Origin of the sequence: Phyllobacterium sp. LjRoot231 (genome assembly GCF_964253365.1) — a bacterium.
Classification (GTDB): Bacteria; Pseudomonadota; Alphaproteobacteria; order Rhizobiales; family Rhizobiaceae; genus Phyllobacterium.
Genome location: NZ_CAXUQT020000001.1, coordinates 4,693,402 through 4,740,166, shown reverse-complemented (window position 1 = coordinate 4,740,166; position 46,765 = coordinate 4,693,402). Strand labels below are relative to the sequence as shown.

47 protein-coding genes and 1 other RNA gene (1 of these 48 cut by a window edge) are annotated in these 46,765 nt (G+C 56.4%); 28 read left to right on the top strand and 20 right to left on the bottom strand.

The window, feature by feature from the left end:
• Nucleotides 1-862 precede the first annotated feature (862 nt).
• From rpsT to ACSQ3H_RS23585, 7 genes are all read right to left on the bottom strand, one after another.
• Nucleotides 863-1,129: a 30S ribosomal protein S20 gene (gene rpsT, locus ACSQ3H_RS23615; protein ID WP_436119291.1), complete on the bottom strand. Its 267-nt coding sequence runs from the start codon at nucleotides 1,127-1,129 to the stop codon at nucleotides 863-865.
• Between the two features lie 146 nt (nucleotides 1,130-1,275).
• Nucleotides 1,276-2,049, bottom strand: coding sequence for an enoyl-CoA hydratase (locus ACSQ3H_RS23610; RefSeq protein ID WP_436119290.1), 774 nt, complete (start codon nucleotides 2,047-2,049; stop codon nucleotides 1,276-1,278).
• 16 nt (nucleotides 2,050-2,065) lie between these two features.
• Nucleotides 2,066-2,956, bottom strand: coding sequence for a bifunctional DNA-formamidopyrimidine glycosylase/DNA-(apurinic or apyrimidinic site) lyase (gene mutM, locus ACSQ3H_RS23605; protein ID WP_436119289.1), 891 nt, complete (start codon nucleotides 2,954-2,956; stop codon nucleotides 2,066-2,068).
• Nucleotides 2,949-4,193: a phosphopentomutase gene (locus ACSQ3H_RS23600; protein ID WP_436119288.1), complete on the bottom strand. Its 1,245-nt coding sequence runs from the start codon at nucleotides 4,191-4,193 to the stop codon at nucleotides 2,949-2,951. Before ACSQ3H_RS23600 ends, mutM begins: the two co-directional genes overlap by 8 nt.
• An 86-nt stretch (nucleotides 4,194-4,279) precedes the next feature.
• Complete coding sequence (locus ACSQ3H_RS23595) at nucleotides 4,280-4,897, bottom strand: TadE/TadG family type IV pilus assembly protein (RefSeq protein WP_436119287.1); 618 nt, start codon at nucleotides 4,895-4,897, stop codon at nucleotides 4,280-4,282.
• A gap of 52 nt (nucleotides 4,898-4,949) precedes the next feature.
• Complete coding sequence (locus ACSQ3H_RS23590) at nucleotides 4,950-5,540, bottom strand: TadE/TadG family type IV pilus assembly protein (RefSeq protein WP_436119286.1); 591 nt, start codon at nucleotides 5,538-5,540, stop codon at nucleotides 4,950-4,952.
• Nucleotides 5,541-5,662: 122 nt separating this feature from the next.
• Nucleotides 5,663-6,100, bottom strand: coding sequence for a pilus assembly protein N-terminal domain-containing protein (locus tag ACSQ3H_RS23585; protein ID WP_436119285.1), 438 nt, complete (start codon nucleotides 6,098-6,100; stop codon nucleotides 5,663-5,665).
• 334 nt (nucleotides 6,101-6,434) lie between these two features.
• Here ACSQ3H_RS23585 and ACSQ3H_RS23580 point away from each other — a divergent pair, with 334 nt between their 5' ends.
• The 9 genes from ACSQ3H_RS23580 to ACSQ3H_RS23540 all read left to right on the top strand — a co-directional run bounded on the left by ACSQ3H_RS23580 (nucleotide 6,435) and on the right by ACSQ3H_RS23540 (nucleotide 15,340).
• Nucleotides 6,435-6,635: a Flp family type IVb pilin gene (locus ACSQ3H_RS23580; protein ID WP_436119284.1), complete on the top strand. Its 201-nt coding sequence runs from the start codon at nucleotides 6,435-6,437 to the stop codon at nucleotides 6,633-6,635.
• Between the two features lie 36 nt (nucleotides 6,636-6,671).
• A complete protein-coding gene (locus ACSQ3H_RS23575) occupies nucleotides 6,672-7,196 on the top strand; it encodes an A24 family peptidase (RefSeq protein ID WP_436119283.1) in 525 nt (174 codons plus the stop codon).
• 180 nt (nucleotides 7,197-7,376) lie between these two features.
• Nucleotides 7,377-8,171: a Flp pilus assembly protein CpaB gene (gene cpaB / locus ACSQ3H_RS23570; protein WP_436119282.1), complete on the top strand. Its 795-nt coding sequence runs from the start codon at nucleotides 7,377-7,379 to the stop codon at nucleotides 8,169-8,171.
• 4 nt (nucleotides 8,172-8,175) lie between these two features.
• Nucleotides 8,176-9,744: a type II and III secretion system protein family protein gene (locus ACSQ3H_RS23565; RefSeq protein ID WP_436119281.1), complete on the top strand. Its 1,569-nt coding sequence runs from the start codon at nucleotides 8,176-8,178 to the stop codon at nucleotides 9,742-9,744.
• A gap of 14 nt (nucleotides 9,745-9,758) precedes the next feature.
• On the top strand, nucleotides 9,759-10,439 hold the full coding sequence (locus tag ACSQ3H_RS23560) for a CpaD family pilus assembly protein (protein WP_436119280.1): 681 nt from the start codon (nucleotides 9,759-9,761) through the stop codon (nucleotides 10,437-10,439).
• A gap of 46 nt (nucleotides 10,440-10,485) precedes the next feature.
• The gene (locus tag ACSQ3H_RS23555) at nucleotides 10,486-11,772 is read left to right on the top strand and encodes an AAA family ATPase (RefSeq protein ID WP_436119279.1); all 1,287 of its coding nucleotides are present in this window, start codon (nucleotides 10,486-10,488) and stop codon (nucleotides 11,770-11,772) included.
• A gap of 9 nt (nucleotides 11,773-11,781) precedes the next feature.
• The gene (locus ACSQ3H_RS23550; RefSeq protein ID WP_436119278.1) at nucleotides 11,782-13,266 is read left to right on the top strand and encodes a CpaF family protein; all 1,485 of its coding nucleotides are present in this window, start codon (nucleotides 11,782-11,784) and stop codon (nucleotides 13,264-13,266) included.
• Between the two features lie 21 nt (nucleotides 13,267-13,287).
• Nucleotides 13,288-14,301, top strand: a complete 1,014-nt coding sequence (locus ACSQ3H_RS23545; RefSeq protein ID WP_436119277.1) for a type II secretion system F family protein — start codon at nucleotides 13,288-13,290, stop codon at nucleotides 14,299-14,301.
• Between the two features lie 10 nt (nucleotides 14,302-14,311).
• Nucleotides 14,312-15,340 (top strand): type II secretion system F family protein, encoded by a 1,029-nt coding sequence (locus ACSQ3H_RS23540; protein ID WP_436119276.1) that lies wholly within the window; start codon nucleotides 14,312-14,314, stop codon nucleotides 15,338-15,340.
• A gap of 68 nt (nucleotides 15,341-15,408) precedes the next feature.
• Here ACSQ3H_RS23540 and ACSQ3H_RS23535 read toward each other — a convergent pair whose 3' ends face one another.
• Entirely contained in the window at nucleotides 15,409-16,242 is an 834-nt protein-coding gene (locus tag ACSQ3H_RS23535; protein ID WP_436119275.1) for a tetratricopeptide repeat protein, read from the bottom strand.
• A 132-nt stretch (nucleotides 16,243-16,374) separates the two neighbouring features.
• On the opposite strand from ACSQ3H_RS23535, the gene ACSQ3H_RS23530 reads away from it, so the two are divergent.
• From ACSQ3H_RS23530 to ACSQ3H_RS23510, 5 genes are all read left to right on the top strand, one after another.
• A complete protein-coding gene (locus ACSQ3H_RS23530) occupies nucleotides 16,375-17,745 on the top strand; it encodes a leucyl aminopeptidase family protein (RefSeq protein ID WP_436119274.1) in 1,371 nt (456 codons plus the stop codon).
• A 69-nt stretch (nucleotides 17,746-17,814) separates the two neighbouring features.
• Nucleotides 17,815-18,165 carry a MarR family transcriptional regulator gene (locus tag ACSQ3H_RS23525; RefSeq protein WP_262294287.1) on the top strand — a complete coding sequence of 117 codons (351 nt, stop codon included), beginning with the start codon at nucleotides 17,815-17,817 and terminating at the stop codon, nucleotides 18,163-18,165.
• Nucleotides 18,162-19,034 (top strand): NlpC/P60 family protein, encoded by an 873-nt coding sequence (locus tag ACSQ3H_RS23520; RefSeq protein WP_436119273.1) that lies wholly within the window; start codon nucleotides 18,162-18,164, stop codon nucleotides 19,032-19,034. Before ACSQ3H_RS23525 ends, ACSQ3H_RS23520 begins: the two co-directional genes overlap by 4 nt.
• A gap of 60 nt (nucleotides 19,035-19,094) precedes the next feature.
• The gene (locus ACSQ3H_RS23515) at nucleotides 19,095-19,397 is read left to right on the top strand and encodes a BrnT family toxin (RefSeq protein ID WP_436119272.1); all 303 of its coding nucleotides are present in this window, start codon (nucleotides 19,095-19,097) and stop codon (nucleotides 19,395-19,397) included.
• Nucleotides 19,381-19,653, top strand: coding sequence for a BrnA antitoxin family protein (locus tag ACSQ3H_RS23510; protein WP_436119271.1), 273 nt, complete (start codon nucleotides 19,381-19,383; stop codon nucleotides 19,651-19,653). The genes ACSQ3H_RS23515 and ACSQ3H_RS23510 overlap by 17 nt, the downstream gene beginning before the upstream one ends.
• 15 nt (nucleotides 19,654-19,668) lie before the next feature.
• On the opposite strand, the gene ACSQ3H_RS23505 is transcribed toward ACSQ3H_RS23510, so the two are convergent.
• From ACSQ3H_RS23505 to ACSQ3H_RS23475, 7 genes are all read right to left on the bottom strand, one after another.
• The gene (locus tag ACSQ3H_RS23505) at nucleotides 19,669-20,628 is read right to left on the bottom strand and encodes a 2-hydroxyacid dehydrogenase (RefSeq protein WP_436119270.1); all 960 of its coding nucleotides are present in this window, start codon (nucleotides 20,626-20,628) and stop codon (nucleotides 19,669-19,671) included.
• Nucleotides 20,625-22,250, bottom strand: coding sequence for an ABC transporter ATP-binding protein (locus tag ACSQ3H_RS23500; protein ID WP_436119269.1), 1,626 nt, complete (start codon nucleotides 22,248-22,250; stop codon nucleotides 20,625-20,627). The genes ACSQ3H_RS23505 and ACSQ3H_RS23500 overlap by 4 nt, the downstream gene beginning before the upstream one ends.
• Nucleotides 22,247-23,383, bottom strand: a complete 1,137-nt coding sequence (locus tag ACSQ3H_RS23495) for an ABC transporter permease (protein WP_436119268.1) — start codon at nucleotides 23,381-23,383, stop codon at nucleotides 22,247-22,249. The genes ACSQ3H_RS23500 and ACSQ3H_RS23495 overlap by 4 nt, the downstream gene beginning before the upstream one ends.
• On the bottom strand, nucleotides 23,383-24,486 hold the full coding sequence (locus tag ACSQ3H_RS23490) for a microcin C ABC transporter permease YejB (RefSeq protein WP_436119267.1): 1,104 nt from the start codon (nucleotides 24,484-24,486) through the stop codon (nucleotides 23,383-23,385). The genes ACSQ3H_RS23495 and ACSQ3H_RS23490 overlap by 1 nt, the downstream gene beginning before the upstream one ends.
• Before the next feature lie 192 nt (nucleotides 24,487-24,678).
• Nucleotides 24,679-26,550, bottom strand: coding sequence for an extracellular solute-binding protein (locus tag ACSQ3H_RS23485; RefSeq protein WP_436119266.1), 1,872 nt, complete (start codon nucleotides 26,548-26,550; stop codon nucleotides 24,679-24,681).
• On the bottom strand, nucleotides 26,547-28,427 hold the full coding sequence (locus ACSQ3H_RS23480; protein WP_436119265.1) for an extracellular solute-binding protein: 1,881 nt from the start codon (nucleotides 28,425-28,427) through the stop codon (nucleotides 26,547-26,549). Before ACSQ3H_RS23480 ends, ACSQ3H_RS23485 begins: the two co-directional genes overlap by 4 nt.
• 137 nt (nucleotides 28,428-28,564) lie before the next feature.
• Nucleotides 28,565-29,251, bottom strand: coding sequence for a c-type cytochrome (locus tag ACSQ3H_RS23475; RefSeq protein WP_436119264.1), 687 nt, complete (start codon nucleotides 29,249-29,251; stop codon nucleotides 28,565-28,567).
• Nucleotides 29,252-29,510: 259 nt separating this feature from the next.
• Here ACSQ3H_RS23475 and ACSQ3H_RS23470 point away from each other — a divergent pair, with 259 nt between their 5' ends.
• Nucleotides 29,511-30,242, top strand: a complete 732-nt coding sequence (locus ACSQ3H_RS23470) for a 3-deoxy-manno-octulosonate cytidylyltransferase (RefSeq protein ID WP_436119263.1) — start codon at nucleotides 29,511-29,513, stop codon at nucleotides 30,240-30,242.
• Nucleotides 30,243-30,253: 11 nt separating this feature from the next.
• The gene (locus ACSQ3H_RS23465; RefSeq protein ID WP_436119262.1) at nucleotides 30,254-31,117 is read left to right on the top strand and encodes a prephenate dehydratase; all 864 of its coding nucleotides are present in this window, start codon (nucleotides 30,254-30,256) and stop codon (nucleotides 31,115-31,117) included.
• Between the two features lie 3 nt (nucleotides 31,118-31,120).
• Here ACSQ3H_RS23465 and nudC read toward each other — a convergent pair whose 3' ends face one another.
• Together nudC and ACSQ3H_RS23455 are read right to left on the bottom strand one after the other, a co-directional pair.
• Nucleotides 31,121-32,062: an NAD(+) diphosphatase gene (nudC, locus tag ACSQ3H_RS23460; protein ID WP_436119261.1), complete on the bottom strand. Its 942-nt coding sequence runs from the start codon at nucleotides 32,060-32,062 to the stop codon at nucleotides 31,121-31,123.
• 52 nt (nucleotides 32,063-32,114) lie between these two features.
• Nucleotides 32,115-32,519, bottom strand: coding sequence for an HIT domain-containing protein (locus tag ACSQ3H_RS23455; protein WP_436119548.1), 405 nt, complete (start codon nucleotides 32,517-32,519; stop codon nucleotides 32,115-32,117).
• 69 nt (nucleotides 32,520-32,588) lie between these two features.
• Between ACSQ3H_RS23455 and ffs the strand changes: the two genes are divergently transcribed.
• From ffs to ACSQ3H_RS23410, 9 genes are all read left to right on the top strand, one after another.
• An RNA gene (gene ffs / locus ACSQ3H_RS23450) (signal recognition particle sRNA small type) lies at nucleotides 32,589-32,685 on the top strand.
• Between the two features lie 75 nt (nucleotides 32,686-32,760).
• On the top strand, nucleotides 32,761-34,617 hold the full coding sequence (locus ACSQ3H_RS23445; protein ID WP_436119547.1) for a DNA polymerase III subunit gamma/tau: 1,857 nt from the start codon (nucleotides 32,761-32,763) through the stop codon (nucleotides 34,615-34,617).
• 16 nt (nucleotides 34,618-34,633) lie between these two features.
• A complete protein-coding gene (locus ACSQ3H_RS23440; protein ID WP_112526406.1) occupies nucleotides 34,634-34,957 on the top strand; it encodes a YbaB/EbfC family nucleoid-associated protein in 324 nt (107 codons plus the stop codon).
• 442 nt (nucleotides 34,958-35,399) lie between these two features.
• Nucleotides 35,400-36,005 (top strand): recombination mediator RecR, encoded by a 606-nt coding sequence (recR, locus tag ACSQ3H_RS23435; protein WP_436119260.1) that lies wholly within the window; start codon nucleotides 35,400-35,402, stop codon nucleotides 36,003-36,005.
• A gap of 25 nt (nucleotides 36,006-36,030) precedes the next feature.
• Complete coding sequence (locus ACSQ3H_RS23430; RefSeq protein ID WP_436119546.1) at nucleotides 36,031-37,272, top strand: lytic murein transglycosylase; 1,242 nt, start codon at nucleotides 36,031-36,033, stop codon at nucleotides 37,270-37,272.
• 106 nt (nucleotides 37,273-37,378) lie between these two features.
• Nucleotides 37,379-38,377: a glutathione S-transferase family protein gene (locus ACSQ3H_RS23425; protein ID WP_436119259.1), complete on the top strand. Its 999-nt coding sequence runs from the start codon at nucleotides 37,379-37,381 to the stop codon at nucleotides 38,375-38,377.
• Between the two features lie 123 nt (nucleotides 38,378-38,500).
• Nucleotides 38,501-39,052 carry a MaoC family dehydratase gene (locus ACSQ3H_RS23420; protein WP_436119258.1) on the top strand — a complete coding sequence of 184 codons (552 nt, stop codon included), beginning with the start codon at nucleotides 38,501-38,503 and terminating at the stop codon, nucleotides 39,050-39,052.
• On the top strand, nucleotides 39,052-40,212 hold the full coding sequence (locus ACSQ3H_RS23415) for a CaiB/BaiF CoA transferase family protein (protein WP_436119257.1): 1,161 nt from the start codon (nucleotides 39,052-39,054) through the stop codon (nucleotides 40,210-40,212). The genes ACSQ3H_RS23420 and ACSQ3H_RS23415 overlap by 1 nt, the downstream gene beginning before the upstream one ends.
• Entirely contained in the window at nucleotides 40,209-41,348 is a 1,140-nt protein-coding gene (locus ACSQ3H_RS23410) for an extracellular solute-binding protein (RefSeq protein ID WP_436119256.1), read from the top strand. Before ACSQ3H_RS23415 ends, ACSQ3H_RS23410 begins: the two co-directional genes overlap by 4 nt.
• A 308-nt stretch (nucleotides 41,349-41,656) precedes the next feature.
• Here ACSQ3H_RS23410 and ACSQ3H_RS23405 read toward each other — a convergent pair whose 3' ends face one another.
• Together ACSQ3H_RS23405 and ACSQ3H_RS23400 are read right to left on the bottom strand one after the other, a co-directional pair.
• Nucleotides 41,657-41,920, bottom strand: coding sequence for a hypothetical protein (locus ACSQ3H_RS23405; protein WP_436119255.1), 264 nt, complete (start codon nucleotides 41,918-41,920; stop codon nucleotides 41,657-41,659).
• A 161-nt stretch (nucleotides 41,921-42,081) separates the two neighbouring features.
• Nucleotides 42,082-43,008 carry a transglutaminase-like domain-containing protein gene (locus tag ACSQ3H_RS23400; protein ID WP_436119254.1) on the bottom strand — a complete coding sequence of 309 codons (927 nt, stop codon included), beginning with the start codon at nucleotides 43,006-43,008 and terminating at the stop codon, nucleotides 42,082-42,084.
• Nucleotides 43,009-43,220: 212 nt separating this feature from the next.
• Between ACSQ3H_RS23400 and ACSQ3H_RS23395 the strand changes: the two genes are divergently transcribed.
• Nucleotides 43,221-43,412 carry a hypothetical protein gene (locus ACSQ3H_RS23395; protein WP_436119253.1) on the top strand — a complete coding sequence of 64 codons (192 nt, stop codon included), beginning with the start codon at nucleotides 43,221-43,223 and terminating at the stop codon, nucleotides 43,410-43,412.
• A gap of 3 nt (nucleotides 43,413-43,415) precedes the next feature.
• Here the strand turns inward: ACSQ3H_RS23395 and ACSQ3H_RS23390 are convergent, their stop codons facing one another.
• Complete coding sequence (locus ACSQ3H_RS23390; RefSeq protein ID WP_436119252.1) at nucleotides 43,416-43,550, bottom strand: hypothetical protein; 135 nt, start codon at nucleotides 43,548-43,550, stop codon at nucleotides 43,416-43,418.
• Between the two features lie 158 nt (nucleotides 43,551-43,708).
• On the opposite strand from ACSQ3H_RS23390, the gene ACSQ3H_RS23385 reads away from it, so the two are divergent.
• Together ACSQ3H_RS23385 and ACSQ3H_RS23380 are read left to right on the top strand one after the other, a co-directional pair.
• Nucleotides 43,709-45,088, top strand: coding sequence for an FAD-containing oxidoreductase (locus tag ACSQ3H_RS23385; RefSeq protein ID WP_436119545.1), 1,380 nt, complete (start codon nucleotides 43,709-43,711; stop codon nucleotides 45,086-45,088).
• Between the two features lie 176 nt (nucleotides 45,089-45,264).
• Nucleotides 45,265-46,765, top strand: the 5' portion of a protein-coding gene (locus ACSQ3H_RS23380) for a hemagglutinin repeat-containing protein (RefSeq protein ID WP_436119251.1). Its footprint extends 650 nt past the window's final position; the window shows 1,501 of its 2,151 coding nt (coding positions 1-1,501); its start codon is at nucleotides 45,265-45,267; its stop codon lies off the right edge, out of view.

Here is a 46,765-nt window from a genome sequence, read left to right as displayed (position 1 = left end):
TGTCATCGCCTCATCCTGATATGTGTCGATCGGGTTTATGCCCGTGTTTTTGGTACTGGCGTTTGTTCGCCATGCAATGGTTTTCCTGGTCGACTACCCCCGATGGTCAACCAGAAACAGACCGAAAGTTAATGAATGGAGGCCGTAGCGATAACGCGGTGTTGGACCGAATAAGTCTTGTCCGAAATACTTATAACTACCACGTTCGCATCCCTCTCAGTTTAGGCGCAGTAAGACTCACGCCCGGCTCCCGCCAGCGTCGTCGACTCGCTCAATTTTTTGAAACAACCCAAGTTATAAAACTTGAGTACTGACAAAATCCACTCGTTACGCAAACGATAAAATCTGCGCCCGAACCTACATTTACTAAGCCTGTTAAATGGGTTTCTGCCCACCCCTTCGATGTCTGGACCTTACAAAAACCTTTGCAGGAAGGGCAAGTGCAGGCCAAGGGTTTTTTGATGAATTAAAGGTTAACGATTCTATGTTTTTTTTAACTGCCTTCGAGCCAAAGAGGAAAAATCGTTCTGATTCAAAGCCTTTTTTGGGCTGTGCATTTTGTTGCAGTGCGGACTCATGCGGGCAAAAAAAAATAATAAATTATCGCTTGACAGAGGCTGGGGCGGGAGATTCTCCCTTCCCGGTTCACGCCATAACCACTACCTTCCATAAGCCATTGAAAACAAAGGCAAATTGATGGTTGACGCTTTTTGTCCTAGCAAGTTTGTGACCGTCATATGTCATGGTTTTGATAACCCACGATCTTTTCCTCGGGAAACGAATTTATTCCCAGAAAAACCCGCAAACAAAAAACCCGGCTAAAGAGAAGCCGGGTTTTCATATATAAAAATGGCACGTTTAATCAGGCCGACATGCTCTTCAGGCGAGCCGACAGACGGGACACTTTGCGCGAAGCGGTATTCTTGTGAAAGACACCCTTCGATGCAGCACGCATCACTTCCGGTTCGACCGCCTTGAAGGCGAGGGAAGCGGCTGCCTGATCACCGCTTGCCACCGCATCCTCGAACTTGCGAAGGAAGGTGCGCACGCGGGAGCGGCGGGACTTGTTGACTTCGGTGCGGGCTTCGATCTTGCGCGCCGCTTTTTTGGCCGAAGGAGTGTTGGCCATGTTGCCTCTCTTTTCTGTCAGCTAATCGGCAGCATGAAAGCGGCCGTCACAAAATAATAGGGCGGCCAAGAGGCCACCGAACGTTGTCGGGCTTATAGATGACGTTTGCTTTTGCGTCAACTTGGAATCTGCGCGATATTTTGCTCTCACCGGTTTTTGAAACTCGGCGTACGCTTTTCCGCAAAGGCGCTCATTCCCTCGCGCTGATCCTCGAGCGCAAACATGGAATGGAACACGCGCCGTTCAAACCTCAGCCCCTCCGCAAGGGTCGTTTCATAGGCCCGGTTGACGGTCTCCTTGGTCATCATGACGACGGGCAGGGAGAAAGACGCGATCTTGCTTGCGGCCTTCATGGCTTCGCCGATCAGTTCATTGGCGGGCACCACACGCGAAACCAACCCACAGCGTTCCGCCTCGGAAGCATCCATCATGCGCCCGGTCAGGCACATGTCCATGGATTTCGACTTGCCGACGAAACGGGTGAGCCGCTGCGACCCGCCCATGCCGGGCATGACGCCGAGCGTGATCTCCGGCTGGCCGAATTTTGCGGTATCGGCGGCAATGATGAAGTCGCACATCATGGCAAGCTCGCAGCCGCCGCCAAGCGCATAGCCTGCCACGGCGGCGATAAGCGGCTTGCGGAGCCGCGTCACCCGTTCCCATTCGCTGAAATAATCACCGAGATAGGCATCGGCGAACTCCAGTGTTTGCATCTCCTTGATGTCCGCACCTGCCGCAAAGGCCTTTTCCGAGCCGGTGAGAACGATTGCTCCGATAGTGTTGTCCTTGTCGAAGGCCTCGAGCGCCGCAGCAAGCTCGGCCAGAAGCGCGGAATTAAGCGCATTGAGCGCCTTCGGGCGATTGAGCTGTATGAAACCGACCTTCTCACGCGTCTCGACGATGATGTTTTCGTAGGCCATCCGAATTTCCTCCAAATCAATGCTGACAGACGGGACAATAAAACGTCGATCGTCCGCTCTGAACCATTCGCGCCACCGTGCCATGGCAACCCTTGCGCGGGCAAGGCTGACCCTCCCGGTCATAGACGGAAAATGAGTGCTGGAAGTAGCCGAGCGCGCCATCGGCTTGCCTATAATCCTTGAGGCTTGATCCGCCAGCCTTGATCGCATCGCCGATAACCGAGCGGATTGAGGTGGCGAGCCGCTCCGACATGTCCGTTGCCGCGCTGTTCTCGCCGGAAATACTCCCAGCCATGCGCGACGGTGACAGTTCAGCCCGCCACAACGCTTCACAGACATAGATATTGCCAAGACCGGCGATCAGCTTCTGATCGAGGAGTGCCGCTTTCAGTGGGGCGGCCTTGTTGGCAAACAACCTCGCCAGCAGGGAGCCGTCCAGACGGTTGCCCGTCGGTTCGGTGCCGAGATTCTTGATCAGCGGATGCACATTGAGCTTGCCAGGTTCCGCAAAAAGCATGAAGCCGAAGCGCCGCGGGTCATTGTAGATAATCCGGCGTTTGCCGTCTCTCGTTTCGAGATGCAGCACGGCATGGTCGTGTACCGCATTTTTCGACCGGTCATGGTGAAAAGCTCCAGGCGTATCGCTGCCATCCTCATGCTCGATGCGGTAGGAGCCGGACATGCCGAGATGGCTGATGAGACTGAGCCCATCATCGAGATGCACGATGAGGTATTTGGCGCGGCGTTCGAGTGCTTCGATATGCCTACCCGTCAGCCGCTTGGCAAAGTGCTCGGGGAAGGGAAAGCGCAGGTCTGGGCGATTCTGGTCGACTGCAACGATTGTCGAACCTTCCATTACCGGCTGCAGGCCACGCTTGACGGTCTCAACCTCTGGTAACTCAGGCATTTGGGGACAGGTCTCCCGTTCCCTTCAGGAAGCTCTTGCCGTGCAGGCCGGGGGCAATGCCGAGATGGGCAGCGACCGTTTCGCCAATATCGGCGAAGGTCGGGCGAATGCCGAATGAGGCGTGGGGAAGGTCCGGACCGGAGCAGAGGACGGGCACGCGCTCACGCGTATGATCCGTTCCCTTATAGGTAGGGTCGCAGCCGTGATCGGCAGTGAGGATCATGAGATCGCCCGGACGCAGTTTGACGAGCGCTTCTGGTAACCGCCGGTCGAAGGCTTCCAGAGCTGCCGCATACCCAGGCACATCACGGCGATGGCCGTAGAGCATGTCGAAATCGACGAAATTGGTGAAGACCAGATCGCCGTCCTGGGCGTCATCCATGGCGACCAGCGTTTCATCGAAGAGCGCCATATTGCCATTGGCCTTGCGCACCTGGCTCACACCCTGATGGGCATAGATATCACCGATCTTGCCAATGGCGATCACCATCCGGCCTGCATCCGTCAGCCGGTCAAGCAATGTCGGTTCCGGCGGCGGCACGGAATAATCGCGGCGATTGCCTGTTCGCGAGAAGGTTTCGCGGGTTTCCCCGGTGAATGGCCTTGCGATCACACGCCCAATATTGAGTGGGTCGACAAGCTCGCGCACGATCGCACAGAGTTCGTAGAGCCGGTCCAAACCGAAATAGACCTCATGCGCGGCAATTTGGATAACAGAATCGGTCGACGTATAGAATATGGGCTTGCCGGTGCGGATATGCTCCTCGCCATATTCATCGATGATATCCGTACCGGACGCATGTTTATTGCCGAGGATGCCGGGGATGCCTGCACGGCTCATGGTACCTGCAACGAGACTGTCGGGAAATGTAGGGATTTCCTGCGGGAAATAGCCCCAGTTGAATGTGACCGGTACGCCGGCAATCTCCCAATGCCCGGACGGCGTATCCTTGCCGTTAGATACTTCTTCCGCTGCACCCCATAGTCCGGACGGAGCGAGCGGCTGCGAGGGGAGCGGAAGGTCCGACGCGAGATTAGCGGCATGAAAGAGACCGAGTGCGCTCATGTTCGGAAGGTTCAGCGGACCGGAGCGCAACCCGGCTCTATCACCGCGCCCGGCTGAGCAGGCTTCGACAATATGACCGAGTGTATTTGAGCCTTCGTCCCCGAACGCCTTTGCATCCGGCGCACCACCGATGCCGAAGGAATCGAGTACAAAAAGGAAAGCGCGAGACATGCCTCACTCCGATGGGTTTATTCCCCACAGATAGGTGAAACTTTGCGCAATGACAAATGCAGACGGGTGCGAGCGGGAGAATTGCTTTAACAGTCGGAACAAGCGACGGATGTACCCTGCCGGACGCGGCCGAATATGGTCTTCGGCATGGTTATTCCGATCGCCGAGGTGCCCTTTGCAGTCGTGACCGTATCCTTCATGATGAAAGCCATCAACGGTACATAGGCAATCTTCATCTCGACACGGATCACGGATGTACTCGGGACCAGCAGATTGGCATTGAGCGCCACAGCACTCCCAGCCGAGTACGGCGTCGTATAGGCAAGATCGACCTTGCGCCTTGACCACGCAACTGTCGCAACCTTGGCTGCAGAGATGTTGATGGCAGTGACCGTGATCTGCGGAGTGTCCCGCATGTAGGGAAGCAGGGTAGCCGTTCCAATATCCATAATGTCCTGGATCTGGGCCTTGGTAATCGTCTGCTGTTGGTTGATCAGATCTGCGACCATGTTGGTAGCACGACCGAGATTCTTGTTAAGATCAAGTCCTGCCGTGACCTCTACACTGCCCATATAGAGTGCGATCATAAGAGGCGCGATCAGCGCGAATTCCAGCGCCGCGACACCGCGCTGATCGCGGAAAAAGCTTTGCACACGCTTCACGAATTCGACCGTGGCAGTTTTTTGTTTTTTATAGGCTTTCATGCGTCACACTTTCGGAAGAATGCAAAGGGATGCTTGCTTGGCTGTCTCGGCGTCAGAGATAGGGCTCATTTTTCCAGGTTGCGGTGGAGAAAAGCAGGGTTTTCCCAGCGCCATCGATGCTCTCGATGCGAGGTTTCATGAGATTGGTAAAAATCGGCCACCGATAAAAAACGCGCAGCTGGTTGATGGTACCGGCTCCGCCCGGTGCGCTCTTGAATCCGGTCGAATCGACGTCGCCATCACTCTTGAGCGATATTGTCTTTGGAACGGCAGCGAAGGTGGCATAGGTGCGCAAATCCACAAACAGATCGGGGCAGTTCGTCGTCGGCATCAACAGCCTCTTGCAAACCTTATCCTTCAGTTCAGCTAAAGTGAGTGTCTTGATTTCGCCTGTGCGTAACTGGCGCGCAATATCGTCCGTTGTATTCGCCATGACCTGCTGGGCGGTAAAGCTGAGGCTCACCTCGATGATCGCGAAGATCAGCAGAAAGAAGGGCAGGGCGATCAACGCGAATTCGATTGCGACGGTGCCGCGCTTGTTAGCACAGAACCGTGCCGCAGTGGACCGGCGCGCGCTCGCCGGTCCATCGACCGCTTCGGCAGTGTATCGAGTGTCAAAGAGTTTATGAGTTTTCCCGAACATAGTTTCCCCGCGCAATTAGCCCGAAGGAACTCTTACATGTCAGATATTAGAATCTGGTTTGGAGACAACAGCAAATTGCAGCCAATGGATTTACTGTTTCTCAACCGTGATCGGTGGTTGGCTCAGTTACCGCCGATCTGGGAGTCGGATGCCTTCTCGGCCTCGGTTTTCTGAGCGGTTTCGCAATAGGGTGTGCACGAAAGCGTCTGGACATAGGCCCGGCGATAGACGCGGGTCGTATTGGCGACACTGCGGCTGACCATGACTTGGTCATCGACAATAGCAGCGCCGTCCGCATCGATGATGACGATATTGGTGATGCCAAAACCCTTGCCGGTCAGAACGACGGTCCGCGCATCCTTGACCACCGCATCGGCGATTTGAGGATCTCCGACAACCACGGTATCGGCAGGACGGGCGAGTTTCAGGATTCTTGCCTGGTTCATCACGATGTGGATGCCGGTATCGGCCTGCGTTGCCGGGGCAAACAAGACACCAGCCAGGGCCAATGCGGCTGCGAGGCCATAGGAACGTATGCTGTGGCTTCTGATGTGAACCATGGGATAGCCCTTCGAAAAATTGTCAAGTCAACCATGGCCGGGATTGGTGAAGGAAAGCTTAAATCTGCGAACACGTTGTTAAGTATAATGTGAAACGGGTCGCTACGTCTCCTCTTCGTCGGACAGGCGCGAGGCAAATGGTCAAATTGGCAGTGATAGGAATAGTTAGAATTTATAATAAATCAGGTCGGTACTTTTTACCCTTTGGAAACATGACTTACAGTTTCATGGAGGTTTACTTTTTCGTAACGGTATTTCTTAAGCCGAATGCAATGAGCAGTATCTAGTTTCCGCGAGTATACACCGACGCCAGAGGCATGAACGAGAGTTCGACATGAGACGACCCGTAAAGATCATCCTCGACGTTTTCGCTGATTTCCTGCGCGATAGCTCGGGCACGACGGCCATCGAATACACGCTGATCGCGTCGATCATCAGTATAGGGATTATGATCGGCGCAGGTATGCTCGGTACGTCGGTGGGGGAATTGTACACGGGTCTCGCTCAAGATTTAGCGGAAGCCTCCAACAAATGACCAGACGGGATTCGACAACTTTTTTGGAACGCAGCTATGATTGAAGCAGCCATTTTGGTCATCTTCCCGTTTGCCATGGTATTCGCAGCTACTTCGGATTTGTTGTCTATGACCATCCAGAACAGAGTTCCACTCATTCTGCTTATATCCTTTACACTCCTTGCGCCTTTGACCGGTATGCCGTGGGAGATCTACGGCATGCACTTTCTTGCTGCCGCGGCGGTGCTCGCCGCCACCTTTGCCTTGTTTGCCGCGGGCACAATGGGCGGCGGGGATGCGAAGCTCATGGCCGCCACAGCGCTTTGGCTGGGCTGGAATTTGGAACTGGTGCAGTATTTGCTGGCGCTGTCGTTGTTCGGCGGAATGCTGACACTGGTAATCTTGCGTTACCGCAGCTCAATGCTCGCTCGGGTCTATACGGAGCGGTTCGATTTCATGCGCCGCCTCGCAAAAAAAGGTGAGGGAGTACCGTACGGAATAGCGCTCGGATTGGCTGGACTACTGACTTTCCCATCGTCACCCCTTGGCTTGTGGGTAATCGATCGTCTCGCTCATAGTTGAACAGCGTTTCGACTTGAGCCAACGCTGTTTTCAAAACGGCCGACGTCAAAGTCCTGCCCAAATAGTAAACGTTAAGCGCCGTTAATCATACTTTTAAGCAATGCGTTAACCTTAATTACACGATTAACAAGGCAATGTGCGACCTTAGTATCTAAGACGTAAGTCTAGTGGGGCACATCAATGCAAAAAGCGCGTCTTGTCATATTGGTCGTAGCGGTCGCTGCTGCAGGCGCGGCTGGCTATATCGCCACACATATGAAGCCCAACGTCACGGTTGTCACAGAAGCCGGTCCGCAGATCAAGTTGCAGGACGTTCTGGTCGCGACTGAAAATCTCGGCGTTGGAGCCGAAGTGCATGGGCAGATGCGTTGGCAGCAATGGCCAGAGGACGCCGTCGCTGACGGATACATCAAGCGTTCCGAACGACCCAACGCAGAAGAAGAACTGAAGGGTTCAACGGTCCGCCTGCAGATATTTCCCGGTGAGCCAATCCGCGAAGCCAAGTTGATCGGCAAGGGTCAGAGCTTCATGTCGGCACAGCTTCCAGCCGGGATGCGCGCTGTTGCGACGCAGATTGCAGCTGAAACGAGCGCCGGTGGGTTCATCCTCCCCGATGATTACGTCGACGTGATCATGATCCGGCAGATGGAGGGGGAGCAAAAGCAATACGCGACCGAGACCATCCTGAGCAACATCCGCGTCCTGGCAATCGACCAGACAATTCAGGAGGACGAGAAGGGCGAAAAGACCAAGGTTGGTTCCACCGCCACGCTCGAACTCACACCGGAGCAAGCCGAAATTCTAACAGTCGCTCAGCAGATGGCTGCTCGCTTGTCGCTGGTTCTGCGCTCCGTTCAGGACGCGCAGGAACCGACCGGACCCGGCGCCGAGTATCTCGTCAACTCACCCGGGCGGGCAGGCAATGTGAAGTTGATCAAGTCCGGCACGGTGACAGAAATCCTGGGGCGGAAATAAAAAAATGGGAAGCGAGACAAAGATCATGTTCAAATTCGGTTTCCGTCCATGCACAGCGATGGCGGCTATCGCCCTTGGGTGCGCTCTCTCTGTTCCTGCAATACAAGGCACGGCGATTGCCGAGACCAATGTCGTAAGGCTCAACCAAGGCCATGGCATGAACAAGCGCATCAATCTCGGCCTGAACAAGTCGCTGGTTGTTGATCTCCCAACCGATGCCTATGACATTCTCGTAGCCAACCCGACCGTCGCCGACGCCGTAACCCGCACGGCACGCCGTATTTATCTCTTCGGCAAGCAAGTCGGACAGACCAATATTTTCGTTTTCGGACCGAATGGCGAGCAGCTGGCCAGCTTCGATCTTGTAATCGAACGTGACGTCGCCGGGCTTGAAGACGCCTTGAAGAAATATATTCCAGATTCGAACATCAAAGTCGAACTGATGAACGATAACGTCATTCTCACGGGTTCGGTCCAGACGCCGCTTGATGCCAAGAGGGCAAGTGATCTTGCCAACCTGCTCGTTTCGGGCGGTGAAGCAACCACAGGCCAATATGCGCTCACGGCATCGGGCCAAGGCGGCAGCAATGGCGGCGGCGGTTCGGATGTAGCGATCAGCAACCCGGACGAGGCGCGACAGACAAGCAAGATCGTTAACCTGATTCAGATCGCCGGTGAAGATCAGGTCACGCTCAAGGTGACCGTCGCCGAAGTCAGCCGGACTGTGATGAAGCAGTTAGGTGTCAATCTGATCGCTTCCAGCGCCGGCAACGGAATAAGCTTTTCCAGCGAAAATCTCACTGGCCTCGGTACACCTATCTCCGGTTCGAGCTTGGGTGCGGTCGGCTCGATCGGAAACACTACCATCGCCGCATATCTGAATGCGATGGAACTGGCTGGTGTCATGAAGACATTGGCCGAGCCCTCTCTGACAGCGATATCAGGCGAGAAGGCTACCTTTCGTGTCGGCGGTGAGTACAATATTTTCACCGGCCAGGAAGTCACACAAGACCAGAACGGCAACACGATCACCACTGACCATAGAACGGTAGAGTACGGCATTGGTCTGGAGTTTGTTCCGGTCGTTCTCTCTCCGGGCCGGATCAGCCTCAAAGTTCGCACATCCGTTTCCGAGCCTACTTTGGAAGGCTCGATCAAAGCTCCGGGCGTCCGAGGCCAGGGAGCTCCAAACATTCTGTCCATACGCAAGCGTCTTGCAGATACCACCGTTGAATTGCCGTCGGGTGGATCGATGATGATCGCCGGCCTGATGCGTGATGATGTGCGCCAGGCGATTTCCGGCTTCCCGGGCCTCTCAAAAATTCCGATCCTAGGCACATTGTTCCGTAGTCGCGACTTCGTCCGGAACGAAAGTGAGCTCGTGGTCATCATCACACCTTACCTCGTCCGTCCGGTCGCACGTACGGCGCTCGCCCGGCCTGACGACAATCTTAATCCTGCCAGTGATGCTGCCGGTATTTTCCTCGGCAAGGTCAACCGTGTCTACGGCACGAAGGAGGCGAGTCTGCCAGCAGGCCGCTATGAAGGCACCGTCGGGTACATCTACAAATGAACGAGGAACGGATCATGTCGAACGCGAACAGAAAACTCCGCATGAAGCCGGTCCTGGCATTGCTGGCAGTAGCCCTGCTTGCAGGCTGCGCCCAGCAACGTGATGTGACGGGGGGCATTCCGGATGATTACCGGACCAATCATCCGATCGTCATTTCCGAAAAAGAGCAGGTGGCCGATATTCCGGTTGGCCACGCCGATACGAAGCTGTCGATCACCCAGCGCAGCATCGTCGAGCACGCTGCGGCCAACTACCGGTCAAACGGATCCGGTGTCATCCACATTCTCATTCCTGCAGGTTCGCCCAATGAACGTGCCGCAGCAAAGTTGCGCGGCGATATTGCCGCAACCCTGCGCAGAAATGGGGTGAAGCCATTCAATATATCCAGCGAACGCTACCAGGCTGGTCCGGAAGAATCCGCCCCCATACGCCTGTCCTATTCGGCGATGACAGCCTCGACCAATACGTGTGGCCAATGGCCCAGGGATTTGCTCGAAACCGCTGAAAACAGGCACTACGCCAATTTTGGCTGCGCCAGTCAGAACAATTTCGCGGCACAGCTCGCCAACCCGGCAGACTTGCTCGGACCACGCGCAACATCTCCGATCGATGCTGAACGGCGAATTGTCGTGATCGAGGACTACAGGAATGCCCCTACGCCCGTGGCACCCACGGCGCAGGAAGTACAGTACTAGGCTTGGTCTTAAGCAACCAACTCTCTTCGAAAAGCGGAATGCTAAAATGAGTCAAGTGGCCTTCGAAACAGAAAACCAGCCTGGAGATGGCGGCGAGCGATCACCGGGTCTGAGCCTGCACGCGCACCGGCCGATACCCCGCATATCGATCCAGGCGTTTTGTGAAAGCGATGGTATTGCAAGGCAGATATCCCGTGCGAGCGAAGACCGGCGCATGGCAAAGACTCATGTGCAGGTGCACATGGGCGGCGTGGATACCGCTGTTGAACTGTTCCAGACAGTGCCGACGCCCAATCTAATTTTGCTTGAGACATCGGCGGCCCCGCGCGACATGCTGCAGAGCTTGGCGGCTTTATCCGAGGTGTGCGACCCTTCAACCAAGGTCGTGATCATCGGACAAGTCAATGATGTCTGGCTCTACCGCGAACTGATCCGCAACGGCATATCCGAATACATGGTTGCCCCGATCGATCTGTCTGAGATTGTCGGAGTCATCGGCGGGCTGTTCGTCGATCCAGAAGCAAAGCCGCTCGGGCATTCGATTGCCTTCATCGGCGCAAAGGGTGGTGTCGGTGCCTCCACCATGGCTCACAATATTGCCTGGGCCATCTCGTCGCTCTTCAAGAATGAAGTTGTTATTGCCGATATGGACTTGCCTTATGGCACGGCGAATATCAACTTCGACCAGGACCCCGCCCAGGGGATTGCCGAAGCTGTCTTTTCGCCAGAACGCATTGATGACGTCTATCTCGACCGTCTACTGGCGCAATGCGCCGAGCATCTTTCGCTGCTTGCTGCACCATCGACGCTTGATCGCGTTTTCGATTTCCGTGACGATTCCTTTGCCCACCTCATTGACGTGGCGCAAAGATCCGTTCCCCACGTCGTTCTGGATGTGCCGCACACATGGAACGGCTGGACACGTACGACGCTCGCCCGAGCCGATGAAGTCGTTATCATTGCGTCGCCGGAACTGGCAAATTTACGCAATACAAAAAACCTGATCGATACGCTGAAGCAGCTTCGCCCCAATGACGCGCCGCCAAGACTGATCCTCAATCAGGTCGGCGTGCCCAAGCGTCCTGAAATAGCACCACTCGATTTCTGCAGCCCACTGGGAATTCTTCCGCTGGCCACGATCCCCTTTGATCCCGCGCTGTTCGGCAGCGCGGCGAACAATGGCCGGATGCTGGCGGAAACGGATGGTGCCAATCCAATCGTTCAGAGCATCAACGAGATCGCCCATATCCTGACAGGCCGCATGACACTGAAGCCCAAGAAGAAGCCCGGATTGTCTTCGGTCCTATCCCGGTTGAAGCGCAAGAAACAGTAAAGAGAAATCATGTTTGGTAAACGCGGCAATGCTCAGTCAAGCGGGGCTGGTGGAAACCAGGCTCAGGAATTTCGGGCGCCAGCTCTGGAAATGGCGCTGCCTCCTCTGGCAGGTGGAGTGATCGCGCCGGCCGGACTGCCGCGGGATATATTGGAGCCCAAGCGTTCACCCATTGAAACGCCAAAACCTGTCGTGCCGCTCCGCGAAAAGAATGAAGCGTACTATGATACGAAGTCGCAGGTTTTTGCCGCGCTGATCGACACCATCGATCTTGCGCAATTGTCGAAACTCGACCCGGAAGTGGCACGCGAAGAAATCCGCGATATCGTCAACGACATCATCGCAATCAAGAATTTCGCCATGTCGATCTCGGAGCAGGAAGAACTGCTCGATGATATCTGTAATGACGTTCTCGGCTATGGCCCGCTGGAGCCGCTGCTGGCGCGCGATGATATCGCCGACATCATGGTCAATGGCGCGCGCAAGACCTACATTGAAGTGCTCGGCAAGGTACAGGAATCCGGCGTTCGCTTCCGCGATAACCAGCAGCTTCTCAACATCTGTCAGCGTATCGTCAGCCAGGTCGGCAGGCGCGTCGATGAGTCCAGTCCCATCTGCGACGCACGTCTGCCCGATGGCTCACGTGTCAACGTTATCGCGCCGCCGCTTGCGATCGACGGACCGGTCCTGACCATTCGTAAATTCAAGAAGGACAAGCTGACACTCGATCAGCTCGTCCGTTTCGGCGCTATTTCTCCTGCCGGTGCCGAACTGCTGCAGATCATCGGCCGCGTCCGTTGCAATATCGTCATCTCCGGCGGTACCGGTTCCGGCAAGACAACGCTTCTGAACTGCCTGACCAATTATATCGACAAGGACGAACGCATCATTACTTGCGAGGACTCGGCGGAATTGCAGCTTCAGCAGCCGCATGTGGTGCGCCTTGAAACAAGGCCGGCGAACCTCGAAGGCGAGGGGGAGATCACCATGCGCGATCTCGTCAAGAACTGCCTGCGTATGCGCCCCGAACGGATCATCGTCGGCGAAGTGCGCGGACCTGAAGTCTTCGATCTGCTTTCTGCGATGAACACCGGTCACGATGGTTCCATGGGTACGATCCACTCGAACAGCCCGAGAGAATGTCTCAGCCGTATGGAATCCATGATCGCCATGGGCGGCTTCGCTCTTCCGCAGAAAACCGTACGTGAAATCATCGTCGGTTCGGTGGATATCATCATCCAGGCAGCGCGCCTTCGCGACGGTTCACGGCGCATCACCCATGTCACCGAGGTGATCGGCATGGAAGGCGAAGTCGTTATCACGCAGGACCTCGTCGTCTATGAAATCACCGGCGAGGACGCTAATGGCCGTCTCATCGGAAAGCACGTCTCCACCGGTATCGCCCGCCCGCACATGTGGGAGCGGGCACGGTACTACAATGAAGACCGGCGGCTCGCCAACGCGCTCGATTCAATGGAAACGGCAAAGCTATGATGGTGGGATCGGAGCACAAGAATGTTCGGGCTTGATATCGCGCAGCTTGGTTTCATCGCCCTGGTTGTTCTCGCAGTCGCCGCCTTAGCCTACGTCTTCTTTTTCGATTCGATTGCATGGCAGAAGAAGGCCGACGAACGCTTGAAGGAGGTCAAGCTCGCCGCAACCGACAGTCTTGGCAAATTCACTGTTCGCGACAAGCAGGCCGAGGCGGTCAAACGCCGTAAGTCCGTTCAGGATACGTTGAAAGACCTTGAGCAGCGCCAGAAGCTGCGTGACAAGAATATCAAGTCGCCGCCGCTGAAAATGCTCATCCAGCAAGCAGGCATGAAAGTGACGATGCCGCGATTCTATCTCTATTCGTTTATAACAGGCGTCTTGGTTACCGTATTGGGCGTGATGTTCGGATCGCCGTTCTATCTCGCGCCGGGTTTGTTTCTTGCGGGGGCTCTGGGTTTGCCGCGCTGGTTCGTCTATTTCCGCCGCAGCCGTCGCATCAAGGCATTCCTCAACGAGTTTCCGAACGCGATTGACGTGATCGTACGCGCGATCCGGTCTGGTCTGCCACTGAACGACGGAATCCGTCTCATCGCGCAGGAGGCTCAAGAGCCAGTACGAGGGGAATTTCGCCGTATCGTCGATACGCAACAAGTCGGGGTAAGCATTCCCGAGGCCGCCATGCGCATGTCCGAGTATATGCCTTGCGCTGAAGCCAGTTTTTTCGGCATCGTCATCCAGATTCAGTCCCAGGCCGGCGGAAATCTTTCCGAAGCTTTGGGTAATCTTTCCCGCGTCTTGCGTGACCGGAAAAAGATGGCGGCCAAAGTTCAGGCGCTCTCGATGGAAGCGAAGGCTTCGGCGTACATCATCGGCGCGCTGCCTTTTATCGTTGCTTTTCTGGTGTACCTGACAAGCCCGAAATACATCATGATTCTTTTCAACACCAGTTCCGGCAATTTCGTACTTGCTTGCGCCGGCATTTGGATGTCGATCGGCATCATGGTGATGAAAAAGATGATTAATTTCAAATTCTAGCGAGAGATGCATGGTAAACGCCTTTGCTAAAGCCATCCACGACCCCGCGTTTCTCTTCGCTATCCTGGTCGGGATATCGATCTTCGCGACGCTTGTCACATTCCTCATGCCAATGTTGTCGGGGGCCGAGCTGAAATCGCGCATGAAATCGGTTGCCCTTGAACGGGATCAGATCCGGTCGCGCGAAAGAGCCCGGCTCGCTTCCGAAAGCGATGGCAAGCGCAAAAACGCCGGCAATTCCTTGCGTAAAACCGAGCGGCAGGGAGTACGGCAATTCGTCGAAAGACTGGATCTGCAACGGGCATTGGCTGACGAAAAGACGCTCGCCGCTTTGCGCATGGCCGGCTTTCGCGGACAGAACGCGCTGAACATATTTCTGGCTGCGCGTTTCGGCCTGCCATTCGTCACGCTCGGCCTGGCTGTCTTCTATATTTTTGTTCTGGGTGGCCTTGCGGATAAATCGACACTTATTCGCTTGGTTGCGTGCTTTGCCGGTGCTTATGTCGGCTTCTACCTGCCAAACCTCTATGTGAGAAATGTCGCCAGCAAGCGCAAACAATCCATCCAGATGGCGTGGCCCGATGCGTTGGATCTGATGCTGATCTGCGTGGAATCGGGTATGTCGATCGAAGCAGCATTCAAAAAGGTGTCAGAAGAGATCGGCGTTCAATCGGGTGATCTGGCAGAAGAACTGGTCCTGACCAACGCCGAACTGTCTTTTTTGCCGGAGAGACGTCAGGCCTACGATAATCTTGCGATCCGGACTGGGCTTGAAACCGTCAAGTCCGTGGTGCAGGCGCTGGTCCAATCTGAGCGCTATGGAACGTCGATCGGCAGCGCCTTGCGCGTTCTGTCCGATGAAAGCCGTGAAATGCGCCTGATGGCGGCCGAGAAGAAGGCCGCGGCACTGCCGCCAAAGCTGACCGTGCCGATGATCCTCTTTCTGCTTCCCGTGTTGTTCTGCGTCATTCTCGGACCTGCTGTCATCCAGATACAGGCGCAGGGCGGAATATTCGGACCTGCAACTCCAAAAAAATGACAACGTTATTCGCTCATGAAAAAGCCGCCTGGAATGGGCGGCTTTTTTTGCTACTTCGGAAGGGGAAATCAGCTCTTCGGCTGCTTCTTGTCTTTCAGCATGTTCCATGAATTCTGCTGCGACAGCATCGACCGCAGATATCGCACATTCGCTTGCGCCTGTTGCGGCGAGAGTTCCTGTTTGGCGATGTTCTCGGCCTCGTCGAAACGGCCCTGCAGCCCAACGACGAGCGCAAGGTTTTGCCGCACGCGGCTGTCCGAACCCTTTCCGCTGACTGCTTGACGCATATACTGTTCGGCAGTGGCCAATTCACCGGAGAGCACGTAGGACATACCCATGTTGGACAGGATCGAGGCTTCGTTGGGATTAATGATCAGCGCCTGCTTGTAGAGATCGCGAGCCTCGCCTGTCTTACCCATTTGATCGAGAATGGCGCCTTCCGCCGAGAGTAGTTTCCAGTCCGGATACTCCGGAGTCTGGGCGCGGCGCAGTGCGTCGAGCGCCGCATCGAATTCGCCGGTGCTGGCAAGTGCTTTGCCATAGGCAGCCAGGACCTGACGATCCTTCGGATAGGCGATCGCAAGACTGCGCATCACGGCAAGCGCTTGATCGCTGCGGCCGGTCATGCGCAATACGGTGGCAAAATTCAATGCCGCAGCCCTGTCTTTGGGGTTGGCTTCGTAGCGTTTGCCGAGGCTGGCTGATGCCTGCATCAGCTGCTCTTGGTTCATCTGATCGAAATTGCCAGCGGGAAGAGTGTCCGTCGTGCCGGTGGCTGGGGCGATCGATCCCGTCGTCGTTTTGTCCGTGGTTGTACAGCCGGACATGCTGGCTGCCAAAGCGACAATTGCGACGGAAAAAATGAAGCGGCGATTACGTTGAATAATGCCTGCGCTTGTCATAGTTTGCCCCATCCGCAGCACAAATCATCTGTGCGTTAACCATTCCCACGGATTAGAAATATTCTGTTAACCCTAACGGACCGTTAATGGCGCAACCGCGGGATGCAGAAGATTGAACGAGAAGAGAGCGTCATGGCAAGCGAAATCAAAGGCAAGAAACCCGCAGACAGCAGGCCGGTCTGGTTCGTGAAAATCGGTGAACTGGAAAGTGCTGGCCTCGACGGTGCCGCGTTTGCCTGGGCGAAGGCCAATGGTTTCGACGGGCAATCAAATCGCGTCCTCGTTATCCCGGGCGGCAATGGCGAAATTTCGGGGGCTCTGTTCGGTATCGGCAAGGACGACATGCGTCTTGCAGCCGGAAAACTCGCGAGCGCACTGCCGAAGGGAGCCTGGCATTTGGCGAGCCCGGTCAGAGAGCCTGATCTCACAGCTTTGGCGTTTCTCCTCGGCGGTTACAAATTCACCCGCTATACGACGAAGGACAACGTTGACGTTACGCTGACGCTACCGGACGGTGCGGACAAGGTTGATGTAAAACGCCTTGCCAAGGCCGTCACCCTTGCACGCGATCTCATCAACACGCCGACCAACGATATGGGTCCTGACGCACTGGAGATAGCCGTGCGCAAGGTCGCCGACGAGCACAAGGCATCTTTGAGCGTGGTCAAGGGCGATGCCCTGTTGAAGAAGAATTTCCCGATGATCCATGCGGTCGGCCGGGCCGGGAGTGAGGAACCGCGGCTGATCGACCTTGAATGGGGCAAGAAGGATGCACCGAAAGTGACGCTGGTTGGCAAGGGTGTCTGCTTCGACACCGGCGGTCTCGACATCAAGCCTTCGAGTAGCATGCTTTTAATGAAGAAGGATATGGGCGGCGCAGCGAACGTGCTGGCACTGGCTGGGCTTATCATGGATGCCAAGCTGCCGGTTCGGTTACGCCTGCTGATCCCGGCGGTCGAGAATTCGATTTCCGCCAATGCATTCCGCCCCGGCGATGTGCTAACCAGTCGCAAAGGGCTGACGGTCGAGATCGGCAATACCGATGCGGAAGGGCGTCTTGTCCTTGCCGATGCACTGGCTTTGGCGGATGACGAGGAGCCGGAAATCCTGATCGACATGGCCACCCTGACCGGCGCTGCACGCGTCGCGCTGGGTCCTGATCTGCCACCGTTCTATTCCAATGACGATGCTTTCGCGTCAGAAGTTGCGGACGCTGCAGAGGCCGTTGCCGATCCGGTCTGGCGCATGCCGCTTTGGCAGCCCTACGATGCCAAACTTTCTTCGCGTGTCGCTGACATGAACAATGTGACGGCCGACGGCTTTGCCGGTTCGATCACGGCGGCGCTGTTCCTGCAACGCTTTGTCAGCAAGGCGAAGGTCTGGGCGCATTTCGATATCTTTGGCTGGAATCCCGTTGAGAAACCGCATGCACCGATTGGAGGCGAGGCGCAGGCGATCCGCGCGCTTTACCATCTTTTGAAGCACCGCTTCCCGAACGAATAAGTGCCTTGTGCGGTTTGAGGCAAGGTCTAGAATGGAACGGAGCCGAAATGATCTCGGATACCGCCGTTCATGAACATAGAGCTAAGGCCGCTGCAGGCGCTGACATTGTGGAAGGAAATCGCGCTGTCGGAAGTGCGCGATGACGCCCATGATCTCACCATGCGCCAGCTGGCTGTACTCCTGACGGTCTATCTGGAGCCGCCGCCCCATACGATACGCGGCATGGCGGCGAAGCTCGGTGTAACAAAACCTGTCATCACCCGCGCTCTCGACACAATGGGTTCCTATGGTCTGGTCGATCGCCACCGCGATGAAAAGGACAAGCGCAACGTTCTCGTCAAGAGAACGGTAAAAGGTGCGCTCTATGTTGAAAGGCTCGGCGATCTGGTCATCGCCAAAGCAAGAGGATTACCGCTTTGAAAGCTGAAACTGTAAATCTGGACAAGCGGCTCAATGCTTTCCGGCCGGACCTTGCGGATGAAAGCTTGCGCGGCTTGGTCGAAGCGGATCGCTTCGTCCCCGGCCAGCCGATGCGCATCGCCGATCCGGTGGTCGATGTGCGCTCTGAACCTCGTGGTGATGCAGGCATCACCACACAGTTCCTTTACGGCGACGATGTTCTCGTCTTTGAAGATGCCAATGGCTGGTACTGGGTCCAGAACGAACGCGACGGTTATGTCGGCTATGTGGTGGATACGACGCTTGACCGCCGCGTGGACGACCCGACACATATCGTTATCGCGCCGAGAACCTTTGTTTACCCGGGCTCCGATCTTAGGTTCCCACGGACCAAGGCCCTGTCGATGGGTTCGCTTGTCAGCGTTACGGGTGGCCAGGAACGGCGCGGTACGCTCTATGCCATGCTACCAAGCGGCGAGGCGATCATCGCCAAGCATCTAGTGCCGATTGACGAGGTGACGGAAGACCACGTTGCCGTTGCGGAAACGCTTATGCATACGCCCTATCTGTGGGGCGGCGTTTCAGGATTTGGCGTTGATTGTTCAGGACTGATCCAGCTTTCACTGCTGATGACCGGCCAGGGTGTCTTACGCGATTCCGATATGCAGGCCGCTTCGATCGGCGAACTGATCGAACCGGACAAGGACTATCACAATCTACAACGCGGCGATTTCCTGTTCTGGACAGGCCACGCGGCGATGATGGCTAGCCATTCCATGCTGCTGCATGCCAGCGGCCATACAATGAGTGTCACCCTCGAACCGCTGCGCGACGCCATCGAACGCATTGCGTATCTTTACGGCAAGCCGACAGCGGTGCGGCGGTTGTAGATATTGCGTTCATTTCTATTCACAATTTTTGAATGTTGTATATTATGGTAATATACCTATATGATAGACTTTGACCGGATAACAGGCTTCAATTGGGACGCGGGCAACAGCCGGAAAAACATCGAAAAGCACGATGTCGGCCAATCTGAATCCGAGCAAATATTTTTTAATGAGCCATTGTTGATGGTTGCAGACCCAAAACACAGTTTATCAGAGCAGAGGTTTCACGGCTTGGGACACACAGATGATATGCGGTTGCTTCATGTAACTTTCACGCTTCGGCAGAATGAAACGCTGATCCGCGTGATTTCAGCCCGGGACATGAACCGCAAGGAACGGACCTATTATGAGCAAAACTCTTAAGTCAGTACCAATCTTTCACACAGAGGCAGAAGAACGTGCCTTTTGGGAGACGCATGATTCGACGGGGTATCTCGACTGGAGCAAGGCGGAAACTGTCAGGCTGCCCAATCTCAAGCCGTCCTCAACCTCCATATCTCTCAGGCTTCCGACCTCGATGCTCGAGCGCATCAAAATTGCGGCCAACAAGCGCGATGTGCCTTACCAATCACTGATCAAGGCATGGCTTTCCGAGAAAATAGATACGCCGCACAAATAGGCAGTTTGGTGTAACCTAATACTGCGCGGCTCGATCCACGATGTTCTTCAACGTCTCGCCGCGCTCATAAGATTCAATCTGCGCGACGATTTCGGGAACCAGGGCCTGGGGGCTGGAGCTTGCCGCTGCATGGGGCGTCACCACAACTTGCGGATGTGTCCACAGGGGACTGCTTTTCGGTAGTGGTTCCGTGTTGAACACGTCGAGTGTTACCGCCGAAAGCATACCGCGATCGAGCGCTGCCAGGATGTCGGGCTCGTTCTGCAAGCCACCACGACCGGCATTGATCAATGTAGGGGCGCCCAATGGGCTGTGCTGCTTCATCTGCGCGAACATGCTCATCGACAGAATGCCTTTGGTCTCCGGCGTCAGCGGCAGCAGGCAGACCACGATATCCACATCCTTGAGGAAATCCTTGAGGCCGTCCTTGCCGTAATGGGTGGTGACGCCTTCGATGGTCTGCAGTCGGCGGCTCCAGCCGCTGACCCGAAAACCGAGGTTCCGCAGTTTCTGCGCGGCATCACGTCCAAGCACGCCAAGGCCAAGAATGCCGACCGTCACCTCATGCGCGGCCGGCTGACGGCGGTCTTCATGCCAGACACGGCTGGCTTGCTGCTGGCGGTAGCGCAGGCCAAGCCTATGATGGTCGAGCACCTGCCACACCACATATTCGCTCATGCGCATCGTAAGATCCGGCGAAACGATGCGCACAATGGGAACATCCGGAACCTGCTGGTCATGGAAAATATGGTCGACGCCGGCGCCGAGCGAGAAGATGACCTCAAGATTAGGCAGCCCCGCAAGCGATCCTGGCCGCTGCTTCCACACGAGAGCATAGCGAATCTTGTCCTTGTCGGTATCGGCATTGAGCACAAGCTTGCGGCCTGGCGCGGCTTTGGCAAATTCGGTTTGCCAGACCTCCGGGTCCCACCCCGTCACCGCCAACAAGATCGTGTCACTAGCATTCCCAGTCATTCGCTAACCGCTCCCTGTTCGGCCGTTTCTATCCTGAAGGCTGCCGCCATCAGGGCTTTTGTATAGTCGCTCTTGGGTCGCGCGAAGATTTCCTCCGAGGGACCATATTCCACTGCTTGGCCATTGCGCATCACCAGCACGTCATTGGCAAGCGCCTTGACCACTTTCAGGTCGTGACTAATGAAAAGATACGCCAGGTTGTGCCTCTGCTGCAACGCGCGCAAGAGGTCGACGACCTGCGCCTGTACACTCATGTCGAGCGCCGATGTCGGTTCGTCCAGCATGACGAAACGCGGATTGAGGACCATGGCGCGGGCAATGGCAATGCGCTGGCGCTGGCCGCCGGAGAACTCATGTGGATAGCGGAAACGGTTTTCCGGATCGAGATTGACCTCTTTCAACGCCGCGACGACACGCGCATCGCGCTCATCCGCCGACAGTTTCGGCTCGTGCACCTGCAGCCCTTCGGCGATGATGTCGGTGATCGACATGCGCGGCGAGAGCGAGCCGTAAGGATCCTGAAACACGATCTGCAACTCGCGGCGAAGCGGGCGCATCTGCTTGAAAGAATATTGGTTGATATCCGTCTTGCCAAAGCGGATCACACCCTCCGACGAAATCATGCGCGACAGCGCGAGGCCGAGCGTCGTCTTGCCCGAACCGGATTCGCCGACGACCCCGAGCGTCTGTCCGGCGCGAATCGTCACGTCGATGCCGTCAACCGCCTTCACATAATCAACGGTTTTGCGCAGAAAACCCTGCTTGATCGGGAACCAGACCTTGACGTTTTCGCCGCGCATCACCGGTTCTGCCGATAGGTCGGCAGACGGCGGATTGCCCTTCGGTTCCGCCGCGAGCAGGTGTTTCGTATATTCGTGCTTGGGATTGTCGAATATCTGCTTCGTTGGACCGGTTTCGACGATCTTGCCGCCGGTCATCACGCAGACCCGATCGGCGATCTTGCGCACGATGCCGAGATCATGGGTGATGAACAGCATCGACATGCCCTGCGCTGCTTTTAATTCCGCAAGCAGTTTGAGGATCTGCGCCTGCACCGTCACGTCGAGTGCGGTGGTCGGCTCATCGGCAATCAGCAGCTTTGGCTTATTGGCGAGCGCCATGGCGATCATTACGCGCTGACGCTGGCCGCCGGAAAGCTGGTGCGGATAAGCGTTCATACGTTTTTCCGGCTCGCGAATGCCAACTTCCTCAAGCAGAGCCAGCGTTCGCTGCCGGGCAGCTTTATCGCCCATTCCCTGATGCAGTTTCAGCACTTCGCTGATCTGCTTTTCAATCGGATGAAGCGGATTGAGCGAGGTCATCGGCTCCTGGAAGATCATGGTGATGTCGTTGCCGCGGACGCGGCGCAGATCGGTCTCGTCCTTGTCCAGCAAGTCCTCGCCATTGAACAGGATTTTGCCCGACGGGTGCGAGGCGGGTGGATAGGGCAGCAGCTTCAGGATCGACAGGGCCGTTACAGATTTGCCGGAACCGGATTCGCCCACAAGTGCGACTGTCTCGCCCTGAGCGATATCGAAAGAGATCCGATCGACCGCGATCGACTCTCGGCCGTTCTGGGTGAAGGCGACTGACAGGTCGCGTACTGAAAGTAGAGCACTCATTTGAAAGCCTTGCGCGGATCGAACGCGTCACGCGTCGCTTCACCGACGAAAATCAGCAGCGACAGCATCAGCGAGATGACGATGAAACCGGTGAGGCCAAGCCACGGCGCTTGAAGGTTGTTCTTGCCTTGCGCCAGCAACTCGCCAAGCGATGGCGATCCGGGCGGCAAGCCAAAGCCGAGAAAATCAAGCGAGGTCAGCGTCGTGATCGATCCATTGAGAATGAAGGGAAGGAAGGTCAGCGTTGTCACCATGGCATTGGGCAGAAGATGCCGGAACATGATCGTGCGGTCACGCACGCCTAGCGCGCGGGCGGCATTCACATATTCGAAATTGCGGGCGCGCAGGAATTCGGCGCGGACGATGCCAACGAAGCTGACCCACGAGAACAAAAGCATGATGGATAACAAGATCCAGAAGCCCGGCGGCAGGATCGAAGCCATGATCAGCAGCAGATAGAGGGTCGGAACGGAAGACCATATCTCGATGAAACGCTGCGCGATGAGATCGAGCCAGCCGCCGAAATAGCCCTGCAAGGCGCCAGCGGTGACGCCAATCACGGCGGAGGCGGCAGTCAGGATAAGGCCGAACAGCACCGAGATGCGAAAGCCATAAAGAGCGCGGGCAAGGACATCGCGCGCCTGATCGTCTGTGCCAAGAATGTTCATGTTGCCGAAGGTGCAATTCGGATCGTTGACGCCTTGCGGATAGCGGGCGCAGCGCTCTTCCGGCGTATAGAGCCAATAGGGTTTTGAGGGCGCCGTATCGGGCAACTCATTATTGACTGTGCGGTAGGAATAACGGACCGGCGGCCAGATCGCCCAGCCATTCGCGTTTATCTCATCCTGAATCACCGGGTCGCGATAGTCGGTCACCGCATAGAAGCCGCCGAACTTCTCCTCCGGATAATCGACCAGAACGGGAAAGAGAATCTCGCTTTTGTAGGAAACGAGAATTGGCCTGTCGTTGGCGATGAATTCGGCGAACAACGAGGCAACGAACAGGAAAAGAAACAGCCACAGCGCCCACCAGCCGCGGCGGTTCGCCTTGAAGTTCTGCCAGCGCCGCGCGTTGAGCGGCGACAGCCGCGGGCGGCGAACGGGAAGAGCGGATGTGCGCACAACATCGCTCATCAGACGTCCCTCCGCTCGAAATCGATACGCGGATCGATCCACGTATAGAGAAGATCGGAGAGCAGACTGACGACGACGCCGACCAGCGCAAAGATATAGACCGTGGCGATAACCACCGGATAATCGCGGTTGATGATCGATTCATAGCCGAGCAGCCCTAGCCCATCGAGCGAGAAGATCGCCTCGATCAAGAGCTGGCCGGTAAAGAAGATCGAAATGAAGGCGCTTGGAAAGCCAGAAATGACGATGAGCATCGCGTTGCGGAAGACGTGGCCGTAGAGAATCTTTCGCTCGTTGAGGCCCTTGGCACGCGCCGTCGTCACATATTGCTTGCGGATTTCATCCAGGAACGAATTCTTGGTGAGCAGTGTCGTCGTGGCGAAAGCGGAGAGGAGCATGGCGGTCAGCGGCAAAGCGAGATGCCAGGCGTAATCGATGATCTTGCCAAAGATTGAGAGTTGCAAAAAATTGTTCGAGGTCAGACCGCGCAACGGGAACCAGTCGAAGAACGAGCCGCCGGCGAAAAAGACAATCAGCATGATACCGAACAGAAAGCCCGGGATCGCATAGCCGACGATGATGACACCGCTAGTCCAGATGTCGAAGGTTGATCCGTCTTTAATTGCTTTGCGTATGCCAAGCGGTATCGAGATCATGTACGAAAGCAGCGTCATCCACAGGCCGAGCGATATGGAGACCGGGAGCTTTTCCTTGATCAGGTCGATCACGCTGATATCGCGGAAATAGCTCTTGCCAAAATCGAAGCGCAGATAGTTCCAGACCAGCAGACCGAAGCGCTGCAGCGGCGGCTTGTCGAGGCCGAACTGCTTTTCAAGGCTGGCGATAAACGCTGGATCGAGCCCCTGTGCGCCGCGATATTTGGAGTTGCCCTCACCAAGGCCAAGCTGGTCCTGGCTCTGACCGAAATCCGCACCGCCCCCGCCAATGCGATCCATGGCATTGCCGCCTTGGCCGGTGAGTTGGCCGATAATGCGTTGCACCGGACCGCCGGGAACGAATTGCACGATGACGAAGCAGACAAGCAAAACCCCGAAAAGGGTCGGGACCATCAACGCGAGGCGGCGGAGAATATAGGCTCCCATTAGAAAGAAACCCCTCCCTGCTGCTGCGCAGCCTCCCTCCCCACAAGGGGGAGGGTAAAGAAGGAGCGTTTCATCGAGGTTGTCGGCAACTGGAATGGCGCCGACGTTGCCGCCCTTGCCCTCCCCCTTGTGGGGAGGGACGGCGCGAAGCGACGGGGAGGGGTCTTTTTGATCATATCGCCCCTTACATTCCTAAACCTTGCCAATTGCCTTTGCCTTTGCTTCATCGAACCACCACAACGTCTCAACTGGAAAACCATAATCGGGCTTGGGCTCCTTGAAGCCGAACATATCCCAATAGGCGACCAGATGATTCGCTGAGTACCAATTTGGAATCCAGTCGCGTCTTATACGCAAGAGTCGATCAAGAACACGCAAGATCGAAACCAATTCGGTGCGAGAATGCGCCTCGCTGACTTTCGCGATGAGAGCATCGACGACCGGATCGGATATGCCAGGAAAATTTGTTGAGCCGGGTACTGTCGCGGCTCTGGAGCCAAACATCGTTTCCAGCGATTCCCTCGTTGGCGTAGGGATGAGAGAATACGCAACGCCGATGATGTCGAAATCGAAATCCTGCAATCGGACCTGGTATTGTGCCGGATCAACGAGGCGCAGCGAGGCATTGATGCCGATCGCCTGGAGATTGTTGATGAAGGGCGAATAGACCCGGCTGAAAACTTCCGCCTGGGTCAGCATTTCGAGGTCGAGTGGCTTGCCGGCGCTATCCACGAAGCGGTTGCCGTCGCGTTTGAAGCCCGCCTCGATCACGAGTTCGACAGCGCGTCGCAGATTCTTGCGATCCCGACCAGATCCATCGGAGGGCGTCTGGATCACCGCTTCTCCGAAAATGCCCTCAGGTAGCCGGTCGCGAAACGGCTCCATAAGCGCCAGTTCTTCCGGCGGCGGTTTGCCGTTGGCGCGGAAATCCGACTGTTCGAATAGCGATTGCGACCGCTCATACATGCCGTAGAACAGGTTCTTCTGCGTCCATTCGAAATCGAAGCAAAGTGCGATGGCTTCGCGGATACGTGGATCGCGAAAATGCTCGCGGCGCTGATTTACCGCCCATGCCTGCATTTGCGGGCGCTTTTCGCCGGAAAATTCACGCTTCACGACACGTTTCTGCTGGATTGCCGGAAAATTATATTCGGTGACCCAGGTCTTCGCCGTGGCCTCCTTGCGCCAGAAAATATCGCCCTTTTTAAATGCCTCGAACTCCGGCTGCCGATCGCGGTAGAAATCAATGTTAATCTTGTCGAAATGGTTGAAGCCGCGCTGCACCGGCAAGTCCTTGGCCCAGTAGTCATCAACCCGCTCATATTCGATATTTTGGCCGACTGCGACGCTACCGACACGGTAAGCGCCCGACCCAAGCGGCGCCTCCAGCGTGGACGCCTCGAAATCGCGTGTCGCATACCAGGCCTTCGACAGGATGGGCATGGTGCCGGCGATATCGAGGATTGCCCGATCGGAATGCTTGCCGGTGAAGGCGAGGCGGACAATATGATCATCCTCGGCGACAATCTCCTTCATTTCCGTCAGGAGTAGCAAAAGCTCGGGATGACCCTGCTTTTGCATCGTCTGGTAGCTGAAGACGATATCCTGGGCGGTTAGGGGCGACCCATCGTGGAAACGTGCTTCTGGTCGCAGTTTGAACGTGAAAGTATTTCGGTCGGTGGACACTGTCACAGTCTCTGCCACTAACCCGTAGATGGAATCGGGCTCATCAAGTGCCGATGCCATGAGCGAATCAAAGCACAGTTCCATGCGTGGCGGTGCGTCGCCCTTGGGCGAGAAGGTGTTGAGCGTGTTGAAGGTCTGCGGCGACTGGTTGAACAGCCATGTCGGCGGCGAAAAGGCGAAAGTGCCGCCCTTTGGTGCATCGGGGCTGGCATAGTCGAAATTCGTGAAATCCTTGGGATATTTCAATTCGCCGAATGCCGAAAGCCCATGCAATGGCACGCCTGTCATTACCTCCGCCAGTGCGAGGCGCGGCGCCATTGTCGTCAGGATCGTCGCGCTTGAAATTTTGAGAAGATCGCGGCGGGTAAGACGCGTCATTCGGCACGCGCCTTCAGGGCCTGTTCCTTGGCGGTATCGATCCACCACGAGAATGGGTCGATACCGGTATATTCGGGTTGCTTCTCTGGCATGCCGAATTTGTTCCAGTAGGCGATTTTTATCCGGTCGTCATACCACTGCGGAACCACGTAATAATTCCACAACAGCACCCGGTCGAGGGCGTGTGTCGCAGCCACAAGCTCATCACGATCCTTGGCAAAGATGACCCGGTCGACCAGCTTGTCGACAGCTGGGTTCTTGATGCCCATGTAGTTACGGCTTCCCGGAGTCTCCGCCGCGGCGGAACTCCAGAAGTCGCGCTGCTCGTTGCCGGGCGAGAGACTTTGGGACATGACGACGTTTGGTGTTGTGATATCAAAATCGAAATCGCTGAGCCGGGACGTGTATTGTGCGCTATCCACGACGCGAATTTGCGCGTCGATACCAAGCTTGCGCAAATTGGCCATGAACGGCCCGATAAAGCGTTCGGCCGAGGGATCATCCGCCAGAAACTCGATCGTCAGCGGCTGTCCGGTCTGCGTGTTGACGAGCTTGCCATTCTTCTGGTCGTAACCGGCGGCACGGAGCAGTTGGACGGCATGACGTAGATTATCCCGCTGCGATTGTGGGGTGTCGTAGACCGGGAGATTGAATTCCTTGGTAAAGACTTCTTCAGGCACTTCGCCTTTTACAGTCTCCAGGATTTCCAGCTCTTTTCCACCCGGTAGGCCGCTTGAAGCCAGTTCCGAACCGGCGAAATAGCTGTTTATGCGTTTGTATTGACCGAAGAACAAGTTCTTGCTCATGCTTTCAAAATCATAGGCCCAGTTTAAAGCCTCGCGTACTTTTGGATCCTTGAACTTGTCGCGTCGTGTGTTGATAAGAAAGCCCTGCATGCGTCCCGATGAGCGGAGCGGAAACATCGCCTTGATAACATCACCACGCCCGACAGCGGGAAAGTCATAGCCGCGCATCCAGCGGCCAATGCTCGCTTCGCCACGATAGTCTTCGAAGCCGCCTTTCTTGAATGCCTCCCAGGAGGCATTCTGGTCGCGAAAATACTCATAGCGGATATGGTCGAAATTATTGCGGCCGATGTTGACCGGAAGGTCCTTGCCCCAATAGTTTTCGACACGGCCCCAGACAATCGTTTTACCCGGAGCGACGCTCTCGATCTTGTAGGCCGACGATCCAAGCGGGATTTCCATTGTCGGCTTGGTGATATCGCGCTTCTTGCCGGAGGCGTCTGTCCCTTCCCACCAATGTTTGGGGAGGACGACAAGATCGCCCATGATATTCGGCAACTCTCTATTGCCGCCGCTGGTAAAAGTGAAGGTTACCTCGCCGTCGCCGGTTTTTTCAGCCTTTTCAACGTCATGATAATATTTGTTGTAAAGCGGGCTTTGCGCCTTCAAGATATTGAAGGACCAGATCACGTCATCGACCGTGATAGGCTGGCCGTCATGCCATTTCGCGGCAGGATTAAGCTTGAACTTGACCCAGGAAAAGTCGTCGGGATAGGCGAGGGATTGAGCAATCAGTGGATAGTTTGTTCCAGCCTGATCGAGAGCCTGGCTCATCAATGTATCGTAGAGCAGGCCACCTCCCAACACACCCAATCCCGAAGCGGGAGTGCCCTGTACGACGTAGGGATTGAGGCTATCGAAACTTCCCTCGCTGGTCTGGTTTAGCGTTCCGCCTTTGGGTGCATCCGGATTGACATAATCATAGTGCTTGAAGTCGTCACCGTATTTTGGTTCGCCGAGGAGGCTTGTCCCTGCCCGCCATTCCGGTTCTGCCGCCTGAGCGATCTGGAAGGTGCCAACGCCGACGACGGCAAGGAAGGCGAGGCTGGCAACAAAGGGGCGAAATCGCAAATCAAGTCTCCACAGGTTCTCTTTGATGGCAGTCTAAGAGAAAATGCGGCAGAGAACAGGCCTTCACCAAAAAAACGCACGTTCTAGATGCAAAAAAGCCGGGCGCTGGGCCCGGCTTTTTGAAATAGTTATTAAACTCAGTTGGCGGGAGCTGGCTGAGCCGGAGCCGCTGGCGCTGCGCCTGCGGCTGGCTTTTCGCCGGCAGGTGCAGCAGGAGCCGCGCCCTCGGCAGGCTTGGCTGCATCGCCTGCTGGCGCAGCAGCTGCATCGGCAGCGGGCAGTGGCTTGGGGCTGTCGGACAGCGTGCGCAGATAAGCGATCAGATCGGCGCGCTCATTGTCCTTCTTGTCGCCGGCAAAGCCCATGGCCGTGCCCTTGATGTAGCCCTTCGGCGAAGTCAGGAAGTGGTTGAGGTGATCATACGTCCACTTTTCCTGGCCACCCTTGGAGAAATCCTTGATGGCACCGGAATAGCTGAAGCCCGGATGGGTAGCGATAGGGCGCTCAACGATATCCCAGAGATTGGGGCCGACCTTGTTCGGTCCGTCCTTTTCACCGGTGTGGCAGGCCTGGCAGCGCTTGAACACTGCCTCGCCGCGTGTTGCGTCAGCAGAAGCCAGAAGCGTTGCAATCGGTACAGCCGCTGCCGGGGCAGCTTCGCCGCCTGCGCCACCCGCTTCAGGCTCTGCGGCTTGAATGATGTAACCGGGTTTTTCAGGAGCATGCGAATCGAAAAGGGCATCGGACAGGATGCCTGCCGACATGACAACGAAAACGGTTGCCAGAAACGCCATGGCATATTTGTTGAATGCGGTCGATTCCATCGTCGATCATTGCTCCATTGTGTCCTGTCCAAGTACACTGGATACAAAGTTCATGACGGCATTTGCCTGCGCAATACCGGAGCTTTGTGTTCAGCACACTTGCTTAGGTTCTCAATATCTGGTCAATGCAGATCACTGCATTTTTCGACAAGAGTCCCCTCGTGATCGCGCGGAAACTAGGTCTTTTGCTCAAGACTTGCAACACATATAAGGGCGGTTCTGCCTGAGACTTTTTGACACCGTAGGCGCTTGTACAACGATGAAAATATTGACCCTGATACCGGCCAGAATGGCTTCGACGCGGCTTCCGGACAAGCCATTGGCCGATATCGCCGGCAAGCCGATGATCGTTCATGTGGCGGAACGGGCGAGGGCTGCGGGACTTGGCCGCACCGTGGTCGCGACGGATAGTCTCGACGTCAAGGCTGCCGTGGAGGCGCACGGCCTTGAAGCGGTCATGACGCGCAATGATCACGAATCCGGTTCCGACCGCATTTATGAAGCATTGCTGGCGCTTGATCCCGATGGGAACGTCGATGCTGTGGTCAATGTTCAGGGTGACCTGCCGACAATCGAGGCGGATATTATAAAGCGTGCGCTGCTTCCTCTACAGAACGGTCCAGCCGATATTGGCACGCTTGGCGTCGAAATCCGGCACGAGGACGAGAAGACCAATCCGAACGTTGTAAAGATCATCGGTTCGCCTACAGGCAAGGACCAGATGCGCGCGCTGTATTTTACTCGTGCAACCGCGCCCTGGGGCGAGGGACCGCTCTACCATCACATCGGGCTTTATGCTTATCGCCGTGCCGCCCTGGAGCGCTTCGTCTGGCTCGGTCCATCGCCGCTGGAGCGGCGTGAACGCCTCGAACAGCTGCGGGCGCTGGAAGCAGGTATGCGGATCGATGTGGAAATCGTCGATTCGGTGCCGCTTGGTGTCGATACGCCCGAAGACCTCGAACGGGCGCGAGACATTCTGACCTCTCAATAAGGCAATTCATCATGGCAAAGACCAACCGCATCTCCTTCCAGGGCGAACCCGGCGCGAACTCCGATACGGCGTGCCGGGATATGTTCCCGGATATGGAACCAATGCCGTGCCCGACCTTCGAGGATGCGTTCAACGCGGTGGAGAGCGGTGCAGCGGATCTCGCCATGATCCCGATCGAGAACACGATCGCCGGGCGTGTCGCCGACATCCACCATCTCCTGCCGGAATCACGCCTGCACATCGTCGGCGAATACTTCCTGCCGATTCATTTCCAACTGATGGTGCTGCCGGGCACCAAGCGCAGCGAGATCACCTCGGTCCACAGCCATATCCATGCGCTCGGGCAATGCCGCAAATACATCCGCAAGAATGGCTGGAAGCCGGTGATTGCCGGTGACACGGCGGGTGCCGCACGCCTCGTTGCGGAGGTCAAGGACAAATCCATGGCGGCACTGGCGCCTCGCCTGGCCTCCAGCCTCTATGGCCTCGATATTCTGGAGGAGGATGTCGAGGATATGGAAAACAATGTCACGCGCTTCGTTGTCCTCAACAAGACCAAGAAATGGGCGCCGCGCACGTCGGATGAACTGATGATGACGACCTTCGTCTTCCGTGTCCGCAACGTTCCGGCTGCGCTTTACAAGGCGATGGGCGGTTTCGCTACCAATATGGTCAACATGACGAAGCTCGAGAGTTACCAGATCGACGGCAAGTTCACCGCCACGCAGTTCTATGCCGACATCGAGGGTCATCCAGATGACAAGAACGTCGCCCACGCGCTGGACGAGCTGGAGTTCTTCTCCAAGGAAGTACGAATCCTCGGCGTTTATCCCGCCGACACGACATTCCGCAGTACACAGGGCGAGGACGAATAAAACCTAAACCCCGCTCTCGACCCAGCTGCGGATGAGGTGCGCGGCGATGGCGCCGGGCGGCGGTGTCATGAGCCCGTCCGAATGGGTGCGGTCGAGCATCGCGACAACTTCCTCACGGGAGAACCAGCGGCCATCCTCGAGCTCGGCCTTGTCCAGCGTGAACTCGTCGGACAGGGCCTCGGCATGGCAGCCGATCATCAGCGAATAGGGGAAGGGCCATGGCTGGCTGGCATGATAGAGCACGCGGCCGACCCGCAGGTTCGTTTCCTCGAACGTCTCGCGACGCACGGCGTTTTCTATTGTCTCGCCTGGCTCGATGAATCCGGCGAGGCAGGAATACATGCCAGGGCCGAAGTGCGCGCCGCGAGCGAGAAGACATTTGTCGCCGCGCACCACCATCATGATCGCCACCGGATCCGTGCGGGGGAAATGCTGCGCCTCGCAATTGGGGCAGGTACGCCGGTAGCCGCCATCACGCATCACGGTTTCGGTGCCGCAGCGGCCGCAATATTTGTGATTCTCGTGCCATGTCAGCAACGAAACGGCCTGCGCCATCGCGCCGAGCTGATCGGGCGGAATGAGGCCTTGCGTATAGACGGAACGGTAGTCGAAAGCCTTGATAGAATCCGGCAAGGTTGCAAAGTCGAAACCGCTGGGGGAGGCAAGGATCGGCGTGTCGTCCTGCATGCCGAGATAAATGGTCTTGTTCGGCACCGGCAGCAGCGCCGTTGCGTCCTCTAGACTAAAGAGCGCACTGCCCGTGTCGCCCCCCATGACCAGTACCTGGCCCTGGCTGGTTAGCAGAATGCGTGCGTTGGCGTTGGCGAGTGCAGTGGCCACCACATCGTCGCTGCGCTTTTCCGAATGGCGGTTGATCCTGTTTCCCGCAAAGCCGACGAAATGGCTTGCTTCCGTTTCCGGAACATCGAAAAGGCGAAACGGCATGGATAAGACTCCAGAAAACGGTCCGGAAGGGGACTTCGTGTACTTATAATGACTAGATAGCCTTCAGTATGGCGTTCGCAAAGGCCTTCGCGTCTTTTTCCTCGTAAGGTTCGCGTGTGCCATAGCCCCAGACGGGGCCGGGCCAAGCCGGGTCGCCGCTGTTGCGGGCTATGACGTGCAGATGCAGCTGGCGGACGATATTGCCAATGGCGGCTGTGTTGATCTTCTCGCAGTTGACGACAGCTTTTAGAGCTTGCGCGGCGATTCCCGCCTCGAACGTGAGCATGGTTTGGTCGAGCGGGGACATTTCGTGAATCTCGCAGATATTTGGGCGCTGCGGCACCAGGATAAGCCACGGCCAGCGGCGGTCATTCATCAGGCGCAGATCACAGAGACCCAGCCTTGCAATGGAAAATGTGTCTGCTGCAAGTTTAGCATCGAGTTCGAACATCATGATTTGCGATAAATAGCAGTTTTTTCGGCTGTACGCTTGCTTTTTGCGCGTGAATTGCCGATATGAGCCTTGGGAGGTTGGTGGTGGACGAGCCACTCGCCAACCGGGTCAGGTCCGGAAGGAAGCAGCCCCAACGAGCCAGGCACGGGTCGCCGTGCCAGCCTCCCACCCTTTCTTCTTTGTCACCTTGCCTGTGTCAAAGCCGTTATGCGGCATTGACGCTGTGGTGCATGGCGGTCCAAACTTGCGCCGGACGCGAGAAGACCAATTCAGGAGCGGAATGATCACCATGACGGCAGACAGCGCCTATCGCGTGCTCGCCCGCAAATATCGCCCGCAGAACTTTGACGATCTGATCGGCCAGGAGCCGATGGTCCGTACGCTGACCAATGCGTTCGAAACCGGACGCATTGCCCAGGCCTGGATGTTGACGGGCGTACGCGGCGTCGGGAAAACCACGACTGCGCGCATTCTTGCGCGAGCGCTCAACTACAATACAACTGACGTCGACAAGCCAACTATCGACCTTACCGTGCTGGGCGACCATTGCCAGGCGATCATGGAAGGCCGTCATGTCGACGTAATCGAGATGGACGCTGCCTCGCATACGGGTATCGACGACATCCGCGAGATCATCGAGCAGGTGCGCTATCGCCCGGTTTCGGCACGCTACAAGGTTTACATCATCGACGAAGTGCACATGCTCTCCAACCAGGCCTTCAACGGTCTGTTGAAGACACTGGAAGAGCCGCCACCGCATGTGAAATTCATTTTCGCGACCACCGAAATCCGCAAGGTTCCGATTACGGTCCTGTCGCGCTGCCAGCGCTTCGATCTGCGCCGCATCGACACCGGCGTTCTGATCCGGCATCTGAAGAAGATTGCCGATCTGGAAACGATCACGGTCGATGACACGTCGCTGAGCATGATCGCGCGGGCAGGCGAGGGTTCGGTGCGCGATTCCCTGTCGATCTTTGATCAGGCAATAGCCCATGGCGCAGGCCATGTGGACGCAGAGGCTGTGCGCTCCATGCTCGGGCTCGCTGATCGCGCCCGTATCATTGATCTGTTTGAGATGTTGATGCGCGGCGATGTGGCGTCTGCGCTTCGCGAATTCCGTGCGCAATATGATGTCGGTGCAGACCCAAGCGTTGTGCTGACCGATCTTGCCGATTTCAATCATCTGGTGACGCGCATCCGCTTCACGCCCGACGTGGCCGATGACATTTCGCTATCGGAAGACGAACGGCTACGCGGCAGGGACTTTGCAGAAAAGCTGTCCATCCGTGTCCTGTCGCGGACATGGCAGATGTTGCTGAAAGGCATCACCGAAGTGGACAATTCCAGCCGGCCGGTGCAGGCGGCGGAAATGCTGCTCATCCGGCTTGCCCATGCTGCAGACCTGCCGACGCTTGATGAGGCGCTGAAATCCCTGGGGAGCGGCGAAACTCTTTCCGGTCAGGCACCGCGTAGCGATGGCACCCGTCCCAATTCGGGAAATGGCGGTGCACCCATGGCGCGTTCTACCGATGCGGTCGCATCGTCACGTGGCTCGGTAAGCTCCAACGGCGGTGCGACCATGCGTCTGGTCGAGCAAGAACCAAGGCAAGAGCCAATCGTCCTGCCACAACCGGCGGTCGAAGAAGCGACGCTCGCTGTGCCGCTGAGTAGCATTGAGGACATTATTGCGCTTGCCGACAAGCAGCGTGACATGCAGTTCAAGATCATGGTCAAGAATTGTGTGCGGCTTGTCAGCATCAGACCCGGACGGCTTGAAATCAACCTGACGGAAAACGCGCCGAAGACGCTTTTGACCGACCTGTCGCAGAAGTTGAGCGACTGGACTGGCATTCGCTGGATGGTATCGCTATCGCGCGAACAGGGCAGTGCGACAATCAACGAGACCGAAACGGCGAAACGCGATTCGCTCCTGAGCGATGCAAAGTCCGATCCCGACGTTGCGGCGATTCTCGCAAGATTTCCAGGCGCAAAGATCATCAATGTGCGCATTGCCACGCCAGCCGGATTGGCGAATGGAGAAATGACCGAGGGTGCGGCTACCAGTGATGATACACTGGCACCCATCGAAGAAGATGATTGAAGGACAGGAGTTTTCCATGCGTGACATAATGGGCATGATGAAACAGGCCAAAGAAATGCAGGCCAAGATGGCGGCCATGCAGGAAGAAATTTCTGCGCTTGAAGCCGAAGGCCAGGCGGGCGGTGGCCTCGTCACGGTAAAGCTTTCGGGCAAGGGCGCGCTGACTGCGCTGACCATCGATCCGTCGCTGTTCAAGGAAGACGATATCGAGGTCATCGAAGACCTGATCATCGCCGCGCACAACGAAGCCAAGACGAAGGTCGAAGCGATCATGGCGGAGAAAACGCAGGCGCTGACGGCCGGTCTGCCGATACCGCCAGGATTCAAGCTGCCGTTCTAAGGTTTGGACGGCAACCACAAGTTTATTGGAAAGAACGCCTGTATCGGCTATATTGCCCTTGGAGTGGGGAACGAGCTTTCGCCCGCCCCCCTTTCCTCGTTATATGAAATGGACCCGGAACGTCAGTGACCAGCTGGTCCGGGTCCTTTTCATAATGAGGGCAACGCTAAACGGAAATCTCCGCATAGTTTACCTCCAAGTTCGATGGCAAGGCCTGTTGCCGCAGTCGGGTGGCCTATTCTCCCGATGCACCGGTTGGCACGATGCTGCTGCTTCACCTTCGAACCCTTGGCGCACTCGACGCTTGTCCCGATCATGGAGATATTGAAGGTTGGCAGCAACGCATGCAGGGTTGTGCTTTCCAGCAGCCTGTTCGTTACAGTTGTTACGCGTCACGCGGTCTCTGATTCCCTAAAACCGTAATTTGTTCTAAACCCACGATATGTCGAAACGAATCGCCGGTCCTGAAATTGAACGCCTGATCCAGCTTCTGGCCAAAGTGCCGGGCCTCGGGCCGCGTTCAGCACGCCGGGCTGCGCTGCATCTCATCAAGAAAAAAGAAGCGTTGCTGATCCCGCTTGGGTCAGCCATGCAGGACGCTGCCGACAAGGTGCGCATCTGCTCGACCTGCGGCAATGTCGACACGTCCGACCCCTGCATGATCTGTACCGACCCGCGCCGTGAACGTGCGACGCTGATCGTGGTCGAGGACGTTTCCGATCTCTGGGCGCTTGAGCGCGCCGGGTCTATGAATGTGCGCTACCACGTGCTTGGCGGGCGTCTGTCGCCGCTCGACGGTATCGGCCCTGATGATCTCAATATAGCGACGCTCGCCGGCCGGGTGGCAGAAGGCGAGATCAAGGAGGTGATCCTCGCGGTCAATGCGACGGTCGAGGGCCAGACAACGGCTCACTATATTACTGACCAGCTTTCAGGTTTCGACGTTCGCATCACGCGGCTTGCGCACGGCGTGCCTGTGGGCGGCGAACTCGACTATCTCGACGAAGGAACACTGACGGCCGCATTGCGAGCCCGAACATCGCTGTAGGGAGAACGCCTTGATCATACGCCCAATGAGTTTTGCCGTTGCGGCGGTGATCGGAGCGTTACTCTTATTCACTGCAAATACGGGATGGGCCGCGTCGAAGCCCGAGATCGAAGCACAGTTTCAAACATGGCTCGCCAATGATCTCTGGCCGGAGGCTAAGGCCAAGGGAATTTCCAAGGCAGTTTTCGATCCGGCGTTTCAGGGCGTGTCGCTGAATTTCGATCTGCCCGATCTCGTCATGCCCGGCGAAAAGCCACAGACGCCGCAAAAACAGATCCAATCCGAATTTGGCTCGCCCGGGAAGTATTTCAATGACAAGACGATCAATGCCGTCACCTCCGGCGGGACCGCGCGCGCCGGGCAATATGCGCGCATCTTGAAGGCTGTCGAGAGCAAATATGGCGTGCCGGGTGAGATCGTCCTGGCGATCTGGGGCCGCGAGAGCGGCTATGGTAGCGTAAGAATTCCCTACGATGCCTTCACGGTGCTCGGCACGAAAGCCTTTATGGCGACGCGCAAGGACATGTTCCGTGAGGAGCTTCTGGCGGCGCTGGAGATTGTCCAAAAGGGCTATATCGGCGCCGGCAGCATGAAAAGTTCCTGGGCCGGGGCCTTGGGCCAGCCACAGTTCATGCCAAGCTCCTATCTGGAACACGCGGTGGATTTTGATGGCGATGGCAAACGCGACATCTGGAATTCAGTGCCGGATACGCTGGGGTCAATCGCGCATTACCTTGCGCAATATGGATGGCAGCGCGGCCGCGATTGGGGCTACGAGGTGAATGTACCGCAAAATGTCAGCTGTGCGCTGGAAGGTCCGGACCAGGGCAAGCCTTTTGCAGCATGGGAAAAGCTCGGCATTGCCCGCGTCAACGGCAAGCCGTTTCCATCCAGTGAGACCAAACGTGAGGGCTTTCTGCTGATGCCCGCCGGGCGGCATGGCCCGGCCTTCATCGTCACCAAGAATTTCTATGTGATCAAGGAATACAATATGAGTGATCTCTATGCGCTGTTTATCAGCCATGTCGGAGATCGTATCGCACACGGAGCGAAAGGCTTTTCCGCAAGCTGGGGCGATGTCGGTGGGCTTTATCGTTCGGATATCGCGGGACTTCAGCGGGCTCTGGAAAAGAAGGGCTATGATGCGGGTGGCGCCGATGGTTTTCCCGGCTTCAAGACGCGCCGCTCTATCGGAGACTGGCAGGCAAAACAGGGCATGGTGCCGACCTGCTTTCCTGACAAGGACCTGATCACGGCGATCAGGTAGCTCATTGTCTTGGGCGCAAATACAGTCTGTCAAAACCTTCTCCGGTATGAAAGCGCGCGGTGAAGTGCGATCCTGACCAACAATTCGAACGTCAGGAAGAAATCACATGCCAGCTTTGGTCAACGGACAATGGGTCAAGGGCGACGTCGCCGCCAGTGAGATGAAGGGCGGTGCATTTCACCGTGAGGCGACATATTTCCACAACTGGATTACACCCGATGGTAGCCCCGACGCTCAAGGCAAGCCGACATTTCCGGCGGAACCGGACCGCTATCAACTCTTCGTCTCCTATCTTTGCCCCTGGGCCTCGCGCACCCTGATCTTTCGCAACCTCAAGGGGCTGCGCGATATCATCCGCATTTCCGTTGCGGAACCTGCCATCGGCGAGAATGGCTGGACATTTGCCAATGAACAGGATGCCGGGCCAAAGGCGCCGCCGATCCGCTATCTGCATCAGCTCTATACGGCGAGCGAGCCCAACTATACCGGCAAGGTTTCCGTACCGGTGCTTTGGGACCGAAAGGAGGGCCGTATCGTCAACAACGAGTCGGCCGATATCATTCGCATCCTCAACACGGCCTTTAACGGTATCACCGGTGATGATCAGGATTTCTATCCGGAGAAATTGCGCTCTGAAATCGATAGATGGAACGAGCTGATCTACGAGAATATCAACAATGGCGTCTACCGCGCCGGTTTCGCCAAGACTCAAACCTCATACGAAGAGGCGGCGACGGACGTGTTCGAGGCACTCGACAAGGTGGAAGCGCATCTTGCCGAGCATCGATATATCGCCGGCCACTATCTGACCGAAGCGGATTGGCGCCTGTTCGTGACGCTGGTGCGGTTCGACGCCGCCTATCATGGTGCGTTCAAATGCAATCTCCGCCGTTTGAGCGATTATCACAATCTTTCCAACTATTTGCGCGAGCTCTATCAGTGGCAGGATGTGCGCAATACGGTAAAGATCGACCATATCAAGGCCGGTTATTACTCCATCGCGCACGTTAATCCGACCGGTATCGTACCCATCGGGCCGCAGTTGAACTTCGATGCGCCGCACGATCGCGAGCGGCTGTTGGGCGAAGGCATCATCCGCAAATAGGATTTTGCGGTCAAGCAGACTTGTTATTCATACCCATATGTGAAAATAATATTCACAAGAGAAGACATGGGAGGATAGCATGGGAACCCGCGACGACCACCCGGTTGACGAAAGTGCGCGCCGATGACGACGTTCGCGCCAACTGTCGGCGTTTCCTCCACCCATCCCAAGAACATGCCTGACGACCATGCGGCATTACCCGTATGGAATGCAGAGAACTGGTTTTATGAAGATTGGCCGATCGGACAGAAAATCCGCTCGTTGCGCCGCACGATAGCCGAGAGCGACAGCCATCTGTTCAACATGCTCGTCACCGACATCCACCCTTACGTGCAGGATCAGATGTTTGCCGAAAGCGAGGGCATATTCGGCAAGCGGCTCGTTGCTGGCGCTTTCGTGTTTTCCGCGGGGCTTGGCCTTGTCGCCACCAATTGCGTCAACGCCTTTTCCTACGGCTATGACAAATTGCGTTTTATCAAGCCGGTCTTCCTCAATGACACGATCTACACGATCCGCACCAATCTCGACAAGCGGCCGCGCTATAAGGAGTTGGGCCTGATCCGTGCCAGCTACGAAGTGTTCAAAAATGAGGGCGAACTCGTCCTCTACTGCGAGCATCTGCAGACCGTGAAATATAAAAATCCCGCTGATTTCGTTGGAAAGACCGAAAAATAATGACTGCCGAGAATGAATTACCGCTGGCGGGCCTGCTTGTCGTCGATATGAGCCAGTTCCTGTCTGGTCCCTACGCTTCCCTGCGGCTGATGGATCTTGGCGCGCGTGTCATCAAGATCGAACGTCCCGACGGCGGCGATCTTTCGCGCCGGCTCTACCTGAGCGACACGGAAATCGGCGGCGACTCCACGATTTTCCATGCGATCAACCGTGCCAAGGAAAGCCTTGCCATCGATCTCAAGAACGAGGCCGATCTTGCGGCGCTCAAAACACTGTTGGCAAAAGCGGACGTGCTGATCCAGAACTTTCGCCCCGGTGTGATCCAGCGCCTTGGCCTCGATTACGAGGCGGTGAAGGCGATCAATCATCGCCTCGTCTATGCCAGCATCAGCGGCTATGGCGATGAAGGTCCGTGGGTTTCGCGCCCGGGTCAGGATCTTCTGGCGCAATCGCGCTCCGGCCTGATGTGGCTGAACGGCGATGAGAGCCAGGGCCCGGTGCCGTTTGGACTGGCCGTCGGCGACATGCTGGCCGGCGCGGCAATCGTGCAGGGCATACTTGCGTGTCTGGTGCGGCGCGGCGTCAGCGGCAAGGGCAGCCACATTGAAACGAGCCTGATGGAATCCCTCATAGATTTTCAGTTCGAGGTGCTGACCACGTATTTGAACGATGGCCGCCGTCTGCCGAAGCGTTCGGATTTCCGCAGCGCCCATGCCTATCTCTCTGCTCCCTATGGCGTCTACCACACCAAGGACAGCTATCTGGCACTGGCCATGACACCGTTGCCGAAACTGGCGGATCTTCTCTCGCTCGATGATCTCGCTCCCTATCGCGACAACCCGGCTACGTGGTTTACGTCACGCGACGAGATCAAGCGCATCATCGCCGCCCGGCTCGAAACCGAGATCACTGACCATTGGCTCGCCATTCTCGAACCGGCGGACATCTGGTGTGCAAAGGTGCTGAATTGGGAAGAACTTTTGCAAAGCGAAGGCTTCAAGGTTCTCGACATGCTGCAGACCGTGAATCGCAAAGACAATGTCTCGATCCTCACCACGCGCTCGCCTATCCGCGTCAACGGCCAGCGGGCAAAGTTTGATCGCGCCGCGCCGCGCATCGGCGAACACAGCGAGGCCATCCGCAAGGAGTTCGGTCTGTGAGTGCAATCAAGCTGAAAGGCATGACCTGGAGCCATCCGCGCGGCTATGACCCGATGGTTGCCTGTTCGAAACTCTGGAAAGAGCAGACTGGCGTTAGCATAGAGTGGGAAAAACGATCGCTGCAGGATTTCGAGTCATTCCCCGTCGAGGAACTCGCACGGGAATATGACCTGATCGTCATCGATCATCCGCATGTCGGCCAGATCACTGCCGAAAATTGTCTTGCACCACTCGACATCACCGGACGTCAGGCCGAACGCGATGCGCTCATGCAGGGCAGTGTTGGCCAATCCTATCCGAGCTATCGCTGGCAGGGTCGGCAATGGGCCTTTCCGATCGACACCGCGGCACAGGTTGCCGCTTGGCGACCTGATCTGCTCGCCCAACCGCCCGCTGCCTGGGACGACGTATTGACCCTCGCGCGGGAAGGCAGGGTTCTTCTACCGCTCCGCCCGCCGCATACGCTGATGATGTTTTATACGCTTAGCGCTAATACGGGATCGCCTTGCGGGGCAGCGAAACTCGGTGATTTGATCTGTCCCGAAAACGGCGCCAGAACATTTGAGATGATGCGCGAGATCGCGTCACTGATCGATCCGGCCTGTTTTGAGCTGGATCCGATTAAGGTATTGGAAAAGATGGCGGAAGTGGGTTCGATCATCGCTTATTCGCCCTTGATCTATGGTTACGTCAACTACGCGATTCATGGCTTCAGGCCAAACCTTGTGGCCTTTGCCAATATCCCGGATGCAGGCGGGAACGGGCCGGTTGGTTCAGCACTCGGAGGCACCGGCATTGCCGTTTCCGCGTTCTCGCCAAATCGCGGCGCGGCAATCGATTTCGCGTACTGGATTGCCGGTGGCGAGGTGCAGCGGGGGCCTTATGCGTCAGCGGGTGGTCAACCGGCTCATGCCGACGCTTGGGAAGACGAAACTGTCAATGAGGCGACGACAAGCTTCTACGCAGCAACGCGCAAGACGCTTGAAGCTGCCTGGGTGCGCCCGCGCCACAACGGCTATATGGCTTTTCAGCAGGCAGCGTCCGAGCGCATCAATGAAGGCCTTCAGCAACGGCACGAAACGGCAATGGTTGTCGATGATCTGAACAGGCTGTTCCGGCTGAGTTTCACTCCGTAGACGTCGCGTGCGTCGATCAGGAGCCCCGACGCATTTGACCTGCGCGTCCGTATCGCCCTGGACAGATGCCGATGCCTTGCTGGCACTCGGGTGGATTGATCTGGGTTGGTTCGGGCTTGCGTGGGGTCCAGGTTGCGTAGGAACCGCACCCAGCCAAAAAAAAGCTGTTGAACAATAACATGGCAGCCATTACGAATTTCATTTTCCGACCCCCGTCTGCAAACTCCAATGCAAACCGGTGTGCCGGAATCACGAATGAAAGTCAAAGTTGTAGTAGGTGGTAGCAATGGGTTGTGGAGCGACCTGTCCTACGCATAGCGTTTCTTGTGATCCTCGCCGCCACTAACGCTCGGATGCGAGTTGATCGCGGTGATTACCGCAAGCACCGCCAGCGAATTGACATCCCGGTTGCCGCGATTGAAGGCGGTCATCACAGTTTCCGCGATGACTTTCGCTTCTTCCTCCGAGCTTGATTTCACCACAAGCGTCGCTGCTGCCTTGTTGTAGGCGGCTTGCATAACATTCCAGTCATCTTGGGAGTACATCGGCTTTGAAGGATTATCGAAAGGCATGGAACTATTCCTTTCCCCTTGGACGAAACGAAACCCCGGCGACGGGGAGGAAAGTATCTTCGCAATTGTGGCATGGCAAATCGAAAAGAATTTACCGGCAGTTGAAAGGGCTTACCGCGACGCAACAGGCTTACGCCCGCCCTCAAATGTGGCAATTTGCTCTAGAAAGTTGGCTCCGCTTCCGATCTTTCCCTGATATGGCGCGACAGGCGGGACCAGCGCTGACTGAACCAGGGGGTCACCAGCGATATTTTCTCGAAGCGTTGGCTGGCAAAGGATGGATCATGCTCCTCGAAGGTCCAAACCTTGAAATTTGTCAATTCATGCGGTCCGAATGTGTGGATCAACGGAATATCGGCAGCATCCCGGCCACGTGCCACGACAATCCGCCCGATACGACGCTGATTGTGACGGGCGTCGAACGTGTGCCATTTTCCATTGAGATAGACTTCGAACCAGGCATTGAAATCCATCGGGGCCGGATCAGCCGGAACGCCGATATCGCCCAGATAGCCGTTCACATAGCGTGCCGGAATATTCATGCAGCGGCAGAACGCAACGGCCAGATGCGCAAAATCCCGGCAAACGCCAACGCGCTCCTCGTGTGCTTGCGCCGCAGTACGTGTCGACCGGGCAAAGCCATAACTAAAGGTCAGGCGCTGGTTGACATAGTCTGTGATCGCCTGAACCCGGTTCCAGCCGGGTTTGATATCACCGAACAGGCTCCACGCCAGATTGCTCAATTCGTCGGTCTCGCAGTAACGGCTGGCCGACAGATACGCCAGACACTCGGTTGGCAACTGGTCGACGCTCACCTCGATTGCGTCCTCGTCGATCGGGTCGGGCAGCCCGTTATCCTTGACGACGGCATCGTATTTCAACGAGAGGTTGCCGGCAGGCGCCAGCAGACGGATGCAGCTGTTTCCGAAAAGATCGCGGAAGACTTCGAGTTTTACGTCGGGCGTCGCGGTTGGACCGCGCTCACATTGCACGTCAGGCACGCGTGCCGGTTCAAGGTTGAGATAGGTCGTCATTGGCGTTGGTTTGTTACAACGGATTGCTATCTCGTAGCCGATACGAATCAACATGAGCATTTCCTCTGGGGCTTTTGAGGGGAAACGCAGTGATCCGGTGCAAGTTCCGCAGCTGAAAATTTTAATGAAGATCACACCGAATCTGAGATTCAGCATTTGTTGACCATAGGGACATAGAATTTGAAACAAATGCGCCGGATTCCAGTTAAGTCCGGAAGAGGTGCCGGTCACGGTTCGAGCGGTACACGGGAATGATTGGAATGATCATGGCTGCAAAATATCCGGTTTCCCAACCTCGTACCGCGAATGTCGTCCGCGAACAGGTCGTGCATCCGGAATTTCGCCGCGTGGCAGGAGCCACCCGCCCGTCAGAGGCGGACAAGAACATTCCGAAATTGCTTCAGGATCTGCTGGACAAGCTCGATGAGGCGGAAAGGAACAAGAAGAAAGCCCGCTAAGCTCTAGTTTTGTACGTGCATCAGATTGCCGTGATAGTGCCCCTGCCGGCCAGATTTTGCATAGTGGACGAAACTGCCGAAGAATAGAGCGAAGGCGAGAAAAATAACGAAGACGATGCCAAGACGCTGAACAAGCATGACAAATACCCCATTGGATTTTCCGAAGGGTATCTGCGGTGAACTGAACGGCGACTGAACCCGGCGTTCACCCGGCATTTCAAATGATGACCCAATCTTTACTTTGGAACGTTGGCGCACAGGGTGACGCGGCGTCGTCGCTGATCTATGCTGCAGGTATGACCAAAGCTTTCGACGCGATCATCATCGGCGCAGGGCAGGCCGGACCATCTCTGGCGGGTCGTCTTACGAATGCTGGCATGAAAGTGCTTATGGTCGAGCGCAAGCTGTTTGGCGGCACCTGCGTCAATACAGGCTGCATGCCAACCAAGACGCTTGTTGCCAGCGCCTATGCTGCACATCTTGCCCGGCGTGGCGCCGACTATGGTGTTACCATCGACGCGCCAATCCGCATCGACATGAAGCGGGTCAAGCAACGAGCCGATACTGTGTCCTTCAACGCCCGCAATGGGGTCGAGAAATTCTTGCGCGGTATGAAGGGCTGCACCGTTATCCAGGGTCATGCACGCTTTACGGGGGCGCACGAGATCGAAATCGATGGCGAAGCATTTACCGCCCCGCGCATCTTTATCAATGCTGGTGGCCGGGCCAATGTGCCGGCCATGCCCGGCGTCGAAGAAGTAGACTATCTGACCAACACATCCATCCTCGCGCTCGACACTGTACCGAAGCATCTGGTCGTTATCGGCGGAAGCTATATCGGGCTCGAATTCGCGCAGATGTACCGTCGATTTGGCGCAGAAGTTACGATCGTTGAAAAGAGTCCGCGACTGATTTCACGCGAGGACGACGATATTTCCGAAGCGATCAAGGACATTCTTGAGGGCGAGGGAATTACAGTCCGCACTGACGCGGAATGCATATCATTCAAGCGGCACGCTGATGGAGCGGAAGTCGGTGTCGATTGCAGGGCCGGCTCGCCGAGCGTCGTCGGTTCCCATGTCCTGCTGGCGATCGGCCGGCGGCCCAACACCGACGATCTTGGACTCGACAAGGCCGGTATCCAAACGGATGAGCGCGGCTATATCAAAGTCGATGACCAGCTCGCGACGAATGTGGAAGGTGTGTGGGCGCTCGGTGATTGCAACGGGCGCGGTGCGTTCACCCACACTGCCTATAATGATTTCGAGATTATCGCGGCAAACCTCCTCGACGGCGAGAACCGCAACGTCAGCGATCGCATCCTTGGCTATGCGCTCTATATTGATCCGCCGCTCGGACGCGTAGGCCTGAGCGAGGCGCAGGCGCGCCAGTCCGGCCGGCCATTGCTGATTTCTAAAAGGCCGATGACCCGCGTCGGCCGCGCGGTGGAAAAGGACGAAACGCAGGGCTTTATGAAAGTCGTGGTGGATGCGCAGACGCAGAAGATACTCGGTGCCGCCATACTCGGGACCGGCGGCGACGAAGCGATCCACGGCATCATCGACATCATGAATGTGGATGCCAGCTACCCTCAATTGAAATGGACAGTACCAATACATCCCACGGTATCGGAATTGATCCCTACGCTGCTGGGAGACCTCAAAGAGGCAAAGTGAGGTGTAGGCGGTTGATTGACGTTAAGGTCAAATTAACTATAAAGCGCCCATATATTATCGAACGGGAATTGCCCCGCTCTTTTTGAATAATTGCTTTTTGCCTGTTGCTTGCGGGTTTTTCTGCCGCACGAATACGAACCAATTTTATCGAATTCATTTTTGAATGTGAGATTTAAATGTTTAGAGATTTTAGCCTCGCCATAGGCACCTTTGCCGTCGTTGCCACCACCGGAATAGCCTGCGCCCAGGACACACCTGCTGCTCCCGCCCAGCCGCAGCAGGCGAGCGAGCCGCAGGTTCGTTCAATCCAGTATCAGGACTGGTTCTATCGCTGTGTGGACGTCAAGACGGCGGATGGCAAGACTGTTCCGAACTGTGAAGTGGCGCAGATTGCGCAGGTCAAACAAGGCGACAAGGACGTCAATGTGCTGACATTGGCCATTGCCCAAACATCGCCGGACTCCGCAAAAAAGGACAAGAAACAGGCGCCCGATCTTCTTTTGACAGCGCTGGTCCCGCTCAACGTTTTCCTGCCATCCGGTTTCATGATCGACGCCGACGGCACCCTTGCCGCCAGCAATAATCTGACGTTGCAAGGTGCCTCGGTCGATGTCGCTGGCAATGCGGCTCTCGGCGGAAAGAATATCACGCTTGATATCGTCAAGGTCGACAATGCTGGCTCACAGAATGCAACGGGAGCCAAGGTCACAACTGGAGGTAGTCTATCGATCGCTGCCAATGACAACGTCAATATCATCGGCAGTGCGGCGAAGGCTGGAGCGTCGCTGGATGTCACGGCCGAAAACGGTTCGGTAAATGTTGTCACGACGGATATCACGCGCAAAACCGATGATGGCTACTCCAAGACGGTCGCAATAACCCAGCAGCAATCGCAGCTCTCGTCGGGCACCGGCACGACGATCACGGCGGGTGACGATGTCCTTCTGTCTGGTTCGTCTGTTGACGCAGGCGGAAATGTCAAACTGAGCGCGGGTGATGATATCAATATCGCCGCAGCACAGGAGCAGGCAGACACCAGGTTTGGAAAAAACTCATCATCCGCGACAACCCATATAGGATCCGAAATCAAAGCTGGTGGATCGATTTCAGTCGATGCAGGCAATGGCGCGATTGACGGCGATCACGACCTCAACATCATCGGTAGCAAGCTCGACGCCGGTGAAAAAGTCCAGCTCAAGGCATCCGACGATATAACCATCGTCGAAGCACTGGACACGAAGACACTCGACCTCCAACAGAAAAAGAAAAGCGGTGGCCTCTTCGGCGGAAGCCGAAAATGGACTACGCATGTCGAGACCGAAACCGCCATTGGCTCATCCATTATCCGCCGCGATACGCTCGACACAAACACCTCGCTGCCGGGAATACCGGACCTGCAGAACGTCCTGGCAGAGCAGTACCAGACGCAAGCCGACTATCAGGCAGCCGCCGCAACGCTCGCCAATGTTATTGGCAACATCGCGAACAAGCTCGCCGAGGACGCCCTTAAGCGCGGCGACACGCAGGCAGCGGAATTCTGGGGAGCGGACGGCGTTGGCCGTGCTGCCATGCATGCCTTGGGCGGCGCTTTGCTCGGCGGCGTCAATGATGTGGCGGGCGTGATCAAGGGCGCGATCGGCGGCGCCATCTCGACGCTGGCCGCGCCGGAAATCCGAA

Coding starts and splice junctions, on each gene's coding strand:
- ACSQ3H_RS23580 (WP_436119284.1), top strand. CDS start 6,435: ATGAGACGACCCGTAAAGATCATCCTCGACGTTTTCGCTGATTTCCTG.
- ACSQ3H_RS23490 (WP_436119267.1), bottom strand. CDS start 24,486: ATGGGAGCCTATATTCTCCGCCGCCTCGCGTTGATGGTCCCGACCCTT.
- ACSQ3H_RS23475 (WP_436119264.1), bottom strand. CDS start 29,251: ATGGAATCGACCGCATTCAACAAATATGCCATGGCGTTTCTGGCAACC.
- ACSQ3H_RS23590 (WP_436119286.1), bottom strand. CDS start 5,540: ATGTTCGGGAAAACTCATAAACTCTTTGACACTCGATACACTGCCGAA.
- recR (WP_436119260.1), top strand. CDS start 35,400: ATGTCGAAACGAATCGCCGGTCCTGAAATTGAACGCCTGATCCAGCTT.
- ACSQ3H_RS23600 (WP_436119288.1), bottom strand. CDS start 4,193: ATGTCTCGCGCTTTCCTTTTTGTACTCGATTCCTTCGGCATCGGTGGT.
- nudC (WP_436119261.1), bottom strand. CDS start 32,062: ATGCCGTTTCGCCTTTTCGATGTTCCGGAAACGGAAGCAAGCCATTTC.
- ACSQ3H_RS23425 (WP_436119259.1), top strand. CDS start 37,379: ATGCCAGCTTTGGTCAACGGACAATGGGTCAAGGGCGACGTCGCCGCC.
- ACSQ3H_RS23560 (WP_436119280.1), top strand. CDS start 9,759: ATGTCGAACGCGAACAGAAAACTCCGCATGAAGCCGGTCCTGGCATTG.
- ACSQ3H_RS23530 (WP_436119274.1), top strand. CDS start 16,375: ATGGCAAGCGAAATCAAAGGCAAGAAACCCGCAGACAGCAGGCCGGTC.
- ACSQ3H_RS23515 (WP_436119272.1), top strand. CDS start 19,095: ATGATAGACTTTGACCGGATAACAGGCTTCAATTGGGACGCGGGCAAC.
- ACSQ3H_RS23575 (WP_436119283.1), top strand. CDS start 6,672: ATGATTGAAGCAGCCATTTTGGTCATCTTCCCGTTTGCCATGGTATTC.
- ACSQ3H_RS23430 (WP_436119546.1), top strand. CDS start 36,031: ATGAGTTTTGCCGTTGCGGCGGTGATCGGAGCGTTACTCTTATTCACT.
- ACSQ3H_RS23555 (WP_436119279.1), top strand. CDS start 10,486: ATGAGTCAAGTGGCCTTCGAAACAGAAAACCAGCCTGGAGATGGCGGC.
- ACSQ3H_RS23420 (WP_436119258.1), top strand. CDS start 38,501: ATGACGACGTTCGCGCCAACTGTCGGCGTTTCCTCCACCCATCCCAAG.
- ACSQ3H_RS23540 (WP_436119276.1), top strand. CDS start 14,312: ATGGTAAACGCCTTTGCTAAAGCCATCCACGACCCCGCGTTTCTCTTC.
- ACSQ3H_RS23545 (WP_436119277.1), top strand. CDS start 13,288: ATGTTCGGGCTTGATATCGCGCAGCTTGGTTTCATCGCCCTGGTTGTT.
- ACSQ3H_RS23510 (WP_436119271.1), top strand. CDS start 19,381: ATGAGCAAAACTCTTAAGTCAGTACCAATCTTTCACACAGAGGCAGAA.
- ACSQ3H_RS23400 (WP_436119254.1), bottom strand. CDS start 43,008: ATGTTGATTCGTATCGGCTACGAGATAGCAATCCGTTGTAACAAACCA.
- ACSQ3H_RS23525 (WP_262294287.1), top strand. CDS start 17,815: ATGAACATAGAGCTAAGGCCGCTGCAGGCGCTGACATTGTGGAAGGAA.
- mutM (WP_436119289.1), bottom strand. CDS start 2,956: ATGCCTGAGTTACCAGAGGTTGAGACCGTCAAGCGTGGCCTGCAGCCG.
- ACSQ3H_RS23415 (WP_436119257.1), top strand. CDS start 39,052: ATGACTGCCGAGAATGAATTACCGCTGGCGGGCCTGCTTGTCGTCGAT.
- ACSQ3H_RS23550 (WP_436119278.1), top strand. CDS start 11,782: ATGTTTGGTAAACGCGGCAATGCTCAGTCAAGCGGGGCTGGTGGAAAC.
- ACSQ3H_RS23610 (WP_436119290.1), bottom strand. CDS start 2,049: ATGGCCTACGAAAACATCATCGTCGAGACGCGTGAGAAGGTCGGTTTC.
- ACSQ3H_RS23595 (WP_436119287.1), bottom strand. CDS start 4,897: ATGAAAGCCTATAAAAAACAAAAAACTGCCACGGTCGAATTCGTGAAG.
- ACSQ3H_RS23495 (WP_436119268.1), bottom strand. CDS start 23,383: ATGAGCGATGTTGTGCGCACATCCGCTCTTCCCGTTCGCCGCCCGCGG.
- ACSQ3H_RS23395 (WP_436119253.1), top strand. CDS start 43,221: ATGGCTGCAAAATATCCGGTTTCCCAACCTCGTACCGCGAATGTCGTC.
- ACSQ3H_RS23405 (WP_436119255.1), bottom strand. CDS start 41,920: ATGCCTTTCGATAATCCTTCAAAGCCGATGTACTCCCAAGATGACTGG.
- ACSQ3H_RS23585 (WP_436119285.1), bottom strand. CDS start 6,100: ATGGTTCACATCAGAAGCCACAGCATACGTTCCTATGGCCTCGCAGCC.
- ACSQ3H_RS23385 (WP_436119545.1), top strand. CDS start 43,709: ATGACCAAAGCTTTCGACGCGATCATCATCGGCGCAGGGCAGGCCGGA.
- ACSQ3H_RS23470 (WP_436119263.1), top strand. CDS start 29,511: ATGAAAATATTGACCCTGATACCGGCCAGAATGGCTTCGACGCGGCTT.
- ACSQ3H_RS23465 (WP_436119262.1), top strand. CDS start 30,254: ATGGCAAAGACCAACCGCATCTCCTTCCAGGGCGAACCCGGCGCGAAC.
- cpaB (WP_436119282.1), top strand. CDS start 7,377: ATGCAAAAAGCGCGTCTTGTCATATTGGTCGTAGCGGTCGCTGCTGCA.
- rpsT (WP_436119291.1), bottom strand. CDS start 1,129: ATGGCCAACACTCCTTCGGCCAAAAAAGCGGCGCGCAAGATCGAAGCC.
- ACSQ3H_RS23485 (WP_436119266.1), bottom strand. CDS start 26,550: ATGACGCGTCTTACCCGCCGCGATCTTCTCAAAATTTCAAGCGCGACG.
- ACSQ3H_RS23500 (WP_436119269.1), bottom strand. CDS start 22,250: ATGAGTGCTCTACTTTCAGTACGCGACCTGTCAGTCGCCTTCACCCAG.
- ACSQ3H_RS23565 (WP_436119281.1), top strand. CDS start 8,176: ATGGGAAGCGAGACAAAGATCATGTTCAAATTCGGTTTCCGTCCATGC.
- ACSQ3H_RS23505 (WP_436119270.1), bottom strand. CDS start 20,628: ATGACTGGGAATGCTAGTGACACGATCTTGTTGGCGGTGACGGGGTGG.
- ACSQ3H_RS23440 (WP_112526406.1), top strand. CDS start 34,634: ATGCGTGACATAATGGGCATGATGAAACAGGCCAAAGAAATGCAGGCC.
- ACSQ3H_RS23390 (WP_436119252.1), bottom strand. CDS start 43,550: ATGCTTGTTCAGCGTCTTGGCATCGTCTTCGTTATTTTTCTCGCCTTC.
- ACSQ3H_RS23535 (WP_436119275.1), bottom strand. CDS start 16,242: ATGACAAGCGCAGGCATTATTCAACGTAATCGCCGCTTCATTTTTTCC.